Origin of the sequence: Nocardia sp., from assembly GCF_025465275.1 — a bacterium.
In the GTDB taxonomy this organism is placed as follows: Bacteria; Actinomycetota; Actinomycetes; order Mycobacteriales; family Mycobacteriaceae; genus Nocardia.
Map to the genome: position 1 here is coordinate 1 of NZ_JAODNK010000053.1, position 42,918 is coordinate 42,918.

Genomic DNA, 42,918 nt, shown 5'->3' on the forward strand with positions numbered 1-42,918 from the left:
TTCACATCGAGCTCGCCGATCACCTGCGCCAGCAGTTCCCGATTGGAACCCTTACCGAAGGCGGCATCCAGATCCACCAGATGCACCCACTCGGCCCCGTCGTGCTGCCAAGCCAGAGCGGCCTCGCGCGGCGACCCGTAACTGGTTTCGCTGCCCGCCTCCCCCTGAACCAGGCGCACGGCCTCCCCATTGGCGACATCGACTGCAGGTAGCAGCACAAGACTCACGGGAGCATCCTAGTGGTTACCAACCCGTGCTCCGCCGTCGGCCTGGGCAATTCGGGCAGTGCGCTCACTTGCGGGCGTGCCGTTCCAGGATGCGGGTGAGGGTCAGGACGAGGTTGGCGCGTTCGGCGGCGGAGAAGCCGGGCAGGAGTTCGGATTGTGCGGCTTCGAGGCGGACGTCTAGGTCGTGCAGGTGGGTTCGTCCGGCGGGGGTGAGGGTGAGGGTGTTGCGGCGGCGGTCGGCCGGGTCGGGGGTGCGGTTGAGGAAGCCGCGGGCGACCAGGTCGTTGACGGCGGCCACCACGTCACTGCGGTCGATCCCGGTGCGGCGGCCGACCTCGGCTTGGCTGAGCGGTCCGGCCTCGTCGAGGGTGGCGAGCAGAGCGTAGTGGTAGCGCCGAGAACCGGTGTCGGCCAAGGCTTTCTCGGTGGCGCGGTTGGCGATGATGGCCACCTGGCCGACCAGGCGGGTGGGCAGGGCTCGCAGTCTGCCGGAGGCTCCCTCGTGCGCGATGTCCATGGGAGCAATCTAGCAACACTTGTTGGTGGTACCTACAATCTGTTAGGTTGGTGCCACCAACGTTGGAGTGACCAATAATTCTCTTGAAAGGTGCTCCTGATGAGCAACATCCAGCTAGCGGAATTGATCGATCGCGCCGAGATCGGCGCCCTGGTCGACCGGCTCGGCCGCGTCCTCGACGAAGGCAGCTTCGACGAACTGGCCGCGATCTACACCACCGACGCGACCGCCAAGACACCCGGCGGGCGCGCCGACGGCCTCGCCGCCCTCATCGCACAGGCCACCCGAACCCACTCCCCCGGACGGCGGATTCAACACTTCATCAGCAGCGTGATCGTCGATCTGCACGGTGATACGGCGAGCGTGCGCGCCAATCTCATGGCGGTCTTCGCGCCCGGGCCGACACCGGAAACGCCCGTGACGCCACCGCTTTACACCCTCGGCGAGGTCTACCGGTTCGACGCGGTACGCACGGGCACCGGGTGGTTGTTCTCCCGAGTCGAAACCACTCCGGTGTGGGAGACGGGCACTCGGCCGGTGCTCAGCGCGGCGAAGTAGGCGAAACGACGAAACCCCCGCTCGCGGCGGGGGTTTCGGGGGGTCAGAGGGAGTCGACCCAGTTGCGCAGGAGTTGAGCTCCGGCGTCGCCGGACTTCTCCGGGTGGAACTGGGTGGCGCTCAGCGGGCCGTTTTCCACGGCCGCGAGGAACGGGACACCGTGTTCGGCCCAGGTCAGCTTGGCCGGGGCCAGGGTGCCGTGGTCGTCCAGGCCCCAGGTCTGGGCGGCGTAGGAGTGGACGAAGTAGAAACGGGTGTCTTCGTCCATGCCTGCGAACAGGACGCTGTCCTGCGGAGCCTTGACGGTGTTCCAGCCCATGTGCGGAAGCACGGGGGCGTCCAAACGCTCTACGGTGCCGGGCCATTCGGCGCAGCCCGCGGTCTCCACGCCGAATTCGACGCCGCGTTCGAACAGGATCTGCATGCCCACACAGATACCGAGAACCGGACGACCGCCCGCCAGGCGCTTGCCGATGATGCGATCGCCGCGGACGCCGAGCAGGCCGGACATGCAGGCGGCGTAGGCGCCCACGCCGGGGACCACGAGACCGTCTGCGTTCAAGGCGATTTCGGGATCGGCGGTCACGGTGACCTCCGCACCGGCGCGCACCAGGGCACGTTCCGCGGAATGCAGGTTGCCGGAGCCGTAATCCAGCAGCGCCAGCTTCTTGCTCATAGGGTCCCCTTGGTGGAGGGGATACCGGTGACGCGCGGGTCGAGTTCGACGGCGGCACGCAAAGCCCTTGCGACGGCCTTGAATTCGGCCTCGGTGATGTGGTGCTGGTCGCGGCCGTAGAGCACCCGCACATGCAGGGCGATGCGCGCGTTGAGCGCGATCGACTCGAAGACGTGCCGGTTCAGGACGGTCGAGTAGGACGCGCCGGGGCCCGCGGAGGGAATCACGGTGTGCAGCAGGTGTTCCGGTTCCCCGGTGTGCACGCAGTACGGGCGGCCGGAGACGTCGACGATCGCCTGAGCGAGGGTTTCGTCCATCGGGATGAAGGAGTCGCCGAAGCGGCGGATGCCCTTCTTGTCGCCGAGCGCCTGCGCGAGGGCCTGGCCGAGCACGATGGCGGTGTCCTCGACGGTGTGGTGGGCCTCGATCTCGATGTCGCCCTTGGCCGCAACGGTCAGATCGAAGCTGCCGTGCTGGCCGAATGCGGTGAGCATGTGGTCGTAGAACGGGACGCCGGTGGAGATGTCGGTCTTACCGGTGCCGTCGAGGTTCAGTTCGACCACGATGCTGGATTCACGAGTGGTGCGTTCCACCCGGGCGATTCGGTCCATGCTCGCTTCCGTATTCACTGGGAGGCTCGCCTCCGTACTCACAGGGCAACCACTTCGGTCGCAACAAGTTTCGCGCTGACGCGCAGGAATTCGTCGTTCTCGGCGGCCAGGCCGATGGTGGTGCGCAGGTATCCGGGGATACCGACATCGCGGATGAGCACGCCCTCGTCGAGGTAGTGCTGCCAGGCGCGCGGCGCGTCGGCGAAGCGGCCGAAGAGCACGAAGTTGGCGTCCGACGGGATGACGTCGTAGCCCAGCTCACCCAGCGCCGCCATCACCCGATCGCGCTGCGCCGCCAATTCCGCGACGCTGCCGAGGGTTTCGTCGGCATGCCGCAGTGCTGCCCGCGCCGCGGCCTGGGTGACCACGGACAGGTGATACGGCAACCGCACCAGCAGCATGGCGTCGATGACGGCAGGCGCCGCCGCGAGATACCCGAGCCGGCCGCCCGCGAAGGCGAAGGCCTTCGACATGGTCCGGCTGACAACGAGTTTCGCCGGGAACCGGTCGATCAGCGTGATGGCGCTGGGTGCGCTGGAGAACTCCCCGTACGCCTCGTCCACCACCACGATGCCGGGTGCGGCATCGAGAATCCGCTCCAGGTCGGCGATCGGAATGCTGTGCCCGGTCGGATTATTGGGGCTGGTCACGAACACCACATCGGGACGCTTTTCGGCGATCACCATGACGGCGTAGTCGATATCGAGGGAGAAGTCGCCGTTGCGCTTGGCCTCGACCCATTCGGTGTCGATGCCCTCGGAGATGATCGGGTGCATCGAGTACGATGGCACGAAACCCAGTGCGCTGCGGCCGGGTCCGCCGAAGGCCTGCAGCAGCTGCTGCAGGATCTCGTTGGAACCGTTGGCGGCCCACACGTTCGATACGTCCACCGCGACACCGGTCTGCCGGGTCAGGTAGGCGGCCAGCTCGGTGCGCAGGCCGACCGCATCGCGGTCCGGGTAGCGGTGCAGGTCGGCGGCGGCGGCGCGCACGGATTCGGCGACATCGTCGACCAGCGCCCTGCTCGGCGGGTGCGGGTTCTCGTTGGTATTGAGCTGTACCGGCACCGTCAATTGCGGTGCGCCGTAGGGACTCTTACCGCGCAGGTTCTCCCGCAGCGGTAGATCATCCAGCGAGACAGCGGATCCGGGGATGGTCACAGCACTCACCGCAGTTCTCCGAATCGCGCCTGCACGGCCTGCCCGTGTGCGGGCAGGTCCTCGGCGTTGGCCAGCGCGACCACGTGTGCGGCAACGTCTTTCAAGGCCGCCTCGGAGTAGTCGACGACGTGGATGCCGCGCAGGAAGGTCTGCACGCTCAAACCCGAGGAGTGCCGGGCGCAGCCGGCGGTCGGGAGCACGTGGTTGGAGCCCGCGCAGTAGTCGCCGAGGCTGACCGGCGACCAGGCGCCGACGAAAACCGCTCCGGCACTGCGCACTCGGGCGGCAACGGCGGAGGCGTCGGCGGTCTGGATCTCCAGGTGTTCGGCGGCGTAGGCATTCACCACGCGCAGACCTTGGTCGATAGTGTCGACGAGCACGGTGCCGGACTGCTTGCCGGACAGGGCTTCCGCCACTCGATCGTGGTGCTTGACGACCGCCATCTGCGCGGTCAGCGCCGCATCCACGGCGTCGGCGAGCTCGACGCTGTCGGTGACGAGCACGCTCGCGGCCAGCACATCGTGCTCGGCCTGCGAAATCAGATCGGCGGCCACGTGCACCGGATCGGCGGTGGCATCGGCCAGGATCGCGATCTCGGTGGGCCCGGCCTCGGCATCGATGCCGACCAGCCCGCGGCACAGCCGCTTGGCCGCGGTCACATAGATATTGCCCGGCCCGGTGATCATGTCGACCGGTTCCAGCTGAGCGCCATCGGTATCGGTGCCGCCGTAGGACAGCAGTGCGACCGCCTGCGCGCCGCCGACCGCCCACACCTCCTCGACACCGAGCAGCTTGGCGGCCGCCAGGATCGTCGGGTGCGGCAGTCCGTCGAACTGCGCCTGCGGCGGCGAGGCCACCACCAGCGAATCCACGCCCGCGGTCTGCGCGGGAACCACATTCATGACCACGCTCGACGGGTAGACGGCATTGCCGCCCGGCACATACAGGCCGACCCGCTCGACCGGCACCCAGCGTTCGGTGACGGTGCCGCCGGGCACCACCTGGGTGACCTTGTCGGTGCGCCGCTGATCGGCATGCACCTTGCGGGTGCGCTCGATGGCGACTTCGAGGGCAGCGCGTACCGCGGGGTCGAGTTCTTCGAGCGCTTTGTCCAGCTCGGCGGCAGGCACACGCACGGAGGCGGGCTGGACACCGTCGAACTTCTGGCTGAACTCCAGCGCGGCCTCGACGCCCCGATCGCGGATGGCCTCCACGACCGGCCGGACATGATGCAGCACCGAGTCCACGTCGACGCCTCCGCGCGGCAGTGCCGCACGCAGTTCACCAGCAGTGGGAGTACGTCCGCGCAAATCGACGCGGGCGAGCTCGATGCGGCTTGTCATAGCGCTCTGCAGTCCTTGTCTGTGCTGATCATCAAAGGGGTGCACCGGGCAGCCGAAACTGCCCGCGACCAGGTACCAGACTATCGGGTCGATGCCATCGCTTATCCGCCGCACCGCGCTGACCGGCAGGGCTGGGGAATCGGTGCAGCGGATTCGGCGGCTATTCGCTGCGTGTCGCGGGCAGCGCGGGCACGGCCTCCTCGGCATCGAACCGGCGATAGACCAGGTGTTGCTGTACAAACGTCCAGGCATTCTGGGTGACGAAGTACAGCAGAATGGCCACCGGCCACAGCGCGCCCGTGACCAAAGTGCCGAGCGGGAACGCCCACATCGACAGCGTATTCATCACCCGAACCTGAGCCGACTGGTCCGGGGCCGTCTCACGCTGGCGCGCCACCGAGAATCGGGCCGTGAAGTGGGTCGCGACCGTGGCGATGAGCAGCAGGGGAACCACCACCACGGCAACCGAACCGAACGCGCCGCCCGCATGGGACAGGCTCATCGACAGCGGTGCGCCGAACAGGCTCGCCGACAGGAACGACTGCACCTGCGCCGTCGAGAACACATAGTTGGCAACACCGGCGTGGAACGAATTCAGCACATGGAACAGGCCGACGAAGACCATGATCTGACCGATCATCGGCAGGAACCCGAGCAGCGGATTGAAGCCGTGCTGCTGCTGCAGCTTTCGCACCTCGACGGCCTGCTTCTCCTTGTCATCGGCGTGCTTGCGCTGGATCTCCTTCAGCTCCGGCCCGATCAGGGCCAGCTTGCGCTGGAATTGCAGCTGCGCCAGGAACGGGCGGATGAGCAATGCCCGCAGCGTCATGACCAGGAAGATGATGGCCAGCACCCAGGCCGGGCCGCTGGGGATGCCGAGAATCGATGCGAAGAGCGTGTGCCACAGCCACAGGACCGCGGACACGGGGTAGTAGATGAAATCGAGCATAAGTGTGGGACCTCACTGCGAGGCACCCGCGGAATGCCGCGGGTGGAGCGAATCGGGGCAGCGGAAGGTCTGATCGAGGGAGCCCGATCAGACCGCGAGGGCCCCCGGTGCGCGCGGGCGCGGACGCCCCGCGGCATCTGGATTGCTCTGTCGCAGAAAGGCTCCCCGGCGACGACGGCCCGCCGACTCCGGCGGACCCGCGCTCACGGTGACATGCAGCAGCGGCCCGCGAGCCGCCAGCATGGTGGCGGTCAGCGCGACCAGCGCGGCCGCGCCCAGCACCAGCAGCGAATTCGGCTCGGCCGAGGTCAAAAAGAGCACTGCCCATGCGGCAACAACAAGCGTGCACACCAGCACCACTGTCGTCCGAATCCGCATCATGCGCTCGACACTACCCATCGATCCGGCTTTCAGCGCTGCCGAGCGCCGGATCTGTGACCCGATCACCACATCCGGACAGCGGCTTCGTGGATGCCGAACGCGCTGACCGCGAGCACCTGCTTCGGCCCGCTCGGCAGAGCATTCGGCGACGCAGTCCGCGGCGGTCCGCAGCCTGGACAGCGGCCGGCCCGCGCCGAGACGACCGGGTGCCATCGGGCCTCCGCGGCAAGATCCCGCTCACGTCCTTGCCATGGTCACGGTCACGGGCATGCTCGACATCGCCTGTGCGACCGGGCCCCAGGTCCGGCCGCATTGACGAGCGGTCAGGTCACTCGGCGACGAGGCGGTTGATGGTGACGGGTTCGGCGAGAATCTCCTCGAACACCCCGGCGAGGTGCTGGAAGTGGGGTGCGAGGAAGTGCTCTTCGAGCACTTCGCCCGACTTCCACTCTTCGACGAGGACCATGTGGGCGGCGTCATTGGGATCCACGAAGGGCTGGTAGACCACGCAGCCGGGTTCGGCCAGCGTCGGCTCGATCATGGCCTCCAGCGCGGTGCGGAGTCGGTCCTCCTGGCCGGCCTTGACACGGATTTCGGCGACAACATGCAGCGTCATGAGAGTTCTCCTACTGATTCGATCGATGTTCGGCGATTGACCGTGGATGGAGCCCCGAAACTGCCGGGGCCCGCAGTTCTGCTGGGTCAGGGGCGGGCGGGGCCGGTGCCCGCGCCGGTGGTGACGATGGCCGTGGCGATTTCTTCGACATCGGCCGGGGTCAGCTCCAGGGTGAGAGCGCCTGTCCAGCCGTCGATTTGGGTGATGGTGCGCGCGCCGACGATGGCGGCGGTCACGCCGGGCCAGGAGTTGACCCAGGCGAGGGCCACTTCGGCGATGGAGACGCCGTGGCGGGCGGCAATGGGTCGCAGAGCGTCGACGAGCGCCAGGTTGGCTGGCAGTCCGATGGTGAAATCGGGGCTGTCGGAACGCCAGTCGTCGGCGGTCAACTTGCGGTCCGCGGTGAAGGCGCCCGTGAGCAGACCGGACTGGAGCGGCGAGTAGGCGATCACGCCGGTGGAATGTGCCTCGGCCCAAGCGATTTCCGGTGCCGCGGTGCGGTTGATGGCCGAGAACGGCGGCTGGATCACATCCACGTGGGCGACAGCCTCGGCGCGATTCAGTTCCGCCACATCATGATTGGACAGGCCGATGGCGCGAACCTTGCCCTCCTTCTTGAGGTCGGCCATGACCTGCCAGTACTCCTCCAGCGGAGTCGGCGCGGCCAGGCTCGCACCCTCACCGCCGTAGACGAAGACCGCGCCGGTATCCGGCCAGTGCACCTGGTAGAGGTCGATGTGCTCGACCTGCAGGCGGCGCAGCGACGCCTGCAATTCCGCCCGAATGGTTTCCGGCCGCATAATGCGGCGCGGCGGACCGGAGCGGTCATCGCCCTCCTCCCAGATCAGGCCGGTCTTGGTGAACAGGTACGGCCGGTCGGCCTCCGGCATATCGGCCAGCGCCTTGCCGACGAGCGTTTCGGCATGACCGAGCCCGTAGGCAGGAGCGGTATCGAGCCAATTGAGGCCGCGGTCAACCGCATGCCGCACAGCGGCAATCGATTCGGCGTCATCGGTAGCACCCCACGAGTACTGCCACCCGGAGCCGGCGATCACCCAGGTGCCGAAGCCGAGTGGGGTGATATCCATGCCCGTGTCACCGAAAGGACGAGTCTTGCGCCCACCCGTCGCCCGACCGCCGCCCCCCACGGAATCGCTGCGCGATGCTGAATTCATTCGAAACTCCCGTTCGAAACCACGTCGCGGCGAGCCGCGCTGCCGGATCGGTTCCGGCTGTGAGCACTACTTTCGTACGCCGCAAGCGGGCTGAACAGTGCGGCGCGAGCCTGGGCACGGCATGACCAGGCTGGCGGTGCGGCCGGTACCGCAGGGTGATCCGCGTGCAGCACCGTGGAGTGACGCGCAGCAGTGCCCGGCGCTCCTAGCGTCGGCGGAGTGAAGAGCAGCCCGCGCCTCGGAATCCTGTTGGCACTCACCGTCCTTGCCACCCTCACGGCCTGCACCTCGGCGAACGCGCCGAGCGCTGCGGCGCTGGAGTGGAAGTCCTGTCCGGGCAGCGGACCGGACCCTCGACAGGAATGCACGACCATTCAGGTGCCGCTGGACTACGACCGGCCCGACGGCGACCGAATCACCCTGGCCGTCTCCCGCATCCGCAGTGCGCATCCGGGGACCCGGCACGGCGCACTGCTGCTGGTTCCGGGCGGCCCCGGCAATACGGGCCTCGACCGGCCGACCCAGCTCGGCTCGAAACTTCCTGCCGCCGTGCGCGATACCTACGATCTGATCGGCTTCGACCCCCGCGGAATGGGGTCGAGCACCACGGCCGACTGCGGCATCGCACCCGATGACCTGGTCACCGAACGCTTCCGTGGCTGGCCACGCGGGGACGGCGACATCTCGGCGAATATCGGGGGGAGCCAGCGGATCGCGAAGGCGTGCAACGATAATGGCGGGGCGCTGGTGCGCAATATCAGCACCCGCACCGAGGCGCACGATATCGATCGCATTCGAGAAGCGCTGGGCGAGAATCGAATCTCCGCCTGGGGCGAGTCCTACGGAACCTACGCGACCTCGGTGTACGCGACACTGTTCCCGCAGCGCACCGATCGCATCCTGCTCGACAGCAGCGACGATCCGAATCCGGACCGGGTCGAGCGCGGCTGGAATGCCAATTACGCAATCGGTGTGGAGGATCGGTTCCCCGATTTCGCGAAGTGGGCGGCCGCCCCCGGCAATCCCGATCGCACCGCCGAGACGCCCGAGGCCGTGCGCAGCCGATTCCTCACGCTCGCAGCGAGACTCGACCAGAATCCGCTCCCCTGGCCGGGATCCGAACTGGGGCAGTTGACCGGCAATGGTCTGCGGCAACTACTGCTCGACGGCCTCTACAGCGATCAGGCATTCCCGGCGTTGGCACGGATGATCAAGGCGGCCGAGGCGTCGGCACCCCTGCCGGACGCGCAGCCCCTCCCGCCGGAGCAGATCGTCCAGCAGCGCACCGCGGTCGGAGTCGCTACCATCTGCAATGACTCCGCCTGGCCCACAGTAGTTTCCGACTACGCCGCCGCCGTCACCGCCAGCCGGGACGCACACCCGCTCACCGCCGGTATGCCGGAGAACCTGTCCCCCTGCACCTTCTGGCCGCTGCCGGTCGCACCCCGGACCGTGGTCACCGCCGACGGCCCGTCGAACATTCTGATGATCCAGAACCTGCGTGATCCGGCCACCCCGTACAGCGCCGCGCTGAACCTGCGTAATGCCTTCGGCGCCCGCGCCCGCATGGTCGCGGTCGACAGCGGCGGCCACGGCGTCTATCCCTCCCCGATCGGCTGCGCGAACGATGCCACCGAACGATTCCTCCGCGACGGCACCCGCCCCGACCAGGACCTCACCTGCCGATAAGCCCTCCGGCGCGAGCCTGGTCATGACACGACCAGGAATACCCCCGCCGGTTCCCGCGATACTGATCTCATGACTCTCGATCGGCGTGCCGAACTCGGCGAATTCCTGCGCTCCCGCCGTGCCCGGCTGCGGCCGGAGGAGGTCGGGCTGATCGATCACGGCGCCCGCCGCCGGGTCCCCGGCCTGCGGCGCGAGGAGCTGGCCATGCTGGCCGGCGTGAGCGTCGACCATTATGTCCGGCTCGAACAGGGCCGCACCCTGCACTTCTCGGAGTCGGTGCTGGACGCGGTGGCACGGGCGCTGCGCTTGAATCCGGTGGAGCGCGATCACCTCTACCGGCTGGCGCGGCCGTGGTCGGGTGAGGAGCCGCCCGCCGAACAGCAGGTGCGGCCGGGACTGCGGCGACTGCTCGACTCCGCGGGCGATATGCCCGCCTACGTCCTGGGCCGCGGCACCAATGTGCTGGCCTGGAATCGGCAGGCAGCCGCGCTCATCACCGATTTCTCCGCGCTGGCGCCGCGTGACCGCAATAAGGCCCGCATGGTCTTCCTGGACGAAGGCATGCGCGAGCTCTACGAGGACTGGCCCGGCAAAGCCGCCGATGTCGTGGCCTACCTGCGTCTCGACGCCGCCCGCAATCCGGGCGACACCGAGATCGCCGAACTGATCGACGAACTGCACCGGGCGGATCCGGAATTCCGCCGGCTGTGGAACAACCACGAACTCCGGGACAAGACCCACGGCCGGTACGTCTACCGCCACCCGGTCGTGGGCCGTGTCGACCTCAGCTTCGAAACCTTCCGCCTCCCCGACGATCCCGACCAGGCCCTGGTCGCCTACACCGTCGAAGCCGACTCCCCCAGCGCCACCGCACTGCAACTACTCGCCGGACTCGCCGCCGAATCCCAGCGCGTCTGACGCACGGAAAATACTGCGCTGCGGCAGTTTTCGCGCTACGCGCCGATGCGGCTACGAAGGTCGGGCACGCCATCACCCTCGAGATCATCGAGGGCGGCAGCGCGTCCCGCCATGGCCACTACGAGCGCTTCGCCGGGACCGCGGACCAGCGGGCCGGTCCCCCGCGACCAGTCGGCATCGGTGGCTTCCCAGCGCAAACCCTTCAGGAAACGGCCGGGCCGCACAAAGGGGTCCGGGTTGCTGAGCAGTACGACCAGGCGTTCGGCCGGGACCTTGCGTTCGCGGCCGAGCGGTCGGCGAATGTCCTGCTGGTGGATGAAGGTATCGGCGAGCGCCAGCTTCGGTGAGTAGCGGGCAAACCAGCCGCCGGGCTGAGCCAGCCGGTCCACCAGTTCCGCGGTGGGCAGCGGCTGGAACCGCGCGACGAGGGCCGCATTGAGCCGATCGACAGAGGGGTTCCGCAGGGCCGTCAGCAGATAATTGGGCAGGGAAACGGTATCGGTCTGCAAGTGGCAGACGACGTCGCGCACCCGCCACCCGGCGCACAGCGACGCCGCCTCCCATTCCTCGGCGGTCAGCGAACGGAGCAGTTCGACCAGCTCCCCGCGCTCTTCTGTGAGCATCTGGCGCACGTTCATATCGGAAGGCTAACCACCACAGGGGTTTAACAACAGCCCCAGATAACGACGTTGCACCGCACCGGATTTCCGGTGCGGCGCAATGCGTCGGGTACAGCGCAGGCTATCGGGTATCGCTGTCGATCTTCAAAGTGCCACCGCCGATGTCGATTACGCGCAGCGTCAGCGATTTGGTCTGGCCACCGGAGGTCAGGTTGGCCAGTGCGATGTCCACCGAACCATCGGCATTCGCACTGTCATTGCCCCGTGCTCCCGTAATGCTGGCGTATCGGGTGACGCGATTGTCCGTCCAGTAGGACTGAAACGACGACTGGCTGCCGTAGACCTGCTGGGCCGCCGGAGTCAGCTTGCTCCACGCATCGGCGAAGCTCATATTGACGAGCGAGTCATAGAACTTGTCTACCGTATCGGCGCCACCGCCCACGGTCGCCTGGCCGACGCTCTTGGTTTGCCCGAGAGTTCCTGCCGCTGCGCCCGTGGTCGTGGAAGTGGACACCTTCGATGCGCTGGTACTGCCCGAAGCCGTCCCCGGGCCATCCGAATTCGACGAACTCATAATGCCGAACACCACGGCCGCGACCACAACGACAGCCGCGACGACACCGGCCCACACCAGTTTGCCGCGACCCCGGGATTCGAGCTGGGGAGCGGGGTTGGAACGCGTGGGCGGACCCGCCGACACCGGATGCCGGGGCGGCGGAGTCTCGAGCAATTGCGCCTGGGCCATGGCCCCGGTCGGGATATCGGCATTGGCGGCCGAGCGGCGATCCATCTGCCGGGTGTTCCCGCGCTGCTGGGCGGTGCGGGGTGCACCGATCGGCTTCGACGGTGGCGGCGTGTTCCCATTCTGACGGCGGGCGGCCATGACGCGGGTGGCCTCGGCTTCGGGTCCGAGCTCCGCGAAGTCCGCCATGATGTCGCGGACCTCGGTCATGCTCGGCCGGTCCTCCGGCTCGAAGCTGAGCAGCGCCAGCAGCAGATCACTGAGCGGGCCGGCATTGCGCGGCTCGCTGATCTGGCCATTGGCCGCCGCGTACAGCAGTGCGAGCGGATTCGGGTTGGTGCCGTAGGGCGGTTCGCCCTCGAGCGCATGGAAGAGCGTGGCGCCCAGGGCGAAGACATCGGCGGCCGGGCTCGGCTCGGCGCCCCGCGCGACCTCGGGTGCGAGGTAGGCGGCGGTGCCGGAGATGAGTCCGGTGGCAGTGAGCGTGACGTCGCCCTTGGCCTTGGAGATGCCGAAGTCGGTGATCTTCACCGCCCCGTTGTCGCCGAGCAGGATATTGCCCGGCTTCACATCGCGATGCACGATGCCGACCCGGTGCGCGGCAATGAGCGCCGACGCGACCTGCTCACCGATGCGCGCTACCTGAGGCAGCGGCAGGGTGCCCTGTGAGGACAGCACCACCGCCAGACTCTGGGACGGCAGATACTCCATGACGAGGCATGGATCGCCCTCGTGCTCGGTAATGTCGAACACCACAATGGCATTCGGATGCTGAAAGCGTGCGGCATTGCGGGCCTCTCGGGCCGCGCGCTGACGCACGATGTCTTTGTCCGCCTCGGACAGACTGGGCTGGGTGATGATCTGCTTGACCGCCACCGAGCGTTCCAGCCGTTGGTCGACGGCTCGCCAGACGACGCCTGTGCCGCCGCTACCAATCCGTTCGACCAGGCGGTAATGCCCTGCGATCACTTGGCCGGTTTCGATGGCACTACTCCGAAATTCTCCGCGATGGTGACTGTGACGACGCGGTTGCCCGCGTGTTTCCCCGCATGAGTGTAGCGGGCCGCAGGCAGCACGCCGACGTCAGCGTGAGATATGAGCGAGATCTCGGTGAGATCTGGACCGCACTCAGGTGACGGCTGTGTGACAGGACACGTGAATATGCAGCTCAGAGTACTTCCATGACATGACAGCGAATTCTGTGCCACAGTGCCCGATCCCACCGCGTGGGAACAGATTTCAGCCGTTCCGTGTCGCCCCCACCTGATTTCGGGTCGCTTCGGGCGGATTTTTCGTCGCCGCCGGCCATTCGGCGCGAGTGAGCAGCGCCGCATCGGCATCGTCGAGTTCGATATCGAACACCTCGGCCAACACCTTGGGAAGCTCGGCGGCCTCGAGCTCACGAACCTCACCGGTGCCGTCCGGATAGGTCGTCGTCCACGTGGTGCCGTCGATCTGGTGATGTACCTCGGGCTGGAACCGCTGGATGAACGGGCGCGTGGTGAACGGCGATCGAGGCGAAGTGGAGACGAAGTGATTACCCACCGCGTAGTCGGCCCGATATTGCGGATTCGGACTGAACGTGTGCCGATCGATCCAGCCGTCGTGACCGAACTGATGCAGCGTCCACAGCTGCCCGCCGAGCGCGTCGGCACCCAGCTCGAGACGGTAACGCCAAGCGCCGAGCGAGATTTCACCACGATCGGGGGTGAGCTCGACAGGTTCGAGCGGCCCCGCACCGAAGCCCACATCGCAGAGCCAGGCCCGGTCGTCATCGGCCGGAGTGACACGCAGCAGCGCATGAGTGGCCGGGCGCAATCCCGCCGCACCCATCGTGACTCGCCCTGATATACCAGTGAATTCGAATCCGATCCGCTCCAGCGCGGCAGCGAAAAGCAGCACGTTCTCGTAGCAGTACCCACCGCGGCGACGCCGGATCAGCTTGTCCTGCAAGGTCTCCAGATCGAGCGGTATACCGCGACCGAGAATGATCTCCAGATTCTCGAACGGAATGGTCGTGGTGTGCGCCCGCACCAGCCCGCGCAGTGTCGCCAGCGTGGGCGTGCGCTCACCCGTGTATCCGATGCGCTCCAGGTACGCGTCCAGATCCAGCTCGTCGCCGCCCCATCGATAGGACGGGTCCACGGGTGCCGTCATCACTGCCTCCTGTCGGTCTCCTTCGTCTCGACCAACCGCGGTCGGCACGAACCTGTTCCCGGCGGTCTCAACTCTCCGCGCCGCCGGCGTCGCGAGACCCTCGCGACAGGTCGGGAACGCGGGCTCGAAGCCCAGCTCAGCCACGACCTTCGCATTCGACGGACGGATGGGCAGATCAGCATCCGAGAGCGGGTGAGCTGACGCACCACGGCGTCTGGGACGGAGTAGCGGAATCGTAGACAGGGTTGTCTGCGGAACCTAACCTTGGTTCATGATCGCGCTGCTGGATCGGTTGCGGCTGCTCACAATTCGAGAGTTCGCCACACATTGGGGCCGCACCGTGGCATCGGTGTTCGTAATGGCGGTGTCGGCCGCATTCCTGGTGGCGGTGATCGGCATTTCCGGATCGCTCACCGGGTCGGTCGCGCAGCTCGCCGCCGGACTGGCGGGTAATGCGGCCTTGGAAATCTCGGGCGTCAGCGATGCCGGGTTCCCGCAAGCCGTGCGAAACGATGTGGCCGCCGTACCCGGAGTGGCCGCGGCTGTTCCGATGCTGCGCGCGAGTGTCGGACCGCAGGACAATCAGCTGCTGGTGCTCGGAGTCGATGCCTCGAGCGCGGCGCTGGACAGCACTCTGAAGGACGCGGTCCAGGGCGACCAGCTCGGATCGCTGCTGAGTGTGCCGAACGGGGTACTGGCCGGTCCGTCCGCCGGGTACACAAAAGGCGATGTGGTGCACCTGGGTTCGGGGCAGGTCACCATTGCCTCGGTGCTCTCCGATGCGCAGCAGCAGCGATTGAACGGCGGCCACTACCTCATTGCCCCACTGCCGCTGGCTCAGCGAATCACCGGGCGCACCGGCGAATTGGATTCGGTGCTGATCGTCGCCGCACCCGGTATCGATGCGGCACAGCTGAATTCCGCGGTGACCGCGGCGGTGGCGGGACGGGCACTGGTCGGACCGCCGAGCCTGCGGGCGGCGCAGACCGGCAATGGCATTGTGATGCTGGAGTTCATTGCCGCCATGGGCGCGGGCATCGCCCTGGTGGTTTCGGCGTTCTTCATCTACAACACCATGAGCATGGCCCTGGCGGGGCGGCGGCCGGTCATCTCCATGCTGCGCGCCATCGGCGGGCGCAAGGGGACGATTGTGCGAGATGTACTGGTGGAGGCCGCGGCACTGGGTCTGCTCGGCGGTCTCCTCGGTTCCGGGCTGGGCGTGCTGGTCGGGCGCTATGCGATCGGGCTGTTGCCGGGTGCGTTCACACAGATGATGGAGGCGCGGCTGGAGTATCTGCTGCCCTGGTACGCGGTGCCGGCGGCGATCGCAGCGGCCGTCCTGACCAATGTGGCTGCCACCGCGGTGGCAGCACGGCAGATCTACCGGGTGTCACCGGTGGAGGCGCTCGCACCGGTCGGAGCCTCGCCCGCGGATGTGGTGTCGCGGCGACTGCGGATCTTCGCGGGCGTCGCGGCCGCCGTACTGGCGGTGGCCACGATGATCGTCATGCGCGCGCACCTCGGGCTCTTCGCCTCGGTCGCACTGGGTTTGGCGTTCGGCACCGAGATCGCACTGGCCTTCGCGCTGGCCGGGCCGATCGTCACTGTCGCCGGTGCGGCTGCCAGGCGACTGGGTTCGGCGGGTGTCCTGGCCGGAGTGAATATCGACCGCGCACCACGACGCGTGTGGGCGACGCTCATGACGGTGGCGATTGCCGTCGGCATGACCATCACCATTACCGGCGCGAATACGGATGTGGTGCGGTCGGCCCGCGATACCTTCGCCTCGCTCGCCGACAATGACGTCTGGGTGAGCGTCACTCCCGAGGATGCGGTGCCGACACCGCTCCTGCCCGCGGACATGGCCCAGCGGGTCGCGGCGGTGCCCGGAGTGGCGCGAGTTACCGAGGGACAGTTGGCATTCGCATCCTTCGCCGGGACCAAAGCCCTGCTCTACGGCGTCGACCAGGGCAGCAATTACGCCATGTACCGATCGCTGGATGACGATACCCAGCGGCGACTGCTGGCGGGAGAGGGTGTCGCGCTCTCGCGGGATCTGGCTCGCTCACTGCACGTTTCGGTTGGCGACGAGTTGACGGTGCAGACCCCGAGCGGCGAGAAGCGCACGCGGGTACTGGCTTCGGTGTCGTACTTCTCCGCGCTGTCCGGCACCGCGTCCATCAGCCTGACCCTCATGCGCGACTGGTTCGAGCGGCCGGGCGCCAGCACCCTGCAGATCGACGGGGTACCCGGCACCGATCGCAACCAATTGGCCACGGCGATCAGGGAAGTCACGCCACCTGATATGCACGTCTACACCGGACCGGCCGCACTCGACGGCATCAGCAAGGCCATGCAGCAGGGGCTGGTGCTGTCCCGCATCATGTTGGTCATCGTTGCCGTCATCGCCGCCATGGCGCTGCTCAATACCCTGACTCTCGCGCTCCTGGAACGCCGTCGGGAGCTGGGCATCTTGCGCGCGGTGGGTTCCAGCCGCCGTTTCGCCCTGCGCATGGTGCTGGCGGAGGCGGCGGGTATCGGCATCGCCGGCGCGGCACTGGGCGTGCTCTTCGGACTCTCCGATCAATTCCTCTACTCGCGGCTGGCCGCCGATATGATGGGCATCGACGTCACCTTCCGGCCCGGGCCGCTGCTGGCCGTATTCACCGTCGCCGCACTGGCTTTGAGCCTGCTGGGCTCCATACCCCCGGCCTTGCGCGCCGCGCGCCTGAACATTGTCGACGCGGTCAGCGCCGACTAGATCTCCGATTCAGGAGGCGCACTTGGTGTTCGGCGGAGCAGGCGGTGCGGTATCGATGCCGTGCGCGATATCGATCAGGTAGTCGCTCGCCCCTTCGGGCTCGGTATCGAGCAGCAGTCGCTCGACCGCACAACCTGATTCGAAGAACACCGGGCCGAGGCCGTGCTCACCGGGCACTACCGCGCCGCTGAGATCGCGGCCACTGGCAATGGTGTACATGGTGACCGGCTTCCCGGTCGCCGTCAGGGCGGCGCGCATCTCCACGCTCGAGCTGTACGGGACCAGCGGATCCGCGGTGCCGTGCAGCAGAATGGCGCGGCGCACCGCGATTCGCCCCGCCAGCAGCGAGGGTGAACGCGCCGCGTACGCGGCCGCACACAGCACCGGCGTACAGCCGCCGGCATCACGTTCGATCTGCGGTCGCAGGTCCGGCCCCGCCCGGTCGGCCTCCAGCCAGGATACGAAATCGCTTGCCTGACCGAAGGTGTCGACCCAGTAGTCGTAGGTGCCGGGCGGCGCATAGGCGGCGGCGAGACCGCTGGTCAATCCGCCCTGGCTCCAGCCCCACAGCACGGTGCGCCCGATACCGGGATGCTCGCCGCGATACCACTGGGTGGCGGCCACGGTGTCCTGCCAGCCGGCCCACACATTCCATTCGCCGGTCCGCCACTGGCTGACGGCGGAACGCTGATCCATCGTCAGCAGCGGCGCCATGGTCTGCCGCGCGATGGAACTCATGTAGTCGGCGAAATCGGCAGCGCTACCGGCATGTCCGTGCACGGCGACGATCAGATCGCGCGGGTCGGTATCGCCCGGCGCATCCCGATACGGCTCGTACACCCGCCCGGTGGCCTGTTCGCCGTCGACCGTCAGCGTCACATCGTGTACCGCCACCCGTACGTTGTCCGCCGTTTCGGCAGAAACCGCGGGCGCCGCAACGATCATGGCCGCGAGTACACCGAGGACTGCGCCGTAGCTCCGATACCGACCTCGCATCGCCGAATCATGACACGCCGACGACGCTGTTCCGGGTACCCGCGACGGGTGTCCGGCGGATCAGTCGACAGCTGTGCTGTCGCCGAGCTTCCAGCTCCGGTCGAAGTACCCGGACACACGCCCCCGAACAGGCGGCCGGTGTCGTACCCAGCGGCTAGGATTCGCCCATGCGTTCGATGGATGCGGCCGAGCGGCGCGCTCGGCTGGGAGTACGGCATCGGCTGGCGGCCGCGGCGCGGACCGACGATGTGAACGAGGTGGTGCGGTCGCTGGTGGTGCTGCACGCCACCGATCCGGCGACGGTCTTCCTCTCGATCGGCGCGCGCGGGCGGGTCGGTGAGCCGGGGTATGTGGAGAAGGCGCTGTACGAGGATCGGACGCTGCTGCGCATGCTGGCCATGCGGCGCACCATGTTCGTCGCGCCCATCGAATTGGTGCCCGCACTACAGGCGTCCTGCGCGGACGCGCTGGCGCACAAGCAGCGCAAGCAGTACGCGAAGTACATCGAGCAGGCCGGCGCGGTCGACGGGGATGTCTCCGCCTGGCTCAGCGAGGTGGAGGCGGAAACGCACAACACGCTGCTGGCGCGGGGCAGCGCCACCGGCGCACAGCTCGGCAAGGAGGTGCCGCGGCTGCGCACCCAGGTGAATACCGCGCCCGGCAAGCCGTATGCCAAGCCGACCAGCATCACCAGCTGGGTGCTGCTGCTGCTCGGTGCGGAGGGCCGAATCGTGCGCGGCCGGCCCAATGGCAGTTGGAGCAGTAGTCAATACACCTGGGCGCCCATCGAATCCTGGCTGCCGGAAGGGATTCCGACCCTCTCGGCCGAAGCGGCGCGCGTGGAGCTGGTGCGAAAGTGGTTGCGGTCCTTCGGACCAGCACCCGTGAGCGATATCAAGTGGTGGACGGGGTGGACGCTGGGCGAGGTCCGCAAGACCCTCGCGCAGCTCGACACCGCCGAGGTGGATCTGGACGGTGTGACCGGTCTGGTGCTCGCCGACGATCTGGACCCGACACCGGCGCCCGAGCCGTGGGTCGCGCTGCTCCCGGCACTCGACCCGACGCCGATGGGCTGGCAGTCCCGCGAGTGGTACCTCGGCCCGCACTCCCCCATCCTGTTCGACACCAATGGCAATGTCGGCCCTACCGTGTGGTGGGACGGACGCATTGTCGGCGGCTGGGCGCAGCGGCCCGACGGTGAAATCGTCTGGCGCCTACTCGAAGACGTCGGTTCCGATGCCCAGGCGCTGATCGAGGCCGAGGCCGCGCGCCTCACCACCTGGTACGGCGATGTGCGGCCCATCCCCCGCTTCCGCACGCCGCTCGAACGCGAGCTCACGTCCTGACGGATGCCGGGGTGCTGCCGGTCGCGGTGCTGCCGGGTCGCCGGAAACTTCCCGGTCGCTACCTGTCGATCGACTGTTAAGGTCGGATCGATACATCAGCACAATCCGGGCACCGACGCGGGGTTTGCGAGTCCGGTAGATCATTTCGGAGTGTGTCATGGTTTTTCGCAGCCGCCTGGAGCAGGCCCCGCAGTGGCGGCAGCAGTTGCTCGCACAGCGAAATGAATTGCGCGGCAGCTCTTTCCGGGATGCCACCATGGGTATTTGCGCACTGATAGCCGCCGCGGACGGCGATATCGATCCGGCCGATCGCACCCGGGTCGCGCAGCTCATCGGCACGGACACTGTGCTGCAGCACTTTCCCACCGATGAGCTGCGAAATCTCTTCGAGGACAACTGCACTCGCATCACCTTGGATCCGGCCTTCGGCCGCGCCTATGTGATGGCGCAGATCGCCGAGGCCACCGGAAATGCCGTCGAAGCCCGTGCCGCAGTGCAATTGGGAATCATGATCGGCAAGGTCGACGGCGACCTCGATGCGCAGGAAATCGCCGCCGTCCGGGATGCCTGCCGAGCCCTGCGCCTGGACCCGGTGGAGTTCGGCTTGTAAAGCCTGCTGGATACCGCTGGACATTCGCCAGCCAGATACCGCACGCTTGCTGCGTTTGGATTCCCACCGCGAGGAGTGCAATCTGCATGGCGATTCAAGGGTTCCTGAATATCTTCTTCGACACCGTTGCCCCGAACAGAGGCTGGCGGTACTGCGGGATGTGCGAAGGCCGAGGTGATTACGGGCTGGTGAACGGCTCGGTCAACTGGTGCTCGGTCTGCGGCGGTACCGGCTGGATCGCCGAGGCGCCCACCTTCCGCCGCTGAGCCGCCGCACATATCGCCGAGCCGCCTCACATATCCAGGGCCGCCTCACATATCCAGGCCCAGGTCCAGTACCCGGACCGAGTGGGTGAGTGCGCCGACCGCGAGGTAGTCCACGCCGGTCCCCGCGTAATTCGCCGCGTCCTCCAGCGAAAGTCCGCCCGAGGATTCGAGTTTCGTCTGCGGCGAGCGGTCGTTGCGGCGCTGCACGGCGGCCTGGGTGGCCCACAACGGGAAGTTGTCCAGCAGCACCAGCTGCACGTCCTCGGCGAGCACGGCATCGAGCTGTTCGAGGCTGTCCACCTCGATCTCGCACTCGATATCCGGGTTCAGTTCGCGGACCGCACGCAGGGCATTGACAACCGATCCGGCGGCCACCACATGGTTGTCCTTGATGAGCGCCGCATCGCCCAGCCCCATGCGGTGGTTGACACCACCGCCGGTGCGGACCGCGTACTTCTGCAAAGCGCGCAAACCGGGCAGGGTCTTACGGCTGTCCCGAATGCGGCACCCGGTGCCGGCGACCGCATCCACCCAGGCCGAAGTCGCGCTGGCGATTCCGGACAAATGGCACACGAGATTCAGCATGGTGCGTTCGGCGGTGAGCAGGCCGCGCGTCGGCGCGAGCAGGCTCAGCACGGTGTCGCCCGGCTGCACCCGGGTACCGTCGGCGACCCGGTCGGTGACCTCGTACGCGCCCGCGCCGATCACCTCGTCGAGTACCAGCAGGCCGACATCGAGTCCGGCCACGGTGCCGGGCTGGCGGGACACCATGGCCGCCTTGGCCACCGCGTCCGCGGGAACCGTTGCGGCCGTGGTGATATCGGGGCCGTAGCGCAGATCCTCATCGAGAGCCCTGCGGATGAGCGCGATCACTTCGTCGCGATCGAGTCCGGCGTCGAGAGTCATCGGTACACTCCTTCTTTCGTGCGGTGCCACGACGGCGTCGTTTCGGAGCCGTCGGTCACCAATTTCGGACGACCGTCCGGGCCCAAACGCACTGCCGTGCTGCGGCGCAGCTCGTCGCGCGGGTCCGGATAGTCGGAACGGGTGTGGCAGCCCCGGCTTTCGGTGCGGGCGGAGGCTGTCAGCAGCAGCGCGCGTGCGGTCAGCGTGAGCGCGGAGTCTTCGAGATCCTGGATGATCGCGGCGGCCGAATTCCCCTGCACCGCCTCGCTGGTCTCGTCGGCCTCGCCGCCGGACAGCATGCCCACCAGCCGCAACACCGCACCGCGCAGGCCGTCACCGTCGCGGACGACCGCGGCGTGCTCGGTCATCAACTCCTGCAACAGCTTCCGATCCGCCCGAGGCAGCGCCGTCACGCCCGCGAAGTGCGCTCCGGCGTCGATGCGCGCGGCCGCGCCCAGCCGTTCGACCGCCGCCGCGCCGGCGCGCTCGCCGACCACGAGGCCCTCGAGCAGGCTGTTGGAGGCGAGCCGGTTGGCCCCGTGCAGACCGGTGCGGGCCACCTCACCGGCGGCGTACAGGCCGGGAACGATGGTGCGCCCGTAGGTATCGGTGACAACGCCACCGCACTGGAAGTGCGCGGCGGGCGCGACCGGAATGAGATCGGTGCTCGGTTCGATCCCCGCGGCCCGGCAGGACGCGGTAATGGTCGGGAACCGCTGCTCGAACCCGTCGAGCGCCCTGGCGTCGAGGTAGACGCGGTCAGTGCCGAGCGCACGCATGCGGGCCTCGATGGCGCGCGACACCACATCGCGCGGCGCGAGATCACCACGCGGATGCACACCCGCGGTCACCGAATCCCCTTGGGAATCCACCAGAACCGCGCCCTCGCCGCGCACCGCCTCACTGATGAGCGGCCGCCGACCCAGCCCACCTGGCGTGAACAGCACGGTGGGATGGAACTGCAGGAACTCCAGATCCGAGACCATGGCCCCGGCCCGCAGCGCCAGCGCGATGCCGTCGGCGGTGGCTCCCGGCGGATTGGTGCTGCACGCGTACAACTGTCCGAGCCCGCCGGTGGCCAGCAGGACGGCGGGCGCATGCACGATCCCGAATCCCTTGTCGGATACGGCGATCACACCGCGCACCCCGTCGGGACCGGTCACGATCTCGACAGCGGCGGCCCCGAACAACACCGGCAGTCCGGCCGTGTTCAAGGCCCGCTGCACCTCGGCTCCGGTGGCATCACCACCGGCGTGAATGATCCGCCGAGTGCTGTGCCCACCTTCCCGGGTCCGCGAAACCTCGCCGTCCCGGCCGAGATCGAATACCGCACCCAGATCGGTCAGCGCCGCAACCGCGTCCACGCCGCCCTCGACAATGCAGCGCACCGCCTCCGGCTCACACAGCCCGGCCCCGGCGACCACGGTGTCGTGCACATGGGATTCCACCGAATCCCCGTGCGGCGCAACCACGGCGATACCGCCCTGCGCATACTGCGTAGAGGTGTCGGTGGCTCCGCCCTTGCTCAAGGTCAGCACTCGAAGCCCCCGCAGCGAGGCGGTGCGGGCCGCGGTCAAACCCGCGACACCGCCGCCCACCACCACGAGATCCGCTTCGGTCTCCCACGCGATGGAAATACTCACGGCTGTCACCCTTTCCGGCGAATGCCCGAGCCCGCTGCTATTCCGCGCCGCCGGGGTTGCCGATTTCGATCATGCGCTGGACCGAATTGCGGGCCAGAGCAGCGGTTTCGAGATCGACGTGCACCTCGTCGCGGTTTTCCACCAGGCAGCGGAGCAGGGCGGCCGGGGTGATCATCTTCATGTACTGGCAGGAGGCGCGATCATTCACGGCCTGGAAGTCGATGCCGGGGGCTGCTTTTCGCAGCTGGTGCAGCATGCCGATCTCGGTCGCCACCAACACCTGCTTCGACTTCGCGGCTTTCGCGGCGTCGATCATGCCGCCGGTCGACAGGATGTGCACCCGGTCGGCCGGGAACTCGCCCGCGCCCGCGAGGTACAGCGCCGAAGTGGCGCAACCGCATTCGGGGTGCACGAAGAGTTCGGCGTCCGGGTGGGTGCGGGCTTGCTCATTGAGCTCATCGCCGTTGATGCCGGCGTGCACGTGGCATTCGCCCATCCAGATGTGCATGTTCTCGCGGCCGGTGATGCGCTTGACGTGCGCGCCCAGGAACTGGTCCGGCAGGAACAGCACCTCGCGGTCCGGATCGATGGAGGCGACCACATCGACGGCATTGGACGAGGTGCAGCAGATATCGGTGAGCGCCTTCACCGCGGCGGTGGTGTTCACATACGACACCACCATGGCGTCCGGGTGCTCGTCCTTCCACTCCCGCAACTGCTCGGCGGTAATGGAGTCGGCCAGCGAACAGCCGGCCCGCTGGTCCGGAATGAGCACGGTCTTCTCGGGGCTGAGGATCTTCGCCGTCTCGGCCATGAAGTGCACACCGCAGAACACGATGGTGCCCTCGGTCGCTTCGGCGGCAATCCGGGACAGCGCGAGGGAGTCGCCGACATGGTCGGCAATATCCTGGATCTCGGGGAGCTGATAGTTGTGCGCCAGGATGGTCGCGTTGCGCTCGCGCGCCAGTCGCTTGATCTCCTGTGCCCACTCGGGAGTGGCGTCGACGCCGGTGAATCCCGCGGGCCCGTCCACAATGCGCTCGGTGAGCGTCATCGTCGCACCTACTGCAGCCATGGCTGGCTCCTTCTCTCATGCGCTCGGCCACATCGCCGATTCGCATACAACCGGTTTTCGACTTAGAATCGAAAACGTGGCCCATCGTAGCACTATCCACGAAACGCTCACCGCCGTGTTCCAGGTTCGTCGCTTTCCGGACATCATCAGTGCAGGTGAGCGTGTTTCCACTGCGGCAGGAGCCGATAACGTGCGCTGTCCGCCCGGCCAGTGCACGGAATTGGCGGTACTGCTGTGGCAACGCGCCCTCGACCCCGCGGAGGGCACCTGGTCACTACCGGGCGGCAAGCTGCGCGACGGCGAGGACCTCGACGCCTCGGCCGCACGGCAATTGGCGGAGAAGGTCGATGTGCGGGAGCTGACCCACCTGGAACAGGTCTGGGTCTTCAGCGATCCGAATCGCGTACCCGGCGACCGGCGTATCGCCTCGGCGTATCTGGGATTGGTGCCACTCACCGCGGAACCGGTACTGCCCGCGGACACCCGGTGGCATCCGGTCTCGGCGCTGCCGGACATGTCCTTCGATCACGGCGGCATTGTCGAGCATGCGCGAAATCGACTGGCGGCGAAGATGTCCTACACGAATATCGCGTTCGCCCTGGCCCCCGAGCGCTTCACCATGTCGACGCTGCGGGAAATCTACTGCGCCGCACTCGGATACGATGTGGACACCACGAATCTGCAACGGGTGCTTACCCGCCGCGGAGTGATCACACCGACCGGCGCGACGACATCTCCCGGCCGCACGGGCGGGCGGCCGGCAGCGGTCTACCGCTTCACCGAATCCGAAATCCGCGTCACCGACGAATTCGCCGCGCTACGCCCGCCGAGTTGACGGGGGTCGCGGAGCGCGAAGGTGCTACCACTCCCGCTTGCGATGTTTGGTGCCGCGGCGGTAGGTGCGCGCACTCGGAATCGGTTGTGCGGCATTGGATTGCCGTAGTGCGTGGCGCTGTCGCCAGGCACTGAGATCCGGTCGTTCCGCCGACACTTCGGGAGTCTGCGGGGCACGATCGGCGTGCGAAACGGCTTTCATGGCCGATCCCCCTGCGGTGTCGTGAACTCGAGACCTCAGGGTAGGGAGAATCGCCGGGAAGCTCCAGCGATTTTCAGTTCGCGCGATCGGTCTCCGGTACCGGGTCGGAGGGACTGAACGGCACCACCGGGGCGCGCGGGCCGAAGGGCTGGGTGCCGTCGTAGGGCCCGTAGGTGATGTCGGAGCCGAACTGACCGGGCGCGAAGTCGGCCGGTTCCGGCGGGTTCTCGCCGAATGGCAGGTGATGTCCGGTGCCCAGATCATCGGTGGTGCTCAGCGCCGCCAGAATCAGCACCACCAGCGCCGCGACCAAGGGTTGCACCAGTAGTGCGGGCCAGCCCTCGACCGTCGGCGCGAACTCCACGATGGTGTGCACGGCCGGATGCGGCGGTCGCGTATGCCGCTCCTGCGCCACCGCTTCGCCGACCCAGCGCATGACCGAGGAGCCCAGCGCCGAGCCGCCCAGCAGGCCGAGCAGCAGCAGTGGTCCGCGGGCCCGCCGCCAGCGCCAGCCGGCAGCCGCGGTGAGGACCGCCGTCACCAGCCCGATGAGTACGAAGATGGCGACCGCGTCGAAACGGTGGGCGCTCTCCCCCGTCAGCGCGGCGCCGCGATCGGGATCGACCACGAGCAACTGTTCGGCGGGCGCCAGAAATCCCCACACCACGCCCGCGAGGGCGCTCACCGCGACAATGGCGGCGAAGACCACCGCTGCCGCGCGGGCCTCGCGCATCAGAAATCCGACGCGCACTCCGGGCTGCTCGGCAGCGGTGAATGTGGTTGCCACTAGCGGTGTTCCAGGCTGCTGGAGTCGAGCACGCCGTGGCGCGAGCACTTGGCCCACCACCCGTCCGGGCTCACCTGCACGACCATGCGGCGGCCGCAGTTCGCACAGAACCGCGGCGGCTCCAAACCCAGTGCGGCAGCGGCGGGGACGGAGTCTTCCAGACCCGGCACCACGCGCTTGCCTGTGAAGGGGTTGTAGCGCTCCTCTATATCCACGACCACCTCAGTGCTCAGCTTCTGTGAAGTGCAGCCCTCGACGAGCTGCGCCGGTACCTGTATGTACGGTACCGGCTTCCGATGACTCGCTGCGCTCAGAAGGATTCGTTGAGGGCCTTGATCGGCATCTTGAGCTCGCCGAGAAGATCGATATCGGCTTCGGCGGGGCGGCCCAGAGTGGTGAGGTAATTGCCGACGATGACGGCATTGATGCCACCGAGGATGCCCTGCTTGGCGCCGAGGTCGCCGAGGGTGATCTCGCGACCGCCCGCGAAACGCAGAATGGTGCGCGGCAGGGCGAGACGGAAGGCCGCGACGGCACGCAGCGCATCGGAGGCGGGCAACACCTCGAGGTCGCCGAAGGGGGTGCCGGGGCGCGGGTTGAGGAAGTTCAGCGGGACCTCGTCCGGCTCCAATTCGGCCAGCTGCACGGCGAATTCGGCGCGCTGCTCCAGGGATTCGCCCATGCCGAGGATGCCGCCGGAGCAGACCTCCATACCGGCCTCGCGCACCATACGCAGGGTGTCGTAGCGCTCCTCGTAGGAGTGCGTGGTGACCACCTTCGTGAAGTGCGATTTGGCGGTCTCGAGATTGTGGTTGTAGCGGTGCACACCCATGGCGGCGAGCTGATCGACCTGCTCCTGGTTGAGCATGCCGAGTGAGCAGGCGACCTGGATGTCGACCTCGTTGCGAATGGCCTCGACGCCGGCGGCGACCTGCGCCATGAGCCGGGCATCCGGGCCGCGCACGGCGGCGACGATGCAGAATTCGGTCGCGCCGGACTTGGCGGTCTGCTTGGCGGCCTCGACCAGGCTCGGGATATCGAGCCAGGCGGCGCGCACCGGCGACTGGAAAAGGCCGGACTGCGAACAGAAGTGGCAGTCCTCGGGGCAACCGCCGGTCTTGAGCGAGATGATGCCCTCGACCTCGACCTCGGGGCCGCACCACTTCATGCGCACGTCGTGAGCGAGGGCGAGCAGCTCTTCGAGCCGATCGTCACCGAGGCGGAGCACCTCGAGGGTCTGCTCCTGATTGAGTGCGACTCCGCGCTCGAGCACCTGCTCGCGCGCGATCGTCAGAATGTCTTGGCCTGCCGCACTTGCGGCTTCGGTCCTGACGGCTGCCTGGGTCATGCGCGCGAATCCCTTCATCCGGCCGGTGTGGCCGAGCAACTTGAACGGTGTTCAGGGTAGGCTAGCAGTCCGGAACGTGAGCCGGAACACGAAGGGGTCGGAATCTCAGTGCAACTGCACCGCACGGACGTGGTCGATGGGGCCATCGCCATCCTCGATCAGTACGGACTCGCCGATCTGACCATGCGGCGGCTCGCGAGTTCCCTGCATGTGCAGCCCGGCGCGCTGTACTGGCACTTCCCCAATAAGCAGGCACTGCTCGGCGCCGTCGGCGACCGCGTCCTCGCACCCATGGAGGAGCCGGTCGAGGCCGATGAATGGTCCGGCCAGATCACCGAATTGGCGCACCGCCTGCGCTCCTGCCTGCTCGCCTACCGCGACGGCGCCGAATTGGTCTCGGCCACATACGCTTCCAGGCTCACCACCAGCAAGGGCCGAGAACGCCTGGCAGGCGCCGCAATCCGCGCAGGAATGACCCGAGAAGAAGCCGACCTCTCCGCCTACACCCTGCTCTACTACGTCCTAGGCCAAACGGTAGACGAACAATCCCGCATGCAAATGGACTCCGTAGGCGCCCTCACCGAAGATTCCTCCCCCCTCTACGACACCCCCGACGCCACAGCCCGCTTCGACTTCGGCCTCCAACTCTTCATCAGCGGCGTCCGCCACCTCCTCGGCACCCGAGTTCGCTAACCCCACCGCCGCACCGAACAGCGCGCCCACGTATCGAACAGCACTCCTCCGCACTGTTCGGCCGAGACAAACGCTGTGCCGCCAACACGAGCGCGCTCAACCAGGCCGCTCTCACTCCACAACAGCCCGCACGCCACAGCCTGACTCGACCTCCGGGCCGCAGCAGTTGATCAGCGACGCACGCCACCTACTGAACGCCCACCGACCCATCGCAGCGGCACCGAACAGCGCGCCCACGCATCGAACAGCGCTTGCAAAGGCTGTTCGGCTGAGACAAACGCTGTGCCGCCGACCGCAGGCAAGATCCAGACGGCACTCGCGTTCGCCGAGCCCCCTGCCCTGCACCAAACAGCGCCACCTCGCATCAAACAGCGCTGGTGAGGGCTGTTCGACTAAGACGAAGGCTGTTCCGCCGATGTGCAGCACTGCTGGACAAGACACGGCGCTGCACTCCAATCTGGGCGGCCAGCCTGATTCGACTTCCGGGCTCCAGATGTTCATCAGAGACAAGTGCCGCCTGCCGGCCGTGGCTGACGGGTGGCACGCGCGTATCTCAGCAGGAGCGAACAGCCCGCCTTTGTATGGGGCAGCGCTTCCTGGCGCTGTCTGGATATGACGCGGGCTGTGCTGTCGGGGTGGGGGCGGGGCCTGTGGCCGGGTGCTGGGGTGGCGATTGACCAGCAAATCGGGCTTATCGGGCGGGGCGGTAGGGTTTGGGGTTGTTGTTGGCAGGTGCGGGAATCCGGTGTGAATCCGGAGCGGTCGCGCCACTGTGAGCGTCCGGTGGTTTCGGGTGCGAGTCAGACCTCCCCTGCCATGGAGTTCTCTGGAGAGGCCGCGCATTGCCTGTGGAGTTTCATCGATGAGTCGTGCTCGGCTTTCGATTGCCTTGCCCCTGCTCGGGGGGCTTTTACTGGGTGCCATGGTGGTCGCTACCGGGTTCGGTGCGGAGACTGTGCCGCTGCATTCGGTGATTGATGTATTGCATCGGCGGGTCAGTGGTATCGCGCCTGATGACTTGGGGCTGGACACGATTGTGTGGCAGTTGCGGGTGCCTCGGACCGTGCTTGCCGCGATTGTCGGGGCGGGGCTCGCGGTGGCGGGGGCGGCCATGCAGACACTGGTGCGCAACCCGCTTGCGGACCCGTATCTGCTGGGCGTTTCCTCGGGGGCCGGGGTCGGTGCGGCGGCCGTGATTACCTCGGGGCTTTTTGCCGGGGCCGGGTTGTGGGCGCTGTCGACCGGGGCGCTGGCGGGGGCGTTGGTCGCTGCCGCTGCGGTATTCCTGATCGCCATGGCGCAGGGCGGGTTGACCCCGCTGCGATTGGTGCTCACCGGGACTGTGCTCGGCTCGGCTTTCGCGGCGCTCAGCAGCTATCTCATCTTCCGCAGCAGTGAGCCGGCAGCCGCGCAGTCGGTGCTGTTCTGGCTGCTGGGCAGTCTCTCGGGTGCGGATTGGACGCGAATCCTCTTGCCCGCCTGTGTGGTCGGGGCGAGTCTGGTGGTGTTGCTGGTCGCCGCCAATTGGCTGGACGCGCTCAATCTCGGTGCGGATGCCGCCGCCTCGGTGGGAGTTCCCGTGCGCGAGATGAGGATTGCGCTCTTCGTGCTGCTGGCGGTGCTCGTCGGCGTGCTGGTGGCCGTCTCCGGTGGGATCGGCTTCGTCGGTCTGGTGGTGCCGCACGCCGCGCGCCTGCTCGTCGGGCCGCGGCATCGTGCGCTGCTGCCCGCCGCCGCACTCTGCGGTGCGTTCTTTCTGGTAGTTGCGGATGCCGCGACCCGGGTTCTGGTGCGCCCCACCGAGATTCCGGTCGGCGTTCTCACCGGCCTGATCGGCGCACCCGCCTTTCTCATCCTCATGGGCCGGCGACGCTACCGATTCGGTGCGGCATGACGGATAACGGTGGATCGCGGCCAAAAACGCGCCGGGATGACGAGGGGATGCTCACCGGCGGGAATGCGGAGGCTGATCGGGGGGCGCCAGCCGACAGACGTGCGCGAAGCGACGGGGATGCGCTGAAAGACGGGGATGCGCTGGTTGTGCGGGGGTTGGCTTGTGCGGCTGGGCGGCGGACTGTGGTGGAGGGGGTGGGGTTTGCTGTTCGGGCTGGGGAGACGGTGGGGATTGTCGGGCCCAACGGGAGTGGAAAGACGACGCTGTTGCGGACGCTTGCGGGGCTGGTGAAGCCGGTGCGGGGGCAGGTCGTGGTGAACGGGCAGGAACTGCACGGGCTTTCGGCTCGGGAGCGGGCTCGACGGGTGGGATTCGTGGCGCAGGATCAGTCGGCGTCGGAGGATTTGCTGGTCGGGGAATTGGTGGCGCTCGGGCGGACGCCGTATCTGCCGCCGTGGGGTGGGGGCGGTCCCGATGAGCAGCGGATTATCGAAGATGCCTTGCGCAGTGTGGATTTGGCGGGGTTCGCCGGGCGGGCGGTGAGCCGGCTGTCCGGGGGTGAGCGGCAGCGCGTGCTGCTGGCGCGGGCCCTGGCGCAGGAGACGCCGCTGCTGCTGCTCGACGAGCCGACCAATCATCTCGACGTCACCCATCAGCTGCAATTGCTGGAATTGGCACGCGGATTGGATCGCACCGTGGTCACCAGCCTGCACGATCTGGCACTGGCCGACCAGTACTGCGATCGAGTGCTGGTACTGCGCGAAGGCCGCGCGCATCCGCTCGAACCACCCGATATCGCATTGCGGACCGAGGTTCTCGACACCGTATTCGGTGTGCACGCCATTCGGGTTCCGCATCCGGACACCGGTCAGCCACATCTGCTGATCACCGCGCGAAAGGCACAGTCTTGAAACAACTCTCCCGGATCGTCGCGGCCACGGCACTGGCGGGCGCGCTGGCGGCCTGCAGCACTCCGCACGCCGCGACCGGCAATCTGACCGTTCGCAATTGCGGCGCGGACGCCAAATTCCCGTCGCCCGCCCAGCGCATGTTCGTCAATGACGGCAATCTGATCTCCACGGTGCTGGCGCTCGGTGCGCAGGATCAGGTGGTCGCGGTATCGAGCCTGAAACGTGATGCCGACACCCTGCGCCGCCACTACGGCGATGCCGTGAACCGGCTGAATTCCGTTGCGCCCGACTACCCGTCGCGTGAGACGGTGCTCGCGCAGCGCCCCGATGTCATGGTCGCCGGCTGGAACTACGGCTATTCGGAGGCCGGCAACCTCACCCCGGATTCGCTGCGCGCCGCCGGAGTCGCCCCCTACGTGCTCACCGAGAGCTGCCGCCGCCCCGATGGCGAACGCGGCATCACCGACGCCTGGACCGCGCTGCACACCGATCTCACCGATCTGGGCGCGATCACCGGCCGCACCGAGCGCGCCACCGAACTCACCGCCGATCTGGATCGACGCCTCACCGCCCTGCGCGCAGCACCGCAGCCGGAGCACCGCCCCACCGTCTTCCTCTTCGACAGCGCCTCCGACACCGTCTTCTCCAGCGGTAAATACGGTGCGCCCCAGGCGATTCTGGACTCGGCCGGCGCCCGCAATGCCCTCGACGATGTCGCCGACACCTGGACCGCGGTCTCCTGGGAGCGCCTCGTCGCGGCCGATCCGGACGCGATTGTCTTCGTCGACTATCCCCCGCAGTCCTTCCAGCAGAAGGTGGATCTGCTGCGGTCCAAGCCCGGCATCCACAACCTGCGCGCGGTCACTCAATCCCGCTTCCTGAACCTGCCCTACGCCCTGTGGACCAGCGGGCCGTTGAATATCGATGCCGCCGAACAGGTCCGGGTGCAGCTGGAGCGCTGGAATCTGGTGCCCGCCTCCAGCATTCGCCCCGCCTCGGACGACACCGTGCACTGACCCGAGCTCAATGCTCCGACAATGCTGCGGCAGTGAGCGATTCACGCTGCACCAGCTGAATGAACGGCACCACCTGCTGCTCGATCAGCGTGTTGTACTCCACCGGCCGCTGAATGGGATTGGCATGCTCGGTGTTCCGGGTGAACGCCACCATCAGCGTGCCGTTCACCCCGCCGACCTGGTCGATGAGCACCCGATGGGAGTACTCGACGTCCACGATCGGATCGCGCCAGCCTTCGTGCGGGCGGATATAGACAATGGCCGGGCGCGGTTTACTGCCCGCGGGTTTCGCCAGCGCCCGCAGGTCATCGATGGCGCCGCCCGCGACAATGGCCTTGAACTGGGCTTCGATCAGCCCGTTGCTGGCGGCGTCGGTATTGAAGATCTTGTCGCGCAGCACCTGAGCCACCGCCGACCGGAACCGGTCCCAGCGAATGCCGTACTGCCCGCCCCCGACGTAACTCTCGTGGCGCGCATAGGTTTCGACGACCAGGCGCAGTAGGCGACTCTCGCGCGCACCGGGGATCCAGCCCATCCAGCGTTCCATTTCTTCACCCTGGTCCCGGCTTTCGGGACGCACGGCGTGCAGGTCGACGGGTGTGCAATCGAGGATCACCCCGAGCACTCGACGTGAGCTCCCGGTGTGCAGATGTTTGGCGACCTCGAGCGCGATCACCCCGCCCATGCTGTGCCCGACGAGCACCACATTGGGCATCTTCCCCGCCTCGGTGACCTTCACGATGAGGTCGGCGATCACCTTGGTGTCGATACCGGCATTGTCGTAGCGCACCGCCCACACCGACCCCAGCGCGGTCAGCGACGGCAACGCTCGCGCGGTATCGGTGGCGTCGAGCACCCCCAGCCCGACCAGATCGAAGACGGCGGTATCAGCGGCCTGCGGGCTGGAAGGCCCGGCGATGGGTACGACGGCCGGTTCGGTGCGCGCCAGCCGCGCCCGCTCCGGAGCGACGTCGAGCATCATGTACTGGCCGAAGATGCCCAGCATGAGCAGCGGAATCAGGCTCAGTCGCAGCAACAGCAGCCGGGTTCGCCGCCGGTGGACCCAGCCCTGCCCCAGCCTGGTTTCGTGCAGGCGGGCGCGCCGCCGCCGATCGTCGTACTCGGCGGCCGTGGACGGGTAGGGATAGCCCGGCAACGCCATACCAATCCACCATAGGCACCCGAGGGCCGATCGCGCCGCCGTTGCGCGCGCCCGGCTCAGACTTTCGGCGTGTCCGCTGCCGCCTGTTCGGCGAGGGTGGCGAGCTTGGCGAGGGACATACGGAAGCCGAGTTCATTGTCGTCCGGGGCCAGCCCGGGCGGCAGATTGTCGTGCCGGGCGATCACCCGGGTGCCGCCGGGAACCGCGAAGAGCGAATAGGTAATGGTCATTTCGCCGCTCAGGCTCGGATTGTCGGTCTCGAACTCGACGTTCTGGACCACCTCCGCATCCGACACCAGCCGCACGAACGTCCCGTGGAAGGTATCGGTGCGCGCGGAGGTCTTACCGGCGGCGGTCGGCACGTCGTAGGTGAGGGAGATGCGGAAACGACCGCCGACGCGCGGATCGAATTCGTGGATGCGGCTGGTCATCCCGTCGGGGACCATCCAGGTTCGTACCGAACGCGCATCCAGGAGCGCCCGAAAGACATTCGGGCGAGGCGCACTCACGAACCACTCGACGCGGGTGGAGTTCACGCGCGCCACCATACGCCGCAGCGGTGGCTTTCGCGGCGGGTTGAAGGGGAACACCAGCAGGTCAGAGCTGTGGTGGCGCGGGCAGTACGAGGGTCGCCAGTGTGCCGCCGTCCGGCGCGGATCCAATGGCCACCGAACCGGAGTGTGCCCGGGCCACCCACTGCACGAGCGACAGTCCGATGCCGTGCCTGCCGCCCGCACCGGTAGCGCCGCGCTCGAACGGATCGGCCAGCGCCGGATCCAATCCCGGACCGTGATCGCGCACGGTGACCGCGTGATCCTCGACCGTGATCTCCACCGGGGTACCGCCGTGCACCAGCGCATTGTCGACGAGATTGCGCACCGCCAGCGCCAGCAGATCCGGATCCGCCTGCACCACAGTCGGTTCGGTACGCAATTCGATACCAGGCACACCGACTTCGGCGACCACACCCTCGACCAGCTGGTCGAGCCGCAGCCGCTCCGCATCGAGCTCAGTGAGCCCGGTTTCGGTGCGAGTGCGCGCGAGTAGTCCTGCGACCAGGCGACCCATCCGATCAGTGAGGTCGCGGGCATCGGTCACGGCACGCCGGGTGTCGTCCGGATCGCGAAGGGCCGCATCGAGATACAGCCGCAGGGTGGCCAGCGGCGTCCGCAATTCGTGCGAGGCGTCGGACAGGAAGCGCTCCTGCTCATCGAGCATGCGCACCGCCGGGCGGGTGCTCACCGCGGACAGCAGATGCCCGGCCAGCGCCGCCAGCGCGATGAGCGCCAGCCCACCGAATTCGAGGGCCAGCACCAGGCGGCGATGATCGGCCATCGAGGCGGACGGGTCGGCGCCCGCGAAAACCACTGCGCCGATGACAGTTTCGTTGTCCCACACCGGAGCCGCCGCCACCCGGGTGGGATGCCCGGTGCTATCGGTCAGCGTGCTCAGCACGGTCTCCTCCGCGGTGGCAACGTCGGTGGCGGGCCCGGTCAGATCCGCCGGCAACGCCGCGCGCCGATGCCCGAACCGCTCGCGCCACTGCCCGTCCGCATCCCGCACCATGACCGCGACGCCATAGGTGCCCTGCGCGAGGTCGTCCTCGTGCAGGGTTTCCAGATCGACGGAGCCGTCGTCGTTCCACGCCACCACGCGCGCCAGTCCGGTGACGACCCGATCGACCCTGTCGTCGAGTGCCCGATCCCTGGAATGGGAATCGATGGAGGCCGCGACCGTTCCGAGGACAAGCAGACTGACAGCGGTGAGCGCCGTGAACAGCCCGGTCAACAGCCAGCGCATGCGCCGCAGCTGCGCGAGGGTTGTCGGACTCGTACTCCTGGTCCGGCGACGGGGTCGTACGAGCGGGAGCTTCACGGTGGCGGGGCGATCGTGAAGCCGACACCCCGGACCGTTTCGATGATCGGCGGGTCGCCGAGCTTGCGGCGCAGCTGCGTCATCACCACATCGACCACATTGGAGGCCGGTTCGGCCATTTCATCCCAGCAGCATTCGATGAGATCGGTGCGGGTCACCACCGACCCGGCGCGTGCCGCGAGCATTTCCAGTACGCCGAACTCCTTGGGCGTCAAGGTGAGCAGCACCCCGTCGCGATGTACGCGGCGGCGCGGCCGGTCCACGACAAGATCGCCGATCTCGGTGCGCGTGGACGCGGGCAATTCCTGGCGGCGGCACAGCGCCCGCACCCGAGCGGTGAGCTCATCCATGGCGAAGGGCTTGACCACATAGTCGTCGGCCCCGTTCGCGAAGCCATCGAGGCGGTCGGCCAGCGCGTCACGGGCGGTGAGCATCAGCACCGGCGTGCGCCGGCCCGACTCCCGTTGCGCACGCACCAGATCCAAACCGTCCCCGTCGGGCAGGCCCCGATCGACGACCAGGCAGTCGTAGCGATTCACCGCGATCTTGAGATCGGCCTCGGCGTAGTCCCGAGCCAGATCGACCGCGAACCCGGCGGCCCGCAGCCCGGCGGCGACCTCGTCGCCCAGGGGGAGATCGTCCTCGCACACCAGTACTCGCACTTGTCCCATTACATCACCGATCCGATTCCGCCCGGCTCATGCGGCCACGACCCCGGGGATCGGGCGTGGGGCGCCGGGCAGCACCTCGGTGGCGGGGATGCCGAACCAGCTCTCGGCGATGGTCGCGTAGTACTCGGTCATATCGACGGTTGCCCGGAGGTTGTCGTCGGAGTCGAGGGTGCGCAGGTTCGGCAGTTCACCGAAGACGCCCGCCCGGGTGGGGCCGAGCAGCAGCGCGGTGCCGGCCGCACCGTGATCGAGACCGTCGGAACCATTGTCGGGAACGCGGCGGCCGAACTCGCTGTAGGCGGCGATCAGCACCCGATCGGCGATGCCGCGCGCGGCGAGATCCTGGCGCAGGGCGGCCAGCGAGGCATCCAGGTCCGCCATGAGTTTCGCGTAGCGGTCCGGATGCCCGGTGTGGGTGTCGAAGTCGGCACCCATGGGCACGTGCACTATGCGCAAGCCGTGATTGTCATCGGCGAGCAGTCTTGCGGCCAAACGCAATTGGATGCCGAGGTCGCTGTCCGGATACCCGGCCCCGGCTTCCGGAAGGGTTGCCGCCACATCCGAGAAGCGCAGGGCGGCAGCACTACCCGAGCGTGCAGCGGCCAGCGGCGGGGTATCGGCGCGATCCGGATGAGCCATGGCCCGCTGGGCTGCCAGCCACGCGTCGCGGACATTGTCATCGTCGAAAACCGGGAACAGCCCGTCGTTTCCGGCGTCCACCGACAACGTGGTGACATGCTCACAGGCCAGCGCGGGCGCCGAGCCGACTCCGAGCGCCACCCCGACCGCGGGCGAGCTCGGATCGCCGAGCCGATCGCACAGGCGGCCCAGGAATCCGGTCTGCACACCCGAAGTCCCCTCGGGATCGCCGGTAGCCCAGCGGTGCAGCATTTCGAAGTGCGACAGATCGGGTTTGGTGATGCCCACCCCCGCGATCACCGATGCGCCCGCCGCCGCGAGCCGCGACAGCTCCGGATGCAACCCGACTGTGCGGTCGATCGGATGCACCCGGTCGGCGGCAATGGCGGTGGAGCGCCGCAGATCCCGATAGCGAGAGCTGGTGTAGGGCACTGCCATCGACAATCCGTCACTGCCACCGGCCATTTCGATGACCAGCAGGCGACGATGCTGCGGCGCGGCTGCGCGCGGTGGCGCGGGCGGCTGCCACAGCTGTGGCGATCCCGGCCTGCGCAACTCGTACGCGGCAACACCACCCGCCGCGGTCAGCACTCCCGCGCCGAGCCCGGCCCGCAGCATGGTGCGACGATCCAGCGTGACCATGAACTTCCTTTCAGTTCGAGCGAATCCCGCTCAAGCGAGCGTGAACTCGGGTGCGGTGAGCATCAGCGCCAGCAGCGCCGCCGCGGCCGGCTGTGAATCACGACGAAGTGCGAAGGCCAGATCCCGCGCCGCGGTGACGGTGGCCGGGGTCGCGTCGTAGATCCCGGCACGAGCCAGGACCGCGGCGACCGGATCTGCCGCACCGGCGATCTCGGCGATGGCCCGGGCTTCCACGGCCAGCGCGGCCCGTGCCACCGCCTCCCCGGGCGCAAGCCAGCGCATACCCGGCGGCCATCCGGCGACATTCGGCGGATAGAAGGGCGCTTGACCGAGCTGGCGCATGGTGTCGAAAGCCAGTGCGGCATCGTCGATTCCACATACCGCCAGCGCAGCCGTCACCCATTCGACGGGGTATCGAGGCCGAGTGCGGACCGCCGCCATGAACGACGGGTGCCCGAGAATAGCCTGCACCAGCGGGCGAATCTCCAAGTGCGCCTTGCTGAAAACCTCGGCCAACTCCCCCAGCCGCTGCTCCGGCGCCCACTCCCCGACCAGATAGTGATGCAGCTTCCCCGCCACCAATCGCGCACACTCCGGCCGATCGCAGAGGGCATCGACAACATCGTGTGCATTTGTCACCGACCGCCCGAGCAGCTGCACACCCTGCTGATTACCGGAGTCGCGGTCGTACAGCACCGCACCCTTGTCATCCACGGTCCACCCGGACATGGCCACCGCAGCGGCTTTCACATCGGCTTGCCCGTAGTTCCCGCGCCCGAGGGTGAACAGCTCCATGAGTTCCCGGCCGTGATTCTCATTCGGCGCCGAGGCTTGCGACCCCGCACCGTCCAGCCACTGCAGCATGGCGCCATCGACGGTGACCGCATGCGCGAGCTCCCGGAAATTGCCCAGCGCATACCGGCGAAACAGCAAGTGCTGCCGCCACATCAGATCCCAGGTCTCGACCTTGTCATGACTGGACGTGAAGTGCCCGTGCCAGAACCACACCAGCTTCTCGTGCACCCCGGCCGCCGGATCGGCCATCAGCTTCAGCCAGTGCGCAGCCGGGCCCCCGGGCCCCACCTCGGCATCTTCATCGAATACCGGCGTGCCCGGGTCCAGTGGCGCTGCCGACAGCGCGGCATCGATCACACCGTCGATCCCGCGCCCCGCAAGCCGCTCCGGCATTCCGGGGAACGGCCCGAACGTAGTGCGCCGCAGCACATGCGCCGCACCTGCCAACTCATCCATACCGACACCGTGTCAGCCGGACCGTTAGGAAATCATGAGCTCGTCATCGTCATACGCCACGCTCTCGAACGGACCGCTGCGAATGTCGGCCGAGCGTCCGACAGGTAGTCCGGCCATCCACAGCCCGGTGGCCGAGCGATCTGGTGGCTAGCCGAGGGGATGCAGGTGGCGGGCGATCCAATCGGGGTCGAACCAGGTAAGGGCGGCGGCGGTGAACTGGGGAGCCGACCACGAGCCGGTACCGGCGGGAAGAGTCCCGACGAGATCCATACCGGTTAGGGCGGGGAGGTCGGTGCGGTTGCATTCGGCGGCCAGGTCCGGGGTGGTGGGCCAGGAGCCGATGACGATGCCCGCGCAGCGCACACCAGCGGATTGCAGGGTGCGGGTGGTCAATTCGGTGTGATTGAGGGTGCCGAGGCCGGCGGCGGCCACTACCAGGACGGGGGCGTCGAGCTTCTGCGCCAGGTCGAGGAGGGTGAATTCGCCGATGCGGACCAGGAGGCCGCCTGCGCCCTCGACGAGGGTGAGGTCGGCGTCGGCGCAGGATTCGATCGCTGCGGCGGTCTCGGCGAGGGTGAGCAGCGGCTGGCCACAGCGGCGGGCGGCGGTGTCGGGGGCCAGCGGGTCCGGGTAGCGGGCCAGCTCCACTGTGCGGGTGATGCCGCTGAGGCGGGTGATCTCGGCCAGGTCGCCGGGTTCGCCTGGAGCGACACCGGTTTGAGCGGGTTTCACAACCGCGACCTCGGCGCCGGCCACGCGGGCGGTGGCAGCCAGGGCGGCGGTGACAATCGTCTTGCCGACATCGGTGGAGGTGCCGGTGATGAAGAGCAGAGTCACTGCGAAACCGCCTCACGTGCACGCGCTTCGGCGAGCACTTCGCTGAGAATCGTTGCGATGGTCGCGATCTCGGACTCGGTGAGGTTGGCGCGCGCGGTCAGCCGCAGGCGCGAGGTGCCCTCGGGGACCGACGGCGGGCGGAAACAGCCGACCGTGAGACCGCGCGCAAGGCACGCCTGCGAAGCATCGTAGGCGACCTGCGCCTCACCGAGCACGACCGAGACAACGGCCGAATCCGGTTGCGGCACACCGGCGATACGAGCCAGATCGGCAGCCCTGGCCAGTACCCGAGCGGCCATACCCGGATCACGGCGCAGTACGCGCAGCGCCGCACGGGCGGCGCCGACGGCCGCCGGAGCCAGACCGGTATCGAAGATGAAGGTGCGCGCGGAATCGATGAGGTGCGCCCGGACCCGGCCGCTGGCCAGCACCGCACCGCCCTGGGCGGCAAGCGCTTTCGACAGCGTCGCGGTAATCACCAGATCGGGTTCACCGGCAAGGCCGGCCTCGTGCACCAGCCCGCGGCCACCGTCGCCGCGCACGCCGATGCCATGAGCCTCGTCCACAATGAGCACCGCGCCATTGGCCCGGGTCACCCGATGCAGCTCGGCGAGCGGCGCAAGATCGCCGTCGGCGCTGAAGACCGAATCGGTGAGCACCAGCGCGCGCTCCTCCTTGCGCTCGCCCAGCACTCGGTCCACGGCAGCGGGATCGCGGTGCGGCGCGATCTCCACCCGGGCCCGGGACAACCGGCAGGCATCGACCAGCGAGGCATGGCTGCCCGCATCCGACACCACCAGCGTGCCCCGCCCGGCCAGTGCGGTGACCGCACCGAGATTGGCGGCGTATCCGGAGGCGAAGACCAAACCGGCTTCGGCGCCCACGAATTCGGCGAGTTCGGACTCGAGCAGTTCGTGTTCGGCGGTGGTGCCGGTGACCAGACGCGAACCGGTGGCGCCGGCGCCCCATTTGCAGACCGCGTCGATGGCGCCGTCGATCACCTCGGGATGGCGGACCAGCCCGAGATAGTCATTGGAGGCCAGGTCGATGGTCCCGGTCTCGGGGGCGCGCGGGCGTAGCTCTCGGCGCAGTCCGGCGTCCACGCGCTGCGCGGCCCGCTCGTCCAACCAACTCAAAGGATCGGCACTCACAGCTCGGCAGCATACTTGAACACCGTTCAGGAGGCATAGCGCGGGCTATGCTGGAAGCCCTAAGGAGGCTGCGCGATGCCACGATGGGCAATAGTGGTCGAGCAGACGACCGGCTTCGGAGAGAGCAAGACCTGGTCCCCGAAGATCCTCACCGAGGTGGTGGGCACCCGCGAACAAGCCCTCGCGAAAGTTCCCGACCTCGTATCGAAGTTCATCCCCGATCATCCGAAGTTGATCAGCCGCCGCACCATCCTTCGCGACGGCGACTCCTTCATGCTGATCGCCCGCGGCTGGTCCGACGACTGCCACTGCATTTTCCGCGTCTGGGAAGTCTTGTCGGACAGCGATAATCCCGATCGAGTCCGGGAGAAACGCGCCCGCAGCTGAGGCGCGCACCGAGTTACCGCCGGCTGGAGCACAAGGGCACAGCTCCGAACGCCGGCAACCTCATCCGGGGCTGAACCATGCCCTCACGCAGAGGCCCCTCCGGAGCACCCTGCGCACCTTCAGACCAGACGGTTCCCCTCTCGGACCACTGCACTCTGAGATCGCGCCCGCTTACACCGCGGCGGCCGCGACCATCGCCGCGGTGATGCGCTGCACGTCCGCGGTGGTGCTGATGAAGGGCGGCATGCAGTAGATCAGGTTGCGGAAGGGCCGTAGCCAGACGCCGGATTCGACTGCCGCGTGGGTTGCTTTACGCATATCTACGGGATGGTCGAGTTCGATCACTCCGATGGCGCCGAAGATTCGGACATCCGCGACACCGGGGAGAGTGCGGGCCGGAGCCAGCCCCGTGCCGAGTTCGGATTCGATGCGGCGGACTTCCGATTGCCAGTCGCGGGACAGCAGCAGTTCCACGGAGGCCACCGCGACCGCGCAGGCGAGTGGATTGCCCATGAAGGTCGGCCCGTGCATGAGCCCGCCGTGCGATCGGCTGATGGTCTCCGCGATCTCGGTGGTACACAGTGCGGCGGCGAGGGTCATATAGCCGCCGGTGAGCGCCTTGCCGACACACATGACATCCGGCCGGACGCCGGCGTGATCGGCGGCGAAAAGCGTTCCGGTGCGGCCGAATCCGGTCGCGATCTCATCGAAGATCAGCAGCACGCCGTGCTCGTCGCACAGGCGGCGCAGATCGGACAGATAGCGCGGGTCGTGGAAGCGCATACCGCCCGCGCCCTGCACGACGGGTTCGACGATGACGGCGGCCAGTTCGTCCGCGTGCGCAGCGATCAGCCGCTCCAGCTCCGAGACGTACTCGGGCTCATAGTCTCTGGGCGGTTCGGGCGCGAAGATCTGCTCGACCAGTACGTCGGTCCAGAGGGCGTGCATGCCGCCCTCGGGATCGCAGACGCTCATGGGCGTGAAGGTGTCACCGTGATACCCGCCGCGCCAGGTGAGCAGCCGATGCTTCTCCGGGCGGCCCAGTGCGCGCTGGTACTGCAGGCACATCTTGATCGCGACCTCGACCGATATCGAGCCGGAGTCGCAGAGGAACACCTTCTCCAGTCCGTCCGGAGTGAGTTCGACCAGCAGTTGAGTAAGCCGTGCCGCCGGTTCGTGGGTCAGCCCGCCGAACATGACGTGACTCATGCGCCGCGACTGCGCGAGCAGGGCGGCATCCAGCACCGGGTGCTGATACCCGTGCACCGCGGCCCACCACGAACTCATCCCGTCGACGAGCTCGCGCCCGTCGGCCAGCGTGAGCCGGGTGCCCGCGGCCGAGGCGACCACCAGCGGCTCGGTGGTGGCCGGAAATCCGCCGTACGGGTGCCACACGTGTGCGGCGTCGATGGCGGTGATCTCTTCTGGCGTCACGGAATGTCCTTCATGAGCCGATGGCTTGAACGCCGTTCAAGTTACCAGTGGGCGGCCGGATCCGGCGGAGGGCACCTGATTCGGGGGCCGATCCGGACCGATAGGGTCTGGGCATGGCTCGCGCGACTACCGAAACGGCACCGCTCGGTGTCTGGCCGGGAACCGCCTATCCGCTCGGCGCCACCTATGACGGAGTGGGCACCAACTTTTCGGTGTTCTCCGAGGTCGCCAAGCGGGTCGAGCTGTGCCTGATCGGCTCGGGCACCGAAACGCGCATACCCCTCGACGAGGTCGACGGCTATGTCTGGCATGCGTACCTGCCGGGTATCGGGCCGGGGCAGCAGTACGGATTCCGCGTACACGGACCCTTCGATCCAGCCGTCGGCCAGCGCTGCGATCCGAGCAAACTGCTGCTCGACCCCTACGGCAAGGCGTTCGAGGGCGATTTCGGGGCCGATGCCGGGCCCTACAACTACGGCCAGAACACCCTCGGGCACACCATGACCGGTGTTGTCATCAACCCGTTCTTCGACTGGGCCGACGATCGCGCGCCCAAACGTCCGTACCACGAGACGGTCATCTACGAGACCCACGTCAAGGGCATGACCATCACCCATCCGGACGTGCCGCCGGAGCTGCGCGGCACCTATGCGGGCATGGCGCATCCGGCGATCGTCGCGCATCTGAAGAGCCTGGGCATCACCGCCGTCGAGCTGATGCCGGTGCACCAGTTCCTGCACGACCGCATCCTGCTCGATCGCGGACTGCGAAACTACTGGGGCTACAACAGTTTCGGCTACTTCGCCCCGCACCTCGAGTATGCCGCGAGCAAGACTCCCGGCGCGGCGGTCACCGAATTCAAGGCCATGGTGCGGGCACTGCACGCCGCGGACATCGAGGTGATTCTCGATGTGGTCTACAACCACACGGCCGAGGGCAATGAATTCGGGCCGACGCTGTCGTTCCGAGGTATCGACAATGCCGCGTATTACCGTCTGGTGGACGATGATCCGCAGCACTACATGGACTACACCGGCACCGGCAACAGCCTGAATGTGCGGCACCCGCACACCCTGCAGCTGATCATGGATTCCCTGCGGTACTGGGTGCTGGAGATGCACGTGGACGGCTTCCGCTTCGATCTGGCCTCGGCCCTGGCTCGCGAGCTGTTTGACGTGGACCGGCTCGGCTCCTTCTTCGACACCATCGGCCAGGATCCCGTCTTATCGCAGGTCAAGCTCA

The 42,918-nt window shown here is 67.6% G+C and carries 44 protein-coding genes; 14 read left to right on the forward strand and 30 right to left on the reverse strand.

All coding sequences use genetic code 11. The features are described from left to right. Together JWN03_RS12040 and JWN03_RS12045 are read right to left on the reverse strand one after the other, a co-directional pair. A partial coding sequence (locus JWN03_RS12040; RefSeq protein WP_297613809.1) for a HisA/HisF-related TIM barrel protein occupies positions 1–227 on the reverse strand: 227 nt, incomplete at its 3' end. Positions 228–291: 64 nt separating this feature from the next. Next, positions 292–744 carry a MarR family winged helix-turn-helix transcriptional regulator gene (locus JWN03_RS12045; protein WP_297613810.1) on the reverse strand — a complete coding sequence of 151 codons (453 nt, stop codon included), beginning with the start codon at positions 742–744 and terminating at the stop codon, positions 292–294. 99 nt (positions 745–843) lie between these two features. Here JWN03_RS12045 and JWN03_RS12050 point away from each other — a divergent pair, with 99 nt between their 5' ends. Next, entirely contained in the window at positions 844–1,302 is a 459-nt protein-coding gene (locus JWN03_RS12050; protein WP_297613811.1) for a nuclear transport factor 2 family protein, read from the forward strand. A gap of 43 nt (positions 1,303–1,345) precedes the next feature. Here the strand turns inward: JWN03_RS12050 and hisH are convergent, their stop codons facing one another. From hisH to JWN03_RS12090, 8 genes are all read right to left on the reverse strand, one after another. Then, entirely contained in the window at positions 1,346–1,978 is a 633-nt protein-coding gene (gene hisH, locus JWN03_RS12055) for an imidazole glycerol phosphate synthase subunit HisH (RefSeq protein ID WP_297613812.1), read from the reverse strand. Next, entirely contained in the window at positions 1,975–2,589 is a 615-nt protein-coding gene (gene hisB / locus JWN03_RS12060; protein ID WP_297613813.1) for an imidazoleglycerol-phosphate dehydratase HisB, read from the reverse strand. Before hisB ends, hisH begins: the two co-directional genes overlap by 4 nt. A 38-nt stretch (positions 2,590–2,627) precedes the next feature. Next, positions 2,628–3,758 (reverse strand): histidinol-phosphate transaminase, encoded by a 1,131-nt coding sequence (locus tag JWN03_RS12065; protein ID WP_297613814.1) that lies wholly within the window; start codon positions 3,756–3,758, stop codon positions 2,628–2,630. Beyond that, entirely contained in the window at positions 3,755–5,092 is a 1,338-nt protein-coding gene (hisD, locus tag JWN03_RS12070) for a histidinol dehydrogenase (RefSeq protein WP_297613815.1), read from the reverse strand. Before hisD ends, JWN03_RS12065 begins: the two co-directional genes overlap by 4 nt. 160 nt (positions 5,093–5,252) lie before the next feature. After that, complete coding sequence (yidC, locus tag JWN03_RS12075) at positions 5,253–6,041, reverse strand: membrane protein insertase YidC (protein WP_297613816.1); 789 nt, start codon at positions 6,039–6,041, stop codon at positions 5,253–5,255. An 87-nt stretch (positions 6,042–6,128) separates the two neighbouring features. Continuing rightward, complete coding sequence (locus JWN03_RS12080; protein WP_297613817.1) at positions 6,129–6,635, reverse strand: DUF6412 domain-containing protein; 507 nt, start codon at positions 6,633–6,635, stop codon at positions 6,129–6,131. Between the two features lie 115 nt (positions 6,636–6,750). Further along, positions 6,751–7,038: a putative quinol monooxygenase gene (locus JWN03_RS12085; RefSeq protein ID WP_297613818.1), complete on the reverse strand. Its 288-nt coding sequence runs from the start codon at positions 7,036–7,038 to the stop codon at positions 6,751–6,753. An 86-nt stretch (positions 7,039–7,124) separates the two neighbouring features. Continuing rightward, on the reverse strand, positions 7,125–8,126 hold the full coding sequence (locus JWN03_RS12090; protein ID WP_297613819.1) for an aldo/keto reductase: 1,002 nt from the start codon (positions 8,124–8,126) through the stop codon (positions 7,125–7,127). Positions 8,127–8,432: 306 nt separating this feature from the next. On the opposite strand from JWN03_RS12090, the gene JWN03_RS12095 reads away from it, so the two are divergent. Together JWN03_RS12095 and JWN03_RS12100 are read left to right on the forward strand one after the other, a co-directional pair. Then, positions 8,433–9,902, forward strand: a complete 1,470-nt coding sequence (locus JWN03_RS12095) for an alpha/beta hydrolase (RefSeq protein ID WP_297613820.1) — start codon at positions 8,433–8,435, stop codon at positions 9,900–9,902. A 69-nt stretch (positions 9,903–9,971) separates the two neighbouring features. Further along, a complete protein-coding gene (locus JWN03_RS12100) occupies positions 9,972–10,820 on the forward strand; it encodes a helix-turn-helix transcriptional regulator (protein WP_297613821.1) in 849 nt (282 codons plus the stop codon). A gap of 35 nt (positions 10,821–10,855) precedes the next feature. Here JWN03_RS12100 and JWN03_RS12105 read toward each other — a convergent pair whose 3' ends face one another. The 3 genes from JWN03_RS12105 to JWN03_RS12115 form a co-directional block, all read right to left on the reverse strand. Then, a complete protein-coding gene (locus JWN03_RS12105; RefSeq protein WP_297613822.1) occupies positions 10,856–11,458 on the reverse strand; it encodes a maleylpyruvate isomerase family mycothiol-dependent enzyme in 603 nt (200 codons plus the stop codon). Between the two features lie 103 nt (positions 11,459–11,561). Then, positions 11,562–13,151, reverse strand: coding sequence for a serine/threonine-protein kinase (locus JWN03_RS12110; protein ID WP_297613823.1), 1,590 nt, complete (start codon positions 13,149–13,151; stop codon positions 11,562–11,564). Between the two features lie 270 nt (positions 13,152–13,421). Further along, positions 13,422–14,339 carry an arylamine N-acetyltransferase family protein gene (locus tag JWN03_RS12115; RefSeq protein WP_297613824.1) on the reverse strand — a complete coding sequence of 306 codons (918 nt, stop codon included), beginning with the start codon at positions 14,337–14,339 and terminating at the stop codon, positions 13,422–13,424. 271 nt (positions 14,340–14,610) lie between these two features. Here JWN03_RS12115 and JWN03_RS12120 point away from each other — a divergent pair, with 271 nt between their 5' ends. After that, entirely contained in the window at positions 14,611–17,100 is a 2,490-nt protein-coding gene (locus tag JWN03_RS12120) for an ABC transporter permease (protein ID WP_297613825.1), read from the forward strand. A gap of 9 nt (positions 17,101–17,109) precedes the next feature. Here JWN03_RS12120 and JWN03_RS12125 read toward each other — a convergent pair whose 3' ends face one another. Next, positions 17,110–18,096, reverse strand: coding sequence for an alpha/beta hydrolase family protein (locus JWN03_RS12125; protein ID WP_297613826.1), 987 nt, complete (start codon positions 18,094–18,096; stop codon positions 17,110–17,112). A gap of 167 nt (positions 18,097–18,263) precedes the next feature. Between JWN03_RS12125 and JWN03_RS12130 the strand changes: the two genes are divergently transcribed. The 3 genes from JWN03_RS12130 (at position 18,264) to JWN03_RS12140 (ending at position 20,318) form a co-directional block, all read left to right on the forward strand. Further along, positions 18,264–19,442 (forward strand): winged helix DNA-binding domain-containing protein, encoded by a 1,179-nt coding sequence (locus JWN03_RS12130; RefSeq protein WP_297613827.1) that lies wholly within the window; start codon positions 18,264–18,266, stop codon positions 19,440–19,442. Between the two features lie 157 nt (positions 19,443–19,599). Beyond that, entirely contained in the window at positions 19,600–20,052 is a 453-nt protein-coding gene (locus JWN03_RS12135; RefSeq protein ID WP_297613828.1) for a tellurite resistance TerB family protein, read from the forward strand. Between the two features lie 86 nt (positions 20,053–20,138). Further along, the gene (locus JWN03_RS12140) at positions 20,139–20,318 is read left to right on the forward strand and encodes a hypothetical protein (RefSeq protein ID WP_297613829.1); all 180 of its coding nucleotides are present in this window, start codon (positions 20,139–20,141) and stop codon (positions 20,316–20,318) included. A gap of 45 nt (positions 20,319–20,363) precedes the next feature. On the opposite strand, the gene nadC is transcribed toward JWN03_RS12140, so the two are convergent. From nadC to nadA, 3 genes are read right to left on the reverse strand one after another with little or no spacing between them, the layout of a single operon-like run. Continuing rightward, positions 20,364–21,224, reverse strand: a complete 861-nt coding sequence (nadC, locus tag JWN03_RS12145) for a carboxylating nicotinate-nucleotide diphosphorylase (protein ID WP_297613830.1) — start codon at positions 21,222–21,224, stop codon at positions 20,364–20,366. Further along, entirely contained in the window at positions 21,221–22,876 is a 1,656-nt protein-coding gene (locus tag JWN03_RS12150) for an L-aspartate oxidase (RefSeq protein ID WP_297613831.1), read from the reverse strand. Before JWN03_RS12150 ends, nadC begins: the two co-directional genes overlap by 4 nt. Positions 22,877–22,904: 28 nt before the next feature. Continuing rightward, the gene (gene nadA, locus JWN03_RS12155; protein ID WP_297613832.1) at positions 22,905–23,942 is read right to left on the reverse strand and encodes a quinolinate synthase NadA; all 1,038 of its coding nucleotides are present in this window, start codon (positions 23,940–23,942) and stop codon (positions 22,905–22,907) included. A 76-nt stretch (positions 23,943–24,018) separates the two neighbouring features. Between nadA and JWN03_RS12160 the strand changes: the two genes are divergently transcribed. Then, positions 24,019–24,777, forward strand: a complete 759-nt coding sequence (locus tag JWN03_RS12160; RefSeq protein ID WP_297613833.1) for an NUDIX hydrolase — start codon at positions 24,019–24,021, stop codon at positions 24,775–24,777. A 24-nt stretch (positions 24,778–24,801) separates the two neighbouring features. Here JWN03_RS12160 and JWN03_RS12165 read toward each other — a convergent pair whose 3' ends face one another. The 4 genes from JWN03_RS12165 to bioB all read right to left on the reverse strand — a co-directional run bounded on the left by JWN03_RS12165 (position 24,802) and on the right by bioB (position 27,113). Continuing rightward, positions 24,802–24,978: a hypothetical protein gene (locus tag JWN03_RS12165; protein ID WP_297613834.1), complete on the reverse strand. Its 177-nt coding sequence runs from the start codon at positions 24,976–24,978 to the stop codon at positions 24,802–24,804. 73 nt (positions 24,979–25,051) lie between these two features. Continuing rightward, a complete protein-coding gene (locus JWN03_RS12170; protein ID WP_297613835.1) occupies positions 25,052–25,765 on the reverse strand; it encodes a DUF2567 domain-containing protein in 714 nt (237 codons plus the stop codon). Further along, on the reverse strand, positions 25,765–25,980 hold the full coding sequence (gene bsaP, locus JWN03_RS12175) for a biotin synthase auxiliary protein BsaP (RefSeq protein WP_297613836.1): 216 nt from the start codon (positions 25,978–25,980) through the stop codon (positions 25,765–25,767). Before bsaP ends, JWN03_RS12170 begins: the two co-directional genes overlap by 1 nt. Before the next feature lie 95 nt (positions 25,981–26,075). Next, a complete protein-coding gene (gene bioB / locus JWN03_RS12180; protein ID WP_297613837.1) occupies positions 26,076–27,113 on the reverse strand; it encodes a biotin synthase BioB in 1,038 nt (345 codons plus the stop codon). A 108-nt stretch (positions 27,114–27,221) separates the two neighbouring features. On the opposite strand from bioB, the gene JWN03_RS12185 reads away from it, so the two are divergent. The 4 genes from JWN03_RS12185 (at position 27,222) to JWN03_RS12200 (ending at position 31,627) form a co-directional block, all read left to right on the forward strand. Next, the gene (locus JWN03_RS12185; protein ID WP_297613838.1) at positions 27,222–27,806 is read left to right on the forward strand and encodes a TetR/AcrR family transcriptional regulator C-terminal domain-containing protein; all 585 of its coding nucleotides are present in this window, start codon (positions 27,222–27,224) and stop codon (positions 27,804–27,806) included. Positions 27,807–28,668: 862 nt separating this feature from the next. After that, positions 28,669–29,700, forward strand: a complete 1,032-nt coding sequence (locus JWN03_RS12190; RefSeq protein WP_297613839.1) for a FecCD family ABC transporter permease — start codon at positions 28,669–28,671, stop codon at positions 29,698–29,700. 194 nt (positions 29,701–29,894) lie between these two features. Beyond that, positions 29,895–30,611 (forward strand): ABC transporter ATP-binding protein, encoded by a 717-nt coding sequence (locus tag JWN03_RS12195; protein ID WP_297613840.1) that lies wholly within the window; start codon positions 29,895–29,897, stop codon positions 30,609–30,611. Next, positions 30,608–31,627, forward strand: coding sequence for an ABC transporter substrate-binding protein (locus JWN03_RS12200; RefSeq protein WP_297613841.1), 1,020 nt, complete (start codon positions 30,608–30,610; stop codon positions 31,625–31,627). The genes JWN03_RS12195 and JWN03_RS12200 overlap by 4 nt, the downstream gene beginning before the upstream one ends. Positions 31,628–31,634: 7 nt before the next feature. Here JWN03_RS12200 and JWN03_RS12205 read toward each other — a convergent pair whose 3' ends face one another. The 8 genes from JWN03_RS12205 to JWN03_RS12240 all read right to left on the reverse strand — a co-directional run bounded on the left by JWN03_RS12205 (position 31,635) and on the right by JWN03_RS12240 (position 39,855). Then, positions 31,635–32,789, reverse strand: a complete 1,155-nt coding sequence (locus JWN03_RS12205) for an alpha/beta hydrolase (RefSeq protein WP_297613842.1) — start codon at positions 32,787–32,789, stop codon at positions 31,635–31,637. A gap of 56 nt (positions 32,790–32,845) precedes the next feature. Continuing rightward, positions 32,846–33,325: an SRPBCC family protein gene (locus JWN03_RS12210; RefSeq protein ID WP_297613843.1), complete on the reverse strand. Its 480-nt coding sequence runs from the start codon at positions 33,323–33,325 to the stop codon at positions 32,846–32,848. Positions 33,326–33,386: 61 nt separating this feature from the next. Continuing rightward, complete coding sequence (locus tag JWN03_RS12215; RefSeq protein ID WP_297613844.1) at positions 33,387–34,589, reverse strand: sensor histidine kinase; 1,203 nt, start codon at positions 34,587–34,589, stop codon at positions 33,387–33,389. Positions 34,590–34,660: 71 nt separating this feature from the next. Further along, entirely contained in the window at positions 34,661–35,335 is a 675-nt protein-coding gene (locus JWN03_RS12220) for a response regulator transcription factor (RefSeq protein WP_297613845.1), read from the reverse strand. A gap of 27 nt (positions 35,336–35,362) precedes the next feature. Then, the gene (locus tag JWN03_RS12225) at positions 35,363–36,616 is read right to left on the reverse strand and encodes a DUF1501 domain-containing protein (RefSeq protein WP_297613846.1); all 1,254 of its coding nucleotides are present in this window, start codon (positions 36,614–36,616) and stop codon (positions 35,363–35,365) included. Between the two features lie 30 nt (positions 36,617–36,646). Further along, positions 36,647–37,867: a DUF1800 family protein gene (locus tag JWN03_RS12230; RefSeq protein ID WP_297613847.1), complete on the reverse strand. Its 1,221-nt coding sequence runs from the start codon at positions 37,865–37,867 to the stop codon at positions 36,647–36,649. 147 nt (positions 37,868–38,014) lie between these two features. Beyond that, complete coding sequence (bioD, locus tag JWN03_RS12235) at positions 38,015–38,704, reverse strand: dethiobiotin synthase (RefSeq protein WP_297613848.1); 690 nt, start codon at positions 38,702–38,704, stop codon at positions 38,015–38,017. Further along, positions 38,701–39,855, reverse strand: a complete 1,155-nt coding sequence (locus JWN03_RS12240) for an 8-amino-7-oxononanoate synthase (RefSeq protein WP_297613849.1) — start codon at positions 39,853–39,855, stop codon at positions 38,701–38,703. The genes bioD and JWN03_RS12240 overlap by 4 nt, the downstream gene beginning before the upstream one ends. Before the next feature lie 75 nt (positions 39,856–39,930). On the opposite strand from JWN03_RS12240, the gene JWN03_RS12245 reads away from it, so the two are divergent. After that, positions 39,931–40,242: a hypothetical protein gene (locus tag JWN03_RS12245; protein WP_297613850.1), complete on the forward strand. Its 312-nt coding sequence runs from the start codon at positions 39,931–39,933 to the stop codon at positions 40,240–40,242. 171 nt (positions 40,243–40,413) lie between these two features. Here JWN03_RS12245 and JWN03_RS12250 read toward each other — a convergent pair whose 3' ends face one another. Next, complete coding sequence (locus JWN03_RS12250) at positions 40,414–41,676, reverse strand: adenosylmethionine--8-amino-7-oxononanoate transaminase (protein ID WP_297613851.1); 1,263 nt, start codon at positions 41,674–41,676, stop codon at positions 40,414–40,416. A 113-nt stretch (positions 41,677–41,789) separates the two neighbouring features. Between JWN03_RS12250 and JWN03_RS12255 the strand changes: the two genes are divergently transcribed. Continuing rightward, on the forward strand, positions 41,790–42,918 hold a 1,129-nt coding region (locus JWN03_RS12255; protein WP_297613852.1), incomplete at its 3' end, for a glycogen debranching protein.

Coding starts and splice junctions, on each gene's coding strand:
- JWN03_RS12045 (WP_297613810.1), bottom strand. CDS start 744: ATGGACATCGCGCACGAGGGAGCCTCCGGCAGACTGCGAGCCCTGCCC.
- JWN03_RS12050 (WP_297613811.1), top strand. CDS start 844: ATGAGCAACATCCAGCTAGCGGAATTGATCGATCGCGCCGAGATCGGC.
- hisH (WP_297613812.1), bottom strand. CDS start 1,978: ATGAGCAAGAAGCTGGCGCTGCTGGATTACGGCTCCGGCAACCTGCAT.
- hisB (WP_297613813.1), bottom strand. CDS start 2,589: ATGGACCGAATCGCCCGGGTGGAACGCACCACTCGTGAATCCAGCATC.
- hisD (WP_297613815.1), bottom strand. CDS start 5,092: ATGACAAGCCGCATCGAGCTCGCCCGCGTCGATTTGCGCGGACGTACT.
- yidC (WP_297613816.1), bottom strand. CDS start 6,041: ATGCTCGATTTCATCTACTACCCCGTGTCCGCGGTCCTGTGGCTGTGG.
- JWN03_RS12080 (WP_297613817.1), bottom strand. CDS start 6,635: ATGGCACCCGGTCGTCTCGGCGCGGGCCGGCCGCTGTCCAGGCTGCGG.
- JWN03_RS12085 (WP_297613818.1), bottom strand. CDS start 7,038: ATGACGCTGCATGTTGTCGCCGAAATCCGTGTCAAGGCCGGCCAGGAG.
- JWN03_RS12090 (WP_297613819.1), bottom strand. CDS start 8,126: ATGGATATCACCCCACTCGGCTTCGGCACCTGGGTGATCGCCGGCTCC.
- JWN03_RS12100 (WP_297613821.1), top strand. CDS start 9,972: ATGACTCTCGATCGGCGTGCCGAACTCGGCGAATTCCTGCGCTCCCGC.
- JWN03_RS12105 (WP_297613822.1), bottom strand. CDS start 11,458: ATGAACGTGCGCCAGATGCTCACAGAAGAGCGCGGGGAGCTGGTCGAA.
- JWN03_RS12115 (WP_297613824.1), bottom strand. CDS start 14,339: ATGACGGCACCCGTGGACCCGTCCTATCGATGGGGCGGCGACGAGCTG.
- JWN03_RS12120 (WP_297613825.1), top strand. CDS start 14,611: ATGATCGCGCTGCTGGATCGGTTGCGGCTGCTCACAATTCGAGAGTTC.
- JWN03_RS12125 (WP_297613826.1), bottom strand. CDS start 18,096: ATGCGAGGTCGGTATCGGAGCTACGGCGCAGTCCTCGGTGTACTCGCG.
- JWN03_RS12130 (WP_297613827.1), top strand. CDS start 18,264: ATGCGTTCGATGGATGCGGCCGAGCGGCGCGCTCGGCTGGGAGTACGG.
- JWN03_RS12135 (WP_297613828.1), top strand. CDS start 19,600: ATGGTTTTTCGCAGCCGCCTGGAGCAGGCCCCGCAGTGGCGGCAGCAG.
- JWN03_RS12140 (WP_297613829.1), top strand. CDS start 20,139: ATGGCGATTCAAGGGTTCCTGAATATCTTCTTCGACACCGTTGCCCCG.
- nadC (WP_297613830.1), bottom strand. CDS start 21,224: ATGACTCTCGACGCCGGACTCGATCGCGACGAAGTGATCGCGCTCATC.
- nadA (WP_297613832.1), bottom strand. CDS start 23,942: ATGGCTGCAGTAGGTGCGACGATGACGCTCACCGAGCGCATTGTGGAC.
- JWN03_RS12165 (WP_297613834.1), bottom strand. CDS start 24,978: ATGAAAGCCGTTTCGCACGCCGATCGTGCCCCGCAGACTCCCGAAGTG.
- bioB (WP_297613837.1), bottom strand. CDS start 27,113: ATGACCCAGGCAGCCGTCAGGACCGAAGCCGCAAGTGCGGCAGGCCAA.
- JWN03_RS12190 (WP_297613839.1), top strand. CDS start 28,669: ATGAGTCGTGCTCGGCTTTCGATTGCCTTGCCCCTGCTCGGGGGGCTT.
- JWN03_RS12205 (WP_297613842.1), bottom strand. CDS start 32,789: ATGGCGTTGCCGGGCTATCCCTACCCGTCCACGGCCGCCGAGTACGAC.
- JWN03_RS12215 (WP_297613844.1), bottom strand. CDS start 34,589: ATGCGCTGGCTGTTGACCGGGCTGTTCACGGCGCTCACCGCTGTCAGT.
- JWN03_RS12220 (WP_297613845.1), bottom strand. CDS start 35,335: ATGGGACAAGTGCGAGTACTGGTGTGCGAGGACGATCTCCCCCTGGGC.
- JWN03_RS12225 (WP_297613846.1), bottom strand. CDS start 36,616: ATGGTCACGCTGGATCGTCGCACCATGCTGCGGGCCGGGCTCGGCGCG.
- JWN03_RS12230 (WP_297613847.1), bottom strand. CDS start 37,867: ATGGATGAGTTGGCAGGTGCGGCGCATGTGCTGCGGCGCACTACGTTC.
- JWN03_RS12245 (WP_297613850.1), top strand. CDS start 39,931: ATGCCACGATGGGCAATAGTGGTCGAGCAGACGACCGGCTTCGGAGAG.